Here is a 44,913-nt window from a genome sequence, read left to right on the forward strand (position 1 = left end):
AGCCGTCTTCAGGCCGCCGATGGTGGCCGTGGCGATGGCGGCCACGGCGGCCGTGGCCAGCGACGAGAACTGCGCCGTGCTCAAGGCGCCGATCTGGTTCGACGACAGCGACACCACCTGGTCGGTGCTCAGGCCGTTGGCGATCTGGTTGGTGGTCAGCGCGGCAATCTGGGCCGTGGACAGCGAGGCCGTCTCATTGGTCGTCAGCGCGGCGATCTGGGCCGTGCCCATGGCGGCGATGGCGGCCGTCTTGATCTGGGCCAGGTCGGCCGTTTCCAGCGCCGCGACGGCATTGGTGCTCATGCCCACCACCTGGGCGCTGGTCAGCGCGCCGGCCTGGGCCGTGGTCAGGGCCACGATCTGGTCGGTCGTCAGGGCACCCGTCTGGCTGGTGCTCATGCCGGCGATGGCCGCCGTCTTCAGGGCGGCGAAGTCCGCCGTTTCCAGCGCGGCCACCTGGGCCGTGGACATGCCAGCCACTTGCGCCGAGGACAGCGCGGCGGCCTGGGTCGAGCTCAGGGCCACCACCTGGTCGGTGGTCAGGCCGGCGTTGATGGTGGCCGTGGTCAGCGCGCCCACCTGGGCCGTCGACAGGGCGCCGATCTGGTCGGTCGTCATGGCGGCCAGCTGGGCCGTCTTCAGGGCCGCGATGTCGGCCGTCTTCAGGCCGCCGATGGTGGCCGTGGCGATGGCGGCCACGGCGGCCGTGGCCAGCGACGAGAACTGCGCCGTGGACAGGGCACCGATCTGGTTCGACGACAGCGACACCACCTGGTCGGTGGTCAGGCCGCTGGCGATCTGGTTGGTCGTCAGCGCGGCGACCTGGGCCGTGGACAGCGAGGCCGTCTCATTGGTCGTCAGGGCGGCGATCTGGGCCGTGCCCAGGGCGGCGATGGCGGCCGTCTTGATCTGCACCAGGTCGGCCGTTTCCAGCGCGGCGATGCCGTCCGTGCTCATGCCCACCACCTGGGCGCTGGTCAGCGCGCCGGCCTGGGCCGTCGTCAGGGCCACGATCTGGTCGGTCGTCAGGGCCTTGGTCTGGTTGGTGCTCATGGCGGCGATGGCGGCCGTCTTCAGCGCGGCGAAGTCCGCCGTTTCCAGTGCGGCCACCTGGGCCGTGGACAGGCCAGCCACCTGAGCCGTGGACATGGCCGCCACCTGGTTCGAGCTCAGCGCCACCACCTGGTCGGTGGTCAGGCCGGCGTTGATGGTGGCGGTGGTCAGCGCACCCACCTGCGCCGTCGACAGCGCGCCAATCTGGTCGGTCGTCATGGCGGCCAGCTGGGCCGTCTTGAGGGCGGCGATGACGGCCGTTTTCAGGGAGCCGATGTCGGCCGTGGTGATGGCGGCGACGGCGGCCGTGCTCAAGGCCGAAGCCTGGGCCGTCGACAGGGCGCCGACCTGGTTCTGGGTCAGGGCCGCCACCTGGTCGGTGGTCAGGCCGTTGGCCAGGTTGTTGGTCGACAGCGCGGTCACCTGGCCGGTGGTCAGGCTGGCCACCTGGCCGGTGGTCAGGGCCGCCATCTGGGCCGTGGCCAGGGCGTTGATGACGGCCGTCTTCATGGCCACCAGGTCGGTCGTTTCCAGCGCGGCGATCACATTGGTGCTCAAGCCTGCGACTTGGGAAGTGGCCAGGGCGGCGGCCTGGCCGGTCGACAACGCGACGGCCTGGTCGGTGGTCAGGGCGCTGACCTGGGCCGTGGTCAGGCCGGCGATGGCGGCCGTCTTCAGGGCGGCGAAATCAGCCGTCGACAGCGCGGCGATGCCGGCCGTGGACAGGGCCGCCACCTGGGTCGAGCCGAGCACGGACACTTGATTCGAATTGAGCGCCACCACCTGGTCGGTGCTCAGGCCATAGGCCATCTGCACCGTCGTCAGGGCGGGGGTCTGGAGCGTCGTCAACGCGCCGATCTGGTCGGTGGTCAACGCCCGGATCTGAGCTGTATTGAGACCGGCAACGTCAGATGTCGCCAAAGCTGCAATCGTTGCAGTCGACAGCGCCGCAATCTGGTCAGTTGTCATGCTGGTGATAAGGCTCATTTCCATTCTCCTTGGGGGGGCGCTACTTATTAATTCTGTCTGGACACGAGAGGGAGCCGACCGGGTCTTTTCCCGCTGGCTCCCCTCACGATCGTTGGCACACTGCCGTATAACTTGTATTTTTTCTACTATCCCTGAAGCTTCAGCCACAAAAGGGCCCAGCATTCCATTCTTAACGTCAACAAAATCGCTAACTTTAGTAAACAAAAGCAACCCGCCGGGGCGGTATTCCTGTCTCAATCTTGCACTCGAGGCAAGTTTATCCCACTGCTAAAAACTGCTCACCGGCAATATCGGGCCGGTCCGTTTCGGTACAAAGCGACCCTTTCGAGTCTTCCATTAAGTAAACTTGTTCTTCATGGGCAATAATTTTGCGACGACGGCCCCGCCGCCTGGCGCCATGGATTTTGCGCGCGCGGAGGGCAAGTATAACCCAATAAATTGCCGTGAAGAACGTTTTTGGGCTGATGTATCCCCGCCGCAACCTGTCGCGTAGGCAATAATAAGCCGCCAACTATCATGTTTTTATGGCAGGATCAGCCCATTGTAGAAGCGCCCGCGGCGGCGGCATCGGGCAAACAGGGTCGGGATCGCCCCTTAATTCATTGAAGAAACTTTCCCGGGCGTCGACTTTGCCTGAACCACATGACCGGCGTATGACGGTCAGCCCGCCACCTTGCCCCAGGCCCCCATGGCCTGTCGGCGGGATGGCGCGCCCGCCCCGGTGGGCCATGCGTTGTAGGAGCACTCCTACACCGACCGCCATTGTCGCCAAATTGCCTGGCGACAAAGTCACCAATCTCCACAACGCGCAAAAATAAAGATTTCAAGCAACAACGGCGGCCCCCCTTGCGCGGGGCCGCCGTTGCTTAACGATCAATATTACCGGCTTCAGGCGGATTTTTGCGCCGCCACCCATTGTTTGATGCGCCGTTCCAGCACATCCATCGGCAAGGCGCCGGCGCCCAGCACCTCATCGTGGAAAGCGCGGATGTCGAATTTGCTGCCCAGCTGCTGGCGCGCATAGTCGCGCAGCTCCAGGATCTTCAGCTGGCCGATCTTGTAGCCCAGCGCCTGGCCCGGCCACACGATGTAGCGGTCGGTCTCGCTTTGCACGTCCACTTCCTCGATCCCGGAGTGGGCGTGGAAGAAGTCCACCACCTGCTGGCGGTTCCACTGTTTATAGTGCAGGCCGGTATCGACGACCAGCCGGATGGCGCGCAGCATCTCGTCCTGCAGGTGGCCATAGTAGCTGTACGGGTCGCTGTAGAAGCCCAGCTCCTCGCCCAGGCGCTCGGCGTACAAGGCCCAGCCTTCCGTGTAGGCCGTGTAATTGGGCTGCTGGCGGAACGCTGGCAGGCCCTGCAATTCCTGGGCGATGGCGATCTGCATGTGGTGGCCCGGCACGCCTTCGTGCAGGGCCGTCGTCTCCACGTCGATCAGCGAACGCTTGGCGAATTCGCCCGTGTTGACCATCACCCGGCCCGGACGGCTGCCGTCCGGCGTGCCCTGGTTGTAGGACGCCCCGGCCGCGCCTTCCTCGCGGAATGGCTCGACCGGCATGATCTTGACCTTGGCCTTGGGCAGCACCCCAAACTGCTGGGGCAGCTTGGCGTACATCTGGTCCGTGTACTTGGTGTACAGGTCCAGCAGTTCCTGGCGCGACTTGGGATGCAGGGCCGCGTTCGCATGGATGGCCGCGTTGAAGCTCTTCAGGTCAGCGTAGCCCATCTTTTTCGCCACGGCCAGCATCTGGCCCTCGATGCGGGCCACCTCGGCCAGGCCCAGCTGGTGGATCTGTTCCGGGGTCTGGTCAGTGGTGGTGGCCGAGCGCACCCGGTAGCTGTAGCGGGCCGCGCCGTCCGGCAGCGACCACAGGCCAGGCTCGGTGCGGCCCTGCGGCAGGTAGACATTCTTCACGAACGCGGCGAACTGTTGATAAGCGGGCAGCACGTCATGTTCGATGGCGGCCAGGATCTGCCGGTTCAGGCGCGCCTTGTCGGCCGCGCTGAAGCTGGCCGGGAAACGGTTCAGCGGTTCCGCGAACGGCGAGGCGGCCGGCGCCATGGCGGCCAGGTCCTCGCACTGGCGCGCGATCTTGGGGATCAGGAACTGGGGCGGCATCAGGTGGTCATGCATGCCGTTTTGCATCTGGATGGTGGTATCGGCGAACGCGCGCGGCAAAGCGTGCAGGCGGGCCAGGTAATCATCATAGTCCTTGACCGTGTCGAAGGCCAGCGCCGACACCAGCTGGGGCGCATCGATATGGATGCCGGAATTTTGCAGCACCGGCATTTCCCATTCCTTGAAGCGGGCCCCATCGAGGTTCAGGCGCAGCGAGCGCACCATCAGCGCCTGGTTCAGCTGTTCCTGCTCGGGGAAGCCGGTGGTGTCGATGGCTTCGAAACGGCGCAGGAAGTCGGCGCTGGCGCGGATGTCGGCGTCGATGGCGGCCTGGGAAAAGTCGGTCAGGCGGTCATTGAAGCGCTTGTCACCCAGCATGGACGCCCACTCGGGATTGGTGCGCATGGTGTAGTCCCACTGCTCGTTGATCAGGCTGGCCAGCGCCTGGCGGCGCGCGGCCAGGTCGGGCGCGGGGGCGCCGGCATGGGCCGCGCCCATCACGAGGAAGAACAGCAGCGCGCTGGCGCCGCTACGGGAAGTCAGAGTCATGGTGGCCTGTCCGTCGAAAAGTGGTGGAGGCTGCAATGTAGACGGACTGGCCACGGCCGGCACGGGGAATGTGACGGACTGTTGAAATTCGGGCATGAATTGCAAACCGGCGGGACAGGACGGGTCCGGCCCGGCGGCAATTCTTGGTATCATGGGGGACGCCCACGCCCAGCGTGGTCACCGAACTATGCCATTCCCCCATCCAGACTCTCTTAACGACACCGACACCGTGAATACGCCCAACCTGACCATCACGCCCTCCACCCACCGCCTGAGCGACGCCGAACGCACCAAGCTGATCAGCAACCCCGGCTTTGGCCGCATCTTCACCGACCACATGGTGGTGATCCCCTATCGTGACGGCGCCTGGCAGAAAGGCGAACTGAAAGCCTACGGTCCCCTGAATCTGGACCCATCGTGCTCGGCGCTGCACTACGGCCAGGCCATCTTCGAAGGCTTCAAGGCCTTCTCCCAGCCCGACGGCAGCGTCAAGACCTTCCGTCCGGAAGCGAACGCGGAGCGCTTCAACCGCAGCGCGGCCCGGCTGGCCATGCCGGCCCTGCCGCCGGCCCTGTTCATGGAAGCGGCCGACGCCCTGATCAGCATCGACGCGGCCTGGGTGCCCAAAGCCGTGGGCGAGAGCCTGTACCTGCGTCCGCTGATGTTCGCCACCGACCCCTTCCTGGGCGTGCGTCCCGGCAGCGAATACCTGTTCGTGCTGTTCGCCTCGCCGGCCGGCGCCTACTTCCCGCAAGGCGTCAAGCCGGTCACCGTGTGGATCAGCGAGGACTACGTGCGCGCCGCGCCCGGCGGCACCGGCGAAGCCAAGTGCGCCGGCAACTACGCGGCCAGCCTGGCGGCCCAGGCCCAGGCCCAGGCCAAGGGCTGCGACCAGGTGGTGTGGCTGGACGCCGTGCACCGCGAATACATCGAAGAGATGGGCGGCATGAATCTGTTCTTCGTCTACCAGGAAAACGGCAAGACCGTGCTGGTGACGCCGGAACTGACGGGCACCCTGCTGCCCGGCATCACCCGCCGCAGCCTGCTGGAACTGGCCGCCGACCTGGGCTTTGAAGCCCAGGAGCGCAAGCTGACCGTGCAGCAATGGCGCGACGACGTGGCCGCCGGCCGCATGACCGAAGCGTTCGCCTGCGGCACGGCCGCCGTGATCACGCCGGTGGGCACGGTCAAGGCCAACGGGTTCGAGATGACCATCAACAACGGCCAGAACGGTCCCGTCACCCTGGCCCTGCGCGAGGCGCTGCTGGGCATCCAGCACGGCACGGCGGAAGACACCCACCACTGGATGCACGCCATCTAAGAAGGACCGCCGCCCCGGCCCGGGGCCGGCGACGACAACGGCTGGCCGCGTGCCAGCCGTTTTTTTTGCGGAGCGGCATAGTATGATGGGACATCACCATCCGCTGCCGCCCGCTCCATGAACGACGCCCAATTCGACCGCCTGCACGACAAGATCGACGCCTACACCATGGAAGTGGACCGCTTCCACGACGACGTGGCGGACCTGGCCAAACAGGTCGCCAACTGCGACCGGCTGGTCAAGCTGGCCAACGCCAGCCTGGGCCAGATCGACGAGAAGATCGCCGAGGCCGTGCGGGTGGGCGCCCAGGCGCGCCAGACGGCCGACGCGGCCGGCGAGCAGGCCAGCGCGGCGGCCACGGTGGCCGTCAACGCCGCCGTCGGCGAACTGGTGGGCGCCATGCGCGCGGCGACGGCGGCCGCCCACGACGCGGGCGCATCGCTGAACATCCAGCGTTTCAAGACAGGCGCCTGGATCGCCGTGTACGCCGCCATCACCATGCTGTGCTGCGTGGCCACCGCCTACATTACCAGCCGCGCCTTGCGCGGCAACGCGCTCACGCCGGAACAGGTGCACTACATCGCATTGGGCAAGGCGCACGAAACCATGCTGGGCAACGCCACCGACAAGGAATTGAAACTGATGACGGCGATCCGCAATCGGCCGCCCAAGACCAAGTAAGGGCCGCCGTCAGCGTTGCGGGCCTTTGCGCCCGCGCGCCGGCGCGCGTTCGACGGCGGGCACGGCTTGCTCGCGCGCGGGCTCGGGCGACCGCTGCGGCGTGTAGTGGATGGTCAGCGCCAGCAGATGCGCGAAACTGTTGAAGGTGATGGTCTGGAACTGCGCCCGCTTTTCCCGCGCCGGCACATACACGGTGATCAGCCCCTGGAAGTCCGCCAGCCCGGCCGCGCCATCGGTGCCCACCAGCTCATACAGTTCCATCAGGTAGCGCTTGAAGCGCTCGATATTGGCGCCGGCGATGGTGTTCTCCAGCCAGCGCTCGATGAAGGCATCGTCGCTCCAGCGCACCGTGCGCGGCTTGGGGATCGCCAACCCCAGCGCCATGCCCACGCGGTCGGCATAAGGGGCCAGCACCAGTTCCTGCTGGGTTTGCGCGCCCAGGCCCGGCAGGTCGAGCTGCGCCGATTCGCCCCAGGCCGCGTGGTGGATGGCGCGCGAGCGCGACAGGCGGGCGCTGTCGGCGATGCAGGCGTCCAGCAAGCGCACCCGCTGCGGCTTGACGCCCTCGGTCTTGAGCTGCTCCGCGTTGGCCTTGAACTCGATCAGCGCGAAGCGGCCGCCGGCGGCGAGCAGATAATCGGCCAACGCCTTGTCCTGGCCGCACAGCGCACTGCCGATCAGGTACGGTTGCGCCTTGCCCGCCCCATGCAGCTCGCGGAAACGCCGGTCGGCCTTCTTGGAAAACTCGACGATCAGCGCATCTTCCATGTGGCGGAAGAATGGAGAGGCGGTCTTGTTCATGGCGAGGCAAGCGCGCGATCAGGGTGAACCGTCGTCCCGGCCAAGATCAACCCAAGGACAAAAAAAACGCCGCACAAATCAGTGACTTGCGCGGCGTTGCTTCCAAAATAAAGTGGCGATTCCTTAGAACGGAATATCGTCATCCATATCCGAGAAATTCGGCGCCGGTTTCGGTGCCGGACGCGGTGCGGGCGCGGGCGCGGCCATTTGCGGACGCGGGGCTGGCGCCTGGCGGGCTGGCGGGGCGTCGTAGCCGCCGTCATCCATCGCGTCGCCGCCGCCCATGCCCTGGCGGCCGCCCAGCATCTGCATCTGCTCGGCGATGATGTCGGTCGCGTACTTCTCCACGCCATCCTTGTCGGTGTACTTGCGGGTCTGCAAACGGCCTTCCACGTAAACCGACGAACCTTTCTTCAGGTACTGGCCGACGATTTCAGCCAGGCGGCCGAAAAAGGAAATGCGGTGCCATTCCGTCAGCTCTTTCTGCTCGCCCGTGTTACGGTCCTTGGAACGGTACGAGGTGGCCACGGCGATGTTGGCGATCGCGTCACCGCTGGGCATGTAGCGAATTTCCGGATCACGGCCCAGATTGCCGACGATGATGACTTTGTTGACTGATGCCATGAATAAAACTCCTGAATAACGGCCGCTGCTGCGCGCGGTGGAATGTTTTGTGAAACCAAACGGCGATTATATGCCATGCCGCCAGCCCAAGGCCAAGCAATTCGCACCCCGCCGGCCAGCCCCCGGGGCGACAACTTTTTTCGTATCGCCGCTGAAACAAGCGGCGCCAACACTGTTATTATATACAGTATTTAATAGCCAACCTTTAGCGCTGTATCAATTCCGCCGCGATTGACACGCCCGGCCCGGCCAACGGCGCCCGCCGGCGCGCAAGCGGAAACCCGGCTATAGTACTAGGTTGACCCGTTCGTCCCGGTTCCGCGCGCGCGCCGGACCGTACCACTCACTGAAAGCAAGCCACGACATGGAACAGATCCGCATCCGCGGCGCCCGCACGCACAACCTCAAGAACATCAATCTCGACCTGCCGCGCAACAAGCTGATCGTCATCACCGGCCTGTCCGGCTCGGGCAAGTCCTCGCTGGCGTTCGACACGCTGTATGCCGAGGGCCAGCGCCGCTACGTGGAATCGCTGTCGGCCTACGCGCGCCAGTTCCTGCAGCTGATGGAAAAGCCGGACGTGGACTTGATCGAAGGCTTGTCGCCCGCCATCTCGATCGAGCAGAAAGCCACCTCGCATAATCCGCGCTCGACCGTGGGCACGGTGACGGAAATCCACGACTACCTGCGTCTGTTGTACGCGCGCGTGGGCACGCCCTACTGCCCCGACCACCCGGAACAGCCGCTGGCGGCCCAGTCCGTCTCGCAGATGGTGGACGCCGTGCTGGCCATGCCCGAAGGCACCAAACTGATGATCCTGGCGCCGGTGGTGGCCAACCGCAAGGGCGAGCACGCCGACCTGTTCGAGCAGATGCAGGCCCAGGGCTTCGTGCGCTTCCGCGTGCAGAGCGGCACCCACGACGCCAGGATCCACGAGGTGGACAACCTGCCCAAGCTGAAGAAAACGGAAAAGCACACCATCGACGTGGTGGTGGACCGGGTCAAGGTGAACGCCGAGCTCAAGCAGCGGCTGGCGGAAAGCTTCGAGACGGCGCTGCGCCTGGCCGACGGCCGCGCCGTGGCGCTGGAAATGGACACTGGCCACGAGCACGTCTATTCCAACAAGTTCGCCTGCAATGTGTGCGGCTATTCGCTGCAGGAACTGGAGCCGCGCCTGTTCTCGTTCAACAACCCGATGGGCGCCTGCCCCGAGTGCGACGGCCTGGGCCACATCGAGTTCTTCGACCCCAAGCGCATCGTCGCCTTCCCCAATCTGTCGCTGGCGTCGGGCGCCGTCAAGGGCTGGGACCGCCGCAACCAGTTCTACTTCCAGATGCTGTCCAACCTGGCCGCGTTCTACGAGTTCGACCTCGACCTGCCGTTCGAGCAATTGCCGGCCGCGGCCCAGCAGGTGATCCTGCACGGCTCGGGCAAGCAGCTGATCCCGTTCGCCTACGTGAACGAGCGCGGCCGTACCGTGATCAAGGAACACACCTTCGAAGGCGTGGTCACCAACCTGGCGCGGCGCTACCGCGAGACGGATTCCATGGCCGTCAAGGAAGAACTGGCCAAGTTCATCAACGAGAAGAAATGCCCGTCCTGCCACGGCGCGCGCCTGCGCGTGGAAGCGCGCTACGTCAAGGTCGGCAGCGGCAAGCAGGAAAAGGCCATCTACGAGATCGCGGAAAAGCCGCTGCGCGACACGCTGTCGTTCTTCGAACAACTGAAACTGAAGGGCGCCAAGAAGGACATCGCCGACCGCGTGATCAAGGAAATCGTCTCGCGCCTGAAGTTCCTCAACAACGTCGGCCTCGATTATTTGTCGCTCGACCGCAGCGCCGACACGCTGTCGGGCGGCGAAGCGCAGCGCATCCGCCTCGCATCCCAGATCGGCTCCGGCCTGACGGGCGTGATGTACGTGCTCGACGAACCGTCGATCGGCCTGCACCAGCGCGACAACGACCGCCTGATCGACACCCTCAAGCACTTGCGCGACATCGGCAACAGCGTGCTGGTGGTCGAGCACGACGAGGACGCCATCCGCACGGCCGACTTCATCGTCGACATGGGCAAGGGCGCCGGCGTGCATGGCGGCGACGTGATCGCGCAAGGCAGCCTGAAGGACATCCTGAAGAACAAGCAATCGCTGACGGCCCAGTACCTGAACGGCACGCTCAAGATCGCCGTGCCGGAGCAGCGCCACGCGGCCGATCCGCACCGCCAGCTGGTCATCACTGGCGCCACCGGCAACAACCTCAAGAACGTCACGCTCGATCTGCCAGTGGGCCTGATGACGTGCGTGACGGGCGTGTCCGGTTCCGGCAAGTCCTCGCTGATCAACGACACGCTGTACCCGGCCCTGTCGCGCCACCTGTACGGCTCGCAGACGGAACCGTCGCCGCACGACAGCATCAGCGGCCTCGAACATTTCGACAAGGTGATCGCCGTCGACCAGGCCCCGATCGGCCGCACGCCGCGTTCCAACCCGGCCACCTACACGGGCCTGTTCACGCCCATCCGCGACCTGTTCGCCACCGTGCCCATGGCCAAGGAACGGGGCTACAGCGCGGGCCGCTTCTCGTTCAACGTCAAGGGTGGGCGCTGCGAGGCGTGCCAGGGCGATGGCGTGATCAAGGTCGAGATGCACTTCCTGCCGGACGTGTACGTGCCGTGCGACGTCTGCCACGGCAAGCGCTACAACCGCGAAACGCTGGAAGTGCAGTACAAGGGCAAGAACATCACGGAAATCCTCGACATGACGGTGGAGGACGCGCACGAGTTCTTCAAGCCGGTGCCGCTGATCGCCCGCAAGCTGCACACGCTGCTGGACGTGGGCCTGGGCTACATCAAGCTGGGGCAAAGCGCCACCACCTTGTCGGGCGGCGAGGCGCAACGCGTCAAGCTGTCGCTGGAACTGTCCAAGCGCGACACGGGCCGTACCCTGTACATCCTGGACGAGCCGACCACGGGCCTGCACTTCCACGACATCGACCTGCTGCTGAAAGTGATCCACCGCCTGCGCGACCAGGGCAACACCTTGGTCATCATCGAGCACAACCTGGACGTGATCAAGACGGCCGACTGGATCGTCGACCTGGGGCCGGAAGGCGGGGCCGGCGGCGGTCAGATCATCGCCAGCGGCACGCCGGAGGAGGTGGCGGCCAACCCGGCCAGCGTGACGGGCAAGTACCTGCAGCCGCTGCTCGAGAGCAAAGCCAAGGGCAAATAAAGGCGACTGGCGCGCAGCGCAAGCGCACCGGGCGACGGCCTCGCAGCGCCGCAAGGGAATTGCCCGCGGCGCCACCGGGGACTGCCCCCAGCGCCACATTGCCACCTGCAGCCCGCGCCGCTGAACCGCAGGGGCTGTCCCCTCAGCCCGGGGCCGCCGTGCACCGGGGACAGCCCCCCGCGTTGCCGCAGGCCCCCGCCCATGCCGCTGGCCCCGGGTCAGTCCCCTCCGTCCGCGACACCGTCCATAAGGGACAGCCCCCCGCACCTAGGGGCAGGCCCGGGCGCCACGGGGGACGGACCCCGGCGCCACATTGCCATCCGCAGCCCGCGCAGCTGAACCGCAGGGTCTGTCCCCCAGCCACGGCCGCCGCGCACCGGGGCCAGACCCTCGATCCGCCGCTGGCCCCTGCCCCAGCCGCTGGGCCTGAGGTCAGTCCCCTCCGTCCACGCCAACTTGCGGCGCCGGCTGCTTCATCACCAGCGCCAGCTGGTCAAGCCGGTCGAAGCCCCAGAACGATTCGCCATCCACGATCATGAACGGCACGCCGAACACGCCTTGCGCGATGGCGTCCTCGCTGGCCTGCCTGAACGCGGCCTTGACGGCCTCATCCTCCAACGCCGCCAGCAACGGGGCCCGCGCCACGCCCATGCCGCTGGCGATCCCGGCCAGCACCTCATGGTCATTGATGTCCACCCCATCGCTGAAGTAGGCGGTGAAGCAGGTGCGCGCGAACGCGGCGGCCGTGTCCTCGCCATGGCTGGCGGCCAGCCACGTCATGGCGCGGCCCGGCGCCAGCAACAGCTTCGGGAAGCCAGGCGGCAAGCGGAACGGGATACCCGCCAGCCGGGCACTGCGCTCCAGGTCTTGCTGGACGTACTGCCATTTCATCGGCACGAAGGGCGTCAGCTGGGTGCCGGCCGCCTTGCTCAATACCGTCATCAGCACCGGCTTCCAGCGCACCTTGCGCCCGTGGGCGGCGGCCAGCCGTTCGATGCGGGTCGAGGCCAGGTAGGCATACGGCGAAACAAAGTCAAAATAGAAATCGATATCAGTGCTCATGGTCAGCCTCCAGGGAAAAAGTCGTCATTACTATCGGGTAGGGCGCGCAGCAACGCCACCAGGCCTCGGGGCCAGGCAAGGTAGAGCGCGACGGGGACAAGCAGCAGCAAGAAACTCATGTCAGCCTCCTTTTCGCACACCTGTGCGAAATTACAGCGAAAAAACGGCCGGACGCGGCCCGGCCCGCCGGTTACCCCTCGTTGAAGCTCTTGTAGGTGGAAATCAGCCGGTTGAAAGCACGCTGCGCATGGCGCAGCGCCGTATCGTCATGCAGGAAACGGGTATCGTGCAGCAAGCCCACGATCAGGCTGTAGATCTCGTACACCAGTTGTTCCGGGTCCGTGTCGGGCCGCAACTGACCCGCTTCCATGGCCTGGACTATGGTCTTGCGCAGCGACGCGCGCCACGCCTGCGCGCCCTTGGCCAGCCGGTCGCGCAGCGGGCCGGGCTGGTCGTCGAACTCGAAGGCGCCGGCCGTGTACAGGCAGGAATGCAGCACCACGCCATCGCAGATACGGCGCATCCAGTTGGCCACCATGGCCGTCAAGCGGGGCAGGCCGCGCGGCAGTTCCAGCGTGGGCAGGAAGATGTCGGCCGCGAAACGGCGGTCGTACTCATCGAGCACGGCTTCCTGCAACGCCTCCAGCGAGCCGACGCGGGAAAACACGCCGCTCTTGCTGATGCCGGTACGCTTGGCGATCTCGCCCAGCGACAGCTTGCCGATGCCTTCGGCGGCCGCCATGGCGCACCCGGCCGCGACGATGGCGGCAAAGGTGGCTTCGCTTTTGGCGGTCAAGGTATCCATGCGGCGCAGTTTAGCACACCTGTGCGAAATTCACACAATGAAAAATCAGGGACGTAACACTATTTTTCCAGCTAGAAAAACCGTGTTACGTCCCCGATTTTGCGCATTGGGAATATGGTGTTACGTCCCCGGTAAAAAAAGCGCGCCGCAGGGGCGCGCTTGGCGGGGATGCCGTCAGTCGCTGACTCAGCCGTTCAGGCGCTGCTCCAGCTTGGCCATGTTGTCCTTCAGCTCTTGCGGCAGGTGGTAGGCCAGCTTCTCGAACAGCTCGGCGTGCAGCTTCAGTTCTTCACGCCATGCGTCCTTGTCGATCGAGGTGATGGTCTCGAACTCTTCCGGCGAGAACGGCAGGCCTTCCCAGTGGATGTCGCCAAAGCGCGGGGTCACGCCGAACAGGTTTTCCACGCCGCCAGCCTGGCCTTCCAGGCGTTCCAGCATCCACTTCAGCACGCGCATGTTGTCGCCGAAGCCGGGCCAGACGAAGTGGCCCTGCTCGTCGGTGCGGAACCAGTTGACGCAGTAGATCTTCGGTGCGGCGGCACCCAGCTTGGCGCCCATGTCCAGCCAGTGCTGGAAGTAGTCGCTCATGTTGTAGCCCATGAATGGCAGCATGGCGAACGGGTCGCGGCGCACCACGCCCATCTGGCCGGCGGCGGCGGCCGTCGTCTCGGAACCCATGGTGGCGGCCATGTACACGCCTTCGATCCAGTTGCGCGCTTCCGTCACCAGCGGCACGGTGGTGGAACGGCGGCCGCCGAAGATGAAGGCCGAGATCGGCACACCGGCCGGGTCGTCCCAGGCCGGGTCGATCACGGGGTTCTGGGTCGAGGCCACGGTGAAGCGGGCGTTCGGGTGGGCGGCCTTGGTGCCGGAGGCCGGCGTCCAGTCCTTGCCCTGCCAGTCGATCAGGTGCGCCGGCGCTTCCTTGGTCAAGCCTTCCCACCACACGTCGCCATCGTCGGTCAGGGCGACGTTGGTGAAGATGGTGTTCTCGTGCAGGCAGGCCATGCAGTTCGAGTTGGTCTTGGTGTTGGTGCCGGGGGCCACGCCGAAGTAGCCCGCTTCCGGGTTGATGGCGTACAGGCGGCCGTCGGCGCCCGGCTTGATCCAGGCGATGTCGTCGCCGATGGTGGTCACTTTCCAGCCATTGAAGGTGGCCGGCGGGATCATCATCGAGAAGTTGGTCTTGCCGCAGGCCGAGGGGAAGGCGGCCGCCACGTAGTGCTTCTTGCCTTCGGGCGATTCCACGCCCAGGATCAGCATGTGCTCGGCCAGCCAGCCGTGGCCGCCGGCCTTGGCTTCCTTGTGGCCCATGGTGGAGGCGATGCGCAGCGCGAAGCACTTCTTGCCCAGCAGCGCGTTGCCGCCGTAGCCGGAACCGAACGACCAGATTTCGCGCGTTTCAGGGAAGTGCACGATGTACTTGGTGGCGTTGCAGGGCCAGGCCACATCCTTCTGGCCCGCCTTCAGTGGCGCGCCCACGCTGTGCACGCATGGCACGAAGGGACCGTCTTCGCCCAGCACGTCGTACACGGCGCGGCCCATGCGGGTCATCACTTTCATGTTGACGGCCACGTAGGGCGAGTCGGACAGTTCCACGCCGATGTGGGCGATCGGCGAACCGAGCGGGCCCATCGAGAACGGGATCACGTACATGGTGCGGCCGGCCATGCAGCCGTCGAACAGGCCGTTCAGGGTGGCGCGCATTTCGCCCGGTTCCATCCAGTTGTTGGTGGGACCGGCTTCTTCCTTGGTGGCCGAGCAGATGAAGGTGCGGTCTTCCACGCGCGCCACGTCGGTCGGGTCCGAGCAGGCCAGGTAGGAGTTCGGACGCTTTTCCTGGCTCAGGCGTTTCATGGTGCCGGCGGCCACCATCTCGGCGCACAGGCGGTCATATTCCTCTTGCGTGCCATCGCACCAGTAGATACGATCGGGTTTGGTCAAAGCGGCAACATCGGCCACCCAATTAATCAATTTTTGCTGCTTGATGTAAGCTGGGACGTTCAATGCAGCAACGCCACCCATCACGGGCTGATTCATAGTACCTCCAATGCCAATAAAAGAATTCTGGTCTAGTCCCGGCAGGCAGGATCGTCGTCAGCCGCGCACGCTTGTAGCGCGCGCCTTGTGCCAGGAAGCCATGGCGATGGTAGGCCATGTTCCGGCGGAGTCGGCGGTCATGTCGTGCGCCCCGCGCCGGCGGGGCACGCAGCCCAATCATGTGCCTGGGCTGATGGAACGTATTGCGCGGGCCCGGTGGCCAGGCCCGAAAATTAGTGGGCGATTGTACACCCGTCCACCTCGCTTTCCGACAAAAATGTAGGAGAAATGGTTGAGCAAAGTAGTAAGCTATTCCGGAAATCCCTAAACCTGTTGTTTCGCTACGAAATTCCCCACAAGATCCGCCAACTCCCATGAAAATCGCAATTCTCGACGACTATCAGAATGCTACGCCCAGCCTGGAATGCTTCAAGCTCCTCGATGGCCATGATGTCAAAGTCTTTAATAATTCGGCGCGCGGATTGGGCCAGCTGGCGATCCGCCTGGCCCCGTTCGACGCCCTGGTGCTGATCCGCGAACGCACGCCGCTGAACCGCGCGCTGCTGGCCAAACTGCCCAACCTGAAGCTGATCTCGCAGACCGGCAAGGTGGCCGGCCACATCGACGTGGCGGCCGCCACCGAGCGCGGCATCGCCATCGCCGAAGGCGTGGGCTCGCCCACGGCGCCGGCTGAACTGACATGGGCGCTGATCATGGCCGCCACCCGCAAGATCGTGCCCTACGCCGCCAACCTCAAGGATGGGCTGTGGCAGACGGCCTCGATCAACCCGGCCCTGAACACGCTCGGTACGGTGCTCCACGGCCGCACGCTGGCGATCTGGGGTTATGGCAAGATCGGCCAGATACTGGCCGGTTATGGCCGCGCCTTCGGCATGCGGGTGCTGGTGTGGGGCAGCCAGGCCAGCCGCGAGGCGGCCGTGCGCGATGGCAACGAGGCAGCCGGCAGCCGCGAGCATTTCTTCGAGCAGGCCGACGTGCTGAGCCTGCACTTGCGCCTGAACGACGCCACGCGCGGCATCGTCACGGCCGAGGACCTGGCGCGCATGAAGCCCAGCGCGCTGTTCGTCAACACCAGCCGCGCCGAACTGGTGCAGCCGGAGGCGCTGGAACTGGCCTTGCCGCAAGGCCGGCCCGGCTATGCGGCGCTGGACGTGTTCACCGACGAACCGCTGCCGGCCAGCCATCCGCTGCTGCGCATGCCGGTGGTGCTGGCCACGCCCCACCTGGGCTACGTGGAAAAAGACAGCTACGAGCTGTATTTCCGCCATGCGTTCCAGAACGTGGTCGACTTCGCGGCCGGCAGCTGCGAAAAGATCCTCAACCCGGACTACCGCCAGCACGTCAAGGTGGACTGAGGGCGGACTGAGGGCGGACTGAGGGCGGACTGAGGGCGGACTGCACCGCTAGCGGATTTCGGGCAGGCCCGTCAGGTTGATGGCCGGCGTGGGCAGCGCGTGGACCTGGCGCCACAAGCCGGCCCAGCCGGGCGGCCACGGCAGCGCCGGCCCCGTGTAGGGCGGCAGCGTGGCCCGCACCGGCACCACCGGCACGGGCGGCATGTCGCGCAGCTCGCCGTGGGCGGGGCGCTGCATGTCGAGGCTGTACATATACCCGGGCAGCAAGGCGTCGCACACGGCCGCGAACCAGGCCGTGTGGTCCTCGTCGCGCCCCAGCGCCTGGGCCAGTCCTTGCGGGTCGAAACGGGCCAGCGCATGGATCAGTTCGTCCGTGGTGGCGCCCGGCGAGTCGCCCCAGCCCATCACGGGGTTGACGTTGTAGTCGGCGCCCGAGCCATACCAGCCTTCGCGCCACGAGCGCTGCATCCAGTCGCGCTGGCCCGTGAACAGATGCCAGCGCCAGTGCAGCCCGGACGGCTTGGGCCACGAATACAGGTACAGCCGCTGGTAGCCGGCCTGGTGCAGCGCGCGCACCACCGCCATCAGGCGCGCGTGCGGCATGCGGTCAGGCGCGGCGCGGCGGAACAGGATGGCCTCGCCATCGGCGAACTGCACCTCGTCGGTCGACAGGTTCAAGTCCAGCGTCCGGCTTTCACTGCCGAAGCGGGCGCTGATCCAGCCCGTCAGCAGGTTGACGGCCGTGATGACGCCGTAGCCGCGGTGGCGGTGGAAGATGACGGTGCCGGGTGCGAGGGTTTTCATGACAGGGGAGCCAACCAGGGGCAAACAAAGAATCCAGTGTAGTCACAGTATGCCCGGTTTTCCAGTCCGTCGTGATCCGGGAGCCGGGGCCGGTTTCGCGGTATCATGCGCGTCATTTCACTGTAGAGGATTTCTTCCACCATGACCTTGCGCATCCTCGCCACGGGCGGCACTTTCGACAAACATTACGACGAACTCAATGGCAAGCTCGGCTTTGGCGACAGCCACGTGCCGGCCCTGCTGGCGCGCTGCCGCCTGACGGTGGAGGTGGCGCTGGAGCAGTTGCCGCTGATGGATTCGCTCGACATGGTGGACGCCGACCGCGCCCGCATCCTCGCTTCCTGCCAGGCGGCCGGCGAGCGCGCCATCGTCATCATCCACGGCACCGACACCATGCCACAGACGGCCGCCGTGCTGGGCCCGGCCAACCTGGGCAAGACCATCGTGCTGACGGGCGCCATGATCCCCTACGAGATCGCCAATTCGGACGCCCTGTTCAACCTGGGCTTCGCCTGCGGCGTGGCGCAGACGCTGGCGCCGGGCGTGTACGTGGCCATGAACGGCCAGATCTTCGCCTGGGACAACGTGCAGAAAAACCGCGCGGCCGGCGTGTTCCAGCCGCTGTAAGCTGAGCGGACGGCGGCGCCCGCCCCCATCGCCGCGGCCGTGCCCGCCAGACGGCCAGGCGCGCCGCGCGGCGACAACAGCGCCCGCCGCCGGTTGTAACGGCCGCCGCTGCCTGCGACCGCCGGCTAGCGCTCGGGCAAGGCCAGCGGCACGTGGCTGGCCGCGGGCGCCGTGCGCAGCTTGAAGTCCGGCGCCGGCGCGTACAAGGCCACGCCCGCCAACGGCAAGCCATGGGCATCGTACCGGGCCAGCTGGCTGGCCAGTTGCGCCACGCCGGCCGCCAGCGCAAGCTGGCCAGCGGCCGCGCCGCCTGGCGCCGCCGTGTCGCCATACGCGGCCAGCGCCTGCGTCAACCCACCCACGCGCGCGCGCAACGCGGCATCGCCCTGCGCGAACCACACGTCGGCCAGCGCGCGCTCACTGCCATCGGCGCGCTGGTAACTGGACACCAGGCCGATGATGTTGCCGTGCTCGCCGGCGCCATCCTGGCGCGCGGCCAGGTTCAGCTTGACGATGCCCAGCGCGGCGAGCGTATGCAGCTCGCCGGCCTGGCTCACGCCATCGGCATCCGCATCGACCCACACCCGCAACTGGCCGAACGCGGCATCCTCGGCGGTGATGGCGCCATCGCCATTCGTATCGAGCGCGGCCAGCGCCGCGTAGCCATTGGCCGCCCGGCCGCCATCGGCCAGCGCCGTGCTTGATCCGAACAGCTCGCCGCCATCGTTGATGACGCCGTCGCCATTGCGGTCCAGCGCCAGCAAGCCGTCGCCGCCGCCCACCCAGCCGGTGGCCTGCCGGCTGCCGTTGGCCAGCAAGTCGAAGCGCACGCCCGCATCGAGGCCCAGCGTGTGCACGCCATCGCCGTTCAAGTCCAGCACCAGCGGGGTGGTGAACGGCAGCGCCGCCTGCTGGGCCAAGGTCATCGCGCCTTGCTGGGTCGTCGTCAGCGCCATGAACTGGGTGCTGGAGAAGACATGCAGCTGGGCCGTCGTCAGCGCCCGCACCTGGGCCGTGGCCAGGGCCCGCATCTGGGCCGTGCCCAGCACCGTCACCTGGCGCGTGGTCAACGCCACCAGGTCGCGCGTTTCGATGGCCGCCACCTCGGCCGCGCTCAGGTCGGCCACCATGGCCGTGCCCAGCGCGGCCAGTTGCGCGCCACCCAGCGCGACGATCTGGTCGGTGGTGAACTGGTCCGTGTCGGCCCCGTGATTGGGCTGCAGCACGGCCAGCTGGCGCGTCCCCAGCGCCGCGATCTGGGCCGTGGCCAGGCCGCGCAACTGCTCCGATCCCAGGCCGGCCATGGCCGCCGTCCCCAGCATGGCCAGGGCCGTGGTCGACACGGCCGCCAGCACCTCGGGCCGCAATTGCCGGATGTGGTCGCTGCCCAGCGCGGCCGCCTGCTGCGGCGTGAGCACGGCCACCTGGTCGGCCGTCAGGCCGGCCAGCCAGTCGCCGGCGCGGGCCGCGGCCGCGAAGCTGGCCGCGTTCAACGCCGCCACCGTGGCCGGCGCCAGCGCCGCCTCCTGGTCCGTGCGCAGCGCCATCAGTTGCGCGCTGCCCAGCCCGGCCGCCTGCTGCGTCCCCAGGGCCGCCAGCTGGCGCGGCGCCAGGGCCCTGAGCTGGGCCGACGTCAAGCCGGCCATGGCCGTGCTGCGCAAGGCCGCATAGTCGGCCGTCGCCAGCGCCGCGATGATGTCGCTCGACAGCGCGGCCAACTGGCCGCTGCCCAGGGCCCAGGCCTGCTGGGTGGTCAGCGTCAACGCCTGCTCCACCGTCAGGCCGGCCAGCGCGCCGCCTGTCAGCGCGGCGACCTGGTCGGTGCGCAGGGCGCCGAACAGCACCGGCCCGCCCCACGGCGGATTGCCCAGCATGGCCAGCTGGGCTGAATTCAAGGCCGCCAGCGCGGCCGTACGCAAGCCGGCCAGGCCGTTCGTGCCCAGCCCCGCCAGCTGCTGCGGCGCCAGTTGCGCCACCTGCTGCGCGCTGAGCGCGCCGGCCTGCGCCGAACTGAGCATGCTGTAGCGGCTGGTACTGAGCGCGGCCAGCTGGGCCGTGCCCAGCGCGGCGATCTGGCGCGTCGTCAAGGAGGCCCACTGCACCGTATCGAGTTGCGCCAGCAGCGCAGTGGACAGCGAGGCGATCACGCCCGTGGCCAGCGCCGCCACGTCCGCGCCCGGCAGGCCGGCGATCACGCCATCGCCCAGCGCCGCCACCTGGATGCTGCCCAGCGCGGCCACCTGGGCCGTGCCCAGCGCGGCCAGTTGCGCGCTGCCCAGCGCCGCCATCTGCTGCGTCGTCAAGCCCGTCATGGCCGCCGTGCGCAGCGCGGCCAGGCCGGCTGGCAGCATGGCCGCCACGTCCTGCGCCGACAAGGCCCGCAGTTGCGCGCTGCCGAACGCGGCCAGCTGGACGCTCGTCATGGCCTGGATCTGGGTGGTGGACAAGCCGGCCAGCGCGGCACTGCGCAAGGACGCGACCTGGGCCGTGGACAGTTGCGCGAAGCCATCGGCGCCGCCATTGCCATCCGTGCCCAGCACGGCCAACTGCTCGCTGCGCAAGCCGGCCAGCGCGGCCGTGGACAGCGCCGTGACGCCGGCGCCCAGCGCCCGCACGTCGGCCGTGTCGAGCGCGGCCACCTGCTGCGAACGCAGCGCGGCCAGCTGGGCCGTCGTCAGGCTGGCCAGCTGGCCGGTGCCCAGCGCGCCCAACTGGGCGCTGCCCAGGGCGGCGATCTGGCGCGTGGCCAGGCCGCTCAGCTGGACGGTGTTCAACTGGCGCAGCAAGGCCGTGCCCAGCGTGGCGATCACGCCCGTGCCGAGCGCGGCCAATTGCGCGGGGGCCCAGCCCGCCACGGCGTCCGGCGCCAGCGCCCCCACCTGCGTGCTGCTCAAGGCGGCCACCTGGGCGCTGCCCAGCGCGGCCAGTGCATCGCTGCCCAGGGCCGCCATCTGGGCCGTGGCCAGGCCGCGCATGGCGGCGCTGCGCAAGGCCGCGAAATCGTCCAGCGGCAAGGCGTGCAGGTCGGGCGCCGACAGCGCCGCCAGTTGCGCGCTGCTCAAGGCGGCCGCCTGCGCCGTCGTCAGCATGGCCGCCTGGGCCGTGCCCAGGCCCGCCAGCGCCGCCGTGCGCAACGAGGCCACCTGGGCCGTGCTGAGGGTGCCGAACAGGGCGCCGTCGGCCCCGCCCAGCATGGCCAGTTGCTCGGCCGTCAGGGCGGCCAGGGCGGCCGTGCGCAAGCCGGGCAAGCCGTCCGCGCTGATGGCGGCCACGTCGGCCGGGCTCAGGCCGGCCAGCTGGCGTGAACCGAAGGCGCCCAGTTGCTGCGAACTGAGCAAGCCAAACTGTTCGGTATGCATGGCCGCCAGCTGGGCACTGCCCAGCGCCGCCACTTGCCGCGTGCTCAGCACCGCCAGGTGCTCGCCATCGAGCGCAGCCAGCACGGCCGGGGCCAGCCCCGCCACGGCGCTGGTGCTCAACATGGCCAGCTGTGGCGGCGCCAGCGACGCCAGCAAGGCGGTGGGGAAGGCGCTGATCTGGTGGCTGCCCAGCGCGCCCAGTTGCACGCTGGTCAGCGCCGCCAGCTGGGTGGTCCCCAGCGCCGCCAGCTGGGCCGAGTTGAGGCCGGCGAAGGCGGCGCTGCGCAGCGCGCCCACGTCGGCCGGATCGAGCGCGGCCAGCGCCGCGGTGCTGAACGCGGCCAGCTGGGCGCTGCCCAGCGCGGCCGCCTGGCGGGTGGTGAGCGCGGCCGCCTGGCCCGTCGTCAGGCCCGCCAGCGCCGTGCTGCGCAAGGCCGCCACCTGGGCCGTGCCCAGCAACGCGAACAGGCTGCCGTCGGCGCCGCCCAGCGCGGCCAGCTGGTCGGACGTCAACGCCGCCAGGGCCGCCGTGCGCAAGCCGGGCAGGCCGGCCGCGGCGATGGCGGCCACGTCGGCCGTGCTCAGGCCGGCCACCTGGCGCGAGGCCAGCGCGCCCAGCTGGGCCGAACCCAGCGCGGCGACCTGGACGGTGCCAAACGCGGCCAGCTGGGCGCTGCCCAGGGCCGCCAGCTGGCGCGTGGCCAGCGCCGCCACGTGGGCGCCGTCCAGGCTGGCCAGCACGGCCGGCGCCAGCGCGCTGATGGCACTGGTGCTCAGCAAGGCCAGCTGGTCCGGCGTCAGGGCCGCCAGCATGACGCTGGGGAAGGCGCTGATCTGGCGGCTGCTGAGCGCGCCCAGTTGCGCGCTGGCCAGGGCCGCCAGCTGGCGCGTGCCCAGCGCCGCCAATTGGGGGGAACTCAGTGAGGCGAACACGGCGCTACGCAGGGCGGCCACGTCGCCCGGGTCCAGCGCGGCCAGCGCCTGGGTGCTCAAGGCCGCCAGCTGGGCGCTGCCCAGCGCCGCCGCCTGGGCCGACGTCAGGGCGACGGCCTGGGCCGTCGTCAGGCCGGCCAGGGCCGTGCTGCGCAAGGCGGCCACCTGGGCCGTGCCCAATGTGCCGAACAGGGCGCCATCGGCCCCGCCCAACGCGCCCAGCTGGGCCGACGTGAGGGCGGCCAGGGCCGTCGTGCGCAGGCCGGGCAGGCCGGCCGTGCCAATGGCGGCCACGTCGCCCGCGCTCATGGCGGCCAGCTGGCGCGAGGTGAGCGCGCCCAGCTGGACCGAACCCAGCTCGGCGAACTGCTCCGTGGTGAGCGCGGCCACCTGGTTGCTGCCCAACGCGGCGATCTGGCGCGTGGCCAGGGCCGCCAGGTGGGCACTGTCCAGGCTGGCCAGCACGGCCGGCGCCAGCGCGGCCGTGGCCCCCGTGTTGAGCGCCCCCAGCTGAGCAGGCGCCAGCGCCGCCAGCGTGGCGCTGGACCAGGCCCCCACCTGGCCACTGCCCAGCGCCCCCATCTGGCCGCTGGTCAGGGCCGCCAGCTGGGCGCTGCCCAACGCGTTCAGGTCGCTGCCTTCCAGCCCGGCCAGGGCCGTCGTCTTCAGCGCCGCCACGGTGGCCGGCGCCAGCGCCGCCAGGGCCTTGGTCGACAGCGCGCCCAGCTGGGCGCTGTTCAAGGCGCCGGCCTGGGCCGTCGTCAGCGATGCCGCCTGGGCCGTCGTCAGGCTGGCCAGGGCGGCGCTGCGCAAGGCGGCCACCTGGCCCGCGCCGAGGTTGCCGAAGGCGCTGGCGCCGCCCGTCCCGCCGAGCACGGCCAATTGATCACCGTTGAGGGCCGTCAGCGCGGCGCTGGACAGGGCGGACAGGCTGGCCGCGCCGATGGCGGCGATGGCGGCCGTGGACAAGGCGCCCAGCTGCTGCGAACGCAGCGCCTGGGCCTGGCTGGAATCGAGCGCCGCGACCTGGGCCGAACCAAGCGCGCGGGCCTGGGCGCTGCCCAGCGCGGCGAGGGCGGCCGTGGACAAGGCATGCAGGCCGGCGGCGCCCAGCGCCTGCACATCGGCCGTCGACAAGGCGGGAATCTGGCGGCTGGCCAGCGCCGCCACCTGGACGGTGGACAGGGAGCGCACCTGGTCCGGGCGCAAGCCGGCCACGGCAGGCGTGGCCAGCGCGGCCAGGTCGGCCGTCTCCAGTCCCGCCAGCGCGGTTGTGGCGAGCGCGGCCACGGTGCTGCTGCCCAGTGCGGCGGCCTGGGCCGTCGTAATGGCGGCCAGCTGGCTGGCGCCCAGGGCGGCGATGAAGTCGCTGGCCAGCACCCCGGCCCCATTCAGCGCCAACGGTTTGAGCGCCGCCACCTGGACCGTGGCCAGCGCCGCCACATTGGCCGGCGCCAGCGCCGACAACTGGCGGCTGTTCAGGACGGAAAGCTGGGCCGTGGTGAGCGCCTGCAGTTGTGCCGACGTCATGCCGCCCGTCTCGGCCGTCGACCAGGCGGCCACGGCGGACGTGCTCAATGCGGCCACCTGGGCCGGTGTCAGACTGCTGATGGCGCTCATAAGCATTCCATTTTTAATAACGCTCTACGATACCAGAAAATCGTCAAATTGCCTCACGGCAACTAAAATATTTCTTTGACCAAAAGCAAAAAATGTCGGCTTGGCACCACCGGTGGCGGCCGTCCGTCACGGTAACACGGGCGGCCGGCCGTGTCGCATCCGTGACAAAAAACAACTTGGGGAGCAACACGGCGTGAACCCGTGTTGCTCCCCATCATGTGCCGGCCTTGTTGCCGTGCTTATGCCTTGGCTTCGCCACCCAGCGCTTCGACCACGTCGGCCAGCAGCTTGCTCAGCTCGCCCGTCATCAGCATGAAGTCGCCGTCGAAGCGCTCCTCGTCGTTGCGGGTCGACGATTCCTTCTCGCTGATCACGTCCAGCGGCTTGACGCCCTTGATGGCCAGCGATTCGGTGAGCACGAACGAAATCTTGCTGTCCCACGTCATGGCCAGGCGCGTGCACTGCTTGCCGGCCGCGATGTGGCGCCGCACTTCATCCGCCTCCAGCGTGTGGCGCACGTAGCGCACGGCGGCCTTGCTCTCGCCCGTGGCGCGCAGTTCCGTGTCCATGTCGACCGTGAAGCCGGCCGGGGCGTCGTCGGCCTGCAGCCACTCCGTCATCACGCCCACCGGCGAGCGCTGCACGCGCAGGCTTTCCAGCGGCATGCGGTCGACGGCCTTCAGCAGCAGCTTGATCACGTCATCCGCCTTGGCCGGGCTGGCCGCGTCCACCACCAGCCAGCCGTTGACGGGGTCGATCCACGTCCACACATTGCTGCGGATGGTGAAGGCGCGCGGCAACAGTTCGTCGGCCACGCGCTCCTTGAGTTCCTTCATCGCTTTCTTGCCGGGCGCGAAACCTTGCGCCTCTTCCATCTCGGCCGCTCTGGCCTTGGCCACCTGGTTGATGACGGTCGACGGCAGCAGTTTCTTTTCCGTGCCCAGCAGGATCAGCATCTGCTGGTTGACCACGTGCACCAGGCCGCCGTTCGGACGGGGACGGTCCCAACCCTGGCGCAGCAGTTCGTTGCTGCTGGCAGGCACGAAGGAATGGGGCGCCAGTGCTGCTTCCAGTTGTTCCGGGGTGTACGCCCAAGGGGCGGGCAGACGGTAAATCTGAAGATTCTTGAACCACATAGGTGTATTTGCCTTGTTTCAGTGTTGCCAGGGGAACGACATTTTACACGCTCGCGTTCCCCGCCGCGCCGGATTCAAGCGAGATGCGCTCCGGCGCGGCTGGCCCCACTCAGGCCGGCAGCGTGTAGTCGCGGAACTGCTCGCGCAGCTTCATCTTCTGCAGCTTGCCGGTGGCCGTGTGCGGCAATTCCTCGACGAAGGCGACGTCGTCCGGCAGCCACCACTTGGCCACCCGCTCCCCCAGGTAGGCCAGCAAGTCCTCGCGCGTGACGTCGTGGCCGGCCTTGCGCACCACCACCAGCAGCGGCCGCTCCTGCCACTTCGGATGGGCGATGCCGATCACGGCCGCCTCGGCCACGGCCGGGTGGCCCACGGCCGCGTTCTCCAGGTCGATCGACGAAATCCACTCGCCGCCCGACTTGATCACGTCCTTGGCGCGGTCCGTGATGTGCATGTAGCCGTCCGGGTCGATGGTGGCCACGTCGCCCGTGTCGAAGTAGCCGTTGGCGTCGAGCTGCTCGCCGCCTTCGCCGCGGAAGTAGGACGCCACCACCCACGGCCCCTTGACCAGCAGGTGGCCGAAGGCCTTGCCGTCGCGCGGCAAGGTGTTGCCATCGTCGTCCGTGATCTTCATCGTCACGCCGAACGGGGTACGGCCCTGCTTGGCCTGGATCTTGTGGCGCGCCTCGGCCGTCAGGGCCGCGTGCTTGGGCAGCAAACGGCACACGGTGCCCAGCGGCGACATCTCCGTCATGCCCCACGCCTGCACCACGGTGGCGCCAAAATCATGCTCGAAGCGTTCGATCATGGACACGGCCGCCGCCGAACCGCCGATCACACAGCGCCGCAGGCACAGTTCCTTGCGCGGGTCCAGTGCTGCCGTGTCCACGTGGCGGAACAGCATCAGCCATACGGTGGGCACGCCCAGCGCCATCGTCACGCGCTCGTCGCGCATCAGTTCATAAATGCTCTTGCCGTCCAGCGAAGGGCCGGGCAGCACCAGCTTGGCGCCGCACATGGCGCCCGCGTACGGCATGCCCCAGGCGTTCACGTGGAACATGGGCACCACCGCCAGCGCGGAATCTTCGCCCGACAGGGCCAGGCCATCCATGCCGCACGCCATCATCGAATGGAGCATGATGGAGCGGTGCGAATACAGCACGCCCTTGGGATTGCCCGTGGTGCCGGAGGTGTAGCACAGCGAGGCGGCCGTGTTCTCGTCCAGTTCCGGCCAGGCGTAATCGGTGTCGGCGCCGTCCAGCAGCTCCTCGTAGCACAGCAGGTTGGGAATATCGACTTGCGGCATGTGGGCCCGGTCCGTCATGGCGATGAAGGCTTTCACCGTCGGCAGCTGCGGCGCCAGCTCGGCCACCTGGGCCGCGAAGCCGATGTCGAAGAACAGGTACTGGTCTTGCGCGTGGTTGACGATGTACTCGATCTGCTCCTTGAACAGGCGCGGGTTGATCGTGTGCAGCACGGCGCCCATGCCCGACACGGCATAGTACAGCTCCATGTGGCGGTAACCGTTCCAGGCCAGCGTGCCCACGCGATCGCCCTGTTGCACGCCGAGGCGGGTCAGCACGTTGGCCATCTGGCAGGCGCGCCCGCGCAGCTGGCCATAGCTGGTGCGGTGCACCGGGCCTTCGGACGTGCGCGAAACGATTTCCGCATCCGGGTGGTTGAGGGCCGCGTGTTCAATCAGCGACGAGACCAGCAGCGACTGGTGTTGCATTAATCCGAGCATCTACTTCTCCTGAAAACAAATAAGGGGTTGATCGTGGTGGGCCAGTACGGCGCGCCGCACGGACGCGGCATACCAGCGCCCGCCGTGCGGCCCCTTCACGCCGCGCCCGTTCAGGCGCGCGGCGATCAGGTGAAACGGGGCGCCGGCCGCCCGCAGCGCCAGGATTTCGGCGCGGATGGCGGTGACGGGCGGCGCAAGCTGGGACATGAAACGCAGCGTGGCCGCTTACACTTTCCGCAGCAGGAAGTGCGACAGCGCCGGCACCAGCATCAGCGCGCCCAGCATGTTCAAGGTGAACATGAAGGTCAGCAGGATGCCCATGTCGGCCTGGAACTTGATCGGCGACCAGGCCCAGCACACCACGCCGGCCGCCAGCGTCACGCCCACCAGCGCCACCACCTTGCCCGTGAATTGCAGCGCGTGGCGATAGGCTTCATGCAGCGTGTCGCCCTGGCGTTGCTGGGTCAGTTGCACCGACAGCAGGTACAGCGCGTAATCGACGCCGATGCCGACACCGAGCGCGATCACGGGCAGCGTGGCCACCTTCACGCCCATGCCCAGCATCACCATCAGCGCCTCGCACAGGATGGAGGTGAGCACCAGCGGCAGCACGGCCACCAGCACCGCACGCCAGCTGCGGAAGGTGATGAAGCACAGCACAATCACGGCCGCGTACACGTACAGCAGCATCTTGTGGTTGGCCTCGCGCACCACGATGTTGGTGGCAGCCTCGATGCCGGCGCTGCCGGCGGCCAGCTGGAACTGGCGCTCGCTGCCGCTGTGGGCCTGGGCGAAAGCGTCGGCGGCGGCCGTGACCCGCTCCAGCGTCTCGGCCTTGTGGTCGGACAGGTAGGCGATCACCGGCATCAGCGAGCAGTCGCCGTTGAACAGGTCGGGGTTGTTGACGGAGGCTTGCTGGGCGCCGTAATTGAGCACGTCCTGGTTGCGCGAAATCGTCAGCCATTTCGGGCTGCCTTCGGAACTGCCGGCCGTCACCTGGCGCACCGCGTCCACCAGCGACACGGTGGTCTGCACGCCGGGGATCTGCTGCAGCGTCCACGCCAGGCGGTCCGCCTCGACCAGGGTTTCGTATTTGAGGCAGCCTTCCTTGGGCGTTTTCACCATCACCGCGAACTGGTCGGACGAGAGCGAATAGTGGCCCGTGATGTAGGCGTTGTCGCGGTTGTAGCGCGACTCGGCGCGCAGCTCGGGCGCGCCCGGATCGAGGTCGCCGATCTTCAGGCCGGTGCTGACGATGAAACCGCCCACGGCCAGCACCACGGCCACGGCGATGGCGCCGATGGCCCAGTTACGCTCCGTGAAGCGCTCCAGCACGTGCCACACGCCGCGTTCGGTGACGTGGGATTCCTCGCGCAGGCAGCGGCGCGCGGCCGCCTTCGATACGCCCACGTAGGACAGCAGCACCGGCAGCAGCAGCAGATTGGTGAAGATCAGCACGGCCACGCCCAGCGAAGCCGTCATGGCCAGGTCCTTGATGACGGGGATGTCGATCACCATCAGCACGGCGAAGCCGACGGCGTCGGCCAGCAGCGCCGTCAAACCGGCCAGGAACAGGCGGCGGAAGGTGTAGCGGGCCGCCACCAGCAAATGCGTGCCGCGGCCCACGTCCTGCATGATGCCATTCATCTTCTGGGCGCCGTGCGACACGCCGATGGCGAACACGAGGAACGGCACCAGGATCGAGAACGGGTCCAGTTCAAAACCGAGTGCCGCCACCAGGCCCAGTTGCCACACGACGGCCACGATGGAGCAGGCCACCACCAGCGCCGTGGAGCGCACGCAGCGCGTGTAGCCGTAGATGACGAGCGTGGCAATGGCGGCGGCGGCGCCGAAGTACATCACCACCTTGAGCATGCCGGCCAGCAGTTCGCCGATCAGCTTGGCGAAACCGACCGTGTGCAGGCGCACCTTGAACGGGCCGTGTTCGGCGGCCTGCATCTGCTTGTCCAGCGCGGCGGAGAAGGTTGAGTAGTCAATCAGTTTGCCGGTGGCCGGGTCCTTGTCCAGCAGCGGCACGAAAATCATGGTGGACTTGAAGTCGTTCGCCACCAGGCTGCCGACGATGCCGGAGCGGGCGATGTTGATCTTCAGCTGCTCCACGCTGCGCGCGCTGCCGTCGTAACTGTCGGGCATCACGGGGCCGCCCTGGAAGCCTTCCTCCGTCACCTCGTTCCAGCGCACGGTGGGCGTCCACATGGACTTCATCCAGGCCCGGTCCACGCCCGGCGTGAGGAACAGTTCATCGTTGACGCGCTTGAGCGCCTCCAGGTATTGCGGATCGAAGATGTCGCCGTTCGGGTTCTCCACCACCACCCGCACCGCGTTGCCCAAGCCACGCAAGGCGCCCTTGTTGGCCAGGTAGTTCTGGATGTAGGGCTGCGACTGCGGCATCATCTTCTCGAAGCTGGCATTGAGCTTGAGGCGCGTGGCGCCGCACCAGGCCAGCGCCAGCGTCACCAGCGCGCACAGCACGATGAACGCCACGCGGTGGTTGAACACCAGCCGTTCCAGCCGGTTGCCCGAGCGCTGGTCGAACTGCTCCAGCGTGCGCACCACGGGCATGCTGTCTAGTTGATTGATCCCCATATCCATTCCTGTCTCTCTCCAAAGGTACTGATGGCCGTTGGCGGGCAGCGCCCCGGCTCTTGTGGCTTATTTGCGATGATTGTTCGAAGCGTATGCCCAGTGCGTACTCAGTGCGCCGCCAGCGGCTGCTGGCGCAGGCCGCGCACGCCGCCCAGCACCAGCTGGCCGCCGGCCGCCAGCGCCGCCGACACGGGTCCACCCGGCGCGCCGGGCAGGCGCGCGAAAGTGGCGCCGGCATCGGCGCTCACCAGCACCTGGCCGGCCTGGCTGACCAGCAGCAGCCGGCCATCCGGGGCCTGGGCCGATGCCGTCAAGCCCACCTGCAAGCCCGTTTCCACCTTGCTCCAGCTGGCGCCACGGTCCGTGCTGCGGTAGGCGTTGCCGCGCAAGCCGTACACCAGCAGCGCGCCCTCCTTGCCGACCAGGCCGAAGTAGGTGCCCTTGTAGGGCGTGGCCAGCGCGTCGAAGTGGCCGCGCTCGCGGTTCAGGCGCAGCACCAGGCCCTGCTCGCCGACGATGTACAGGTCGCCGCCCACGGCGCGGATCGCGTTCAGGTGGAAGGCGCTGGGATTGTCCGTGCGGTCGGCCCAGCTTTGCCAGGTGCGGCCGCCGTCGGCCGTGTGGAAGATCAGGTTGAAGGCGCCCACCACGTAGCCGTTGTTGCGGTCCTCGAACCACACGTCGAGGAAGGGTTTGTCCGGGCCCTGCTCGGCCATGCGCTTGGCGTCGGCACGCTGGGCGTCGGTGGCGTTGGGGTTCTTGCTCACTTGCTCGTCGACGATGGCGGCGGCGGCGCGGCCATCGAGCTGCTTGCTCCAGCTGGCGCCGCCGTCCACGCTGTGCAGCACCACGCCGTCGTGGCCCACGGCCCAGCCCAGTTCAGGGGTGGGAAACTGCACCGCCACCAGGTCCGAGGACAGCGGCACGGCGGCCTGGGTCCAGTGCGCGCCGCCGTCGTCGGAATAAACGATGTGGCCGCGCTGGCCCACGGCCACCAGCCGCGTGCCGGCCTGCGCCAGGCCGTTGATCAGGGTGCGCGCGGCCAGCGGGCTGCGCACGGCCGCCGTATCGAGCGGATCGGCGAACGGTTGGGTGGCCGGTCCGCTTGCCACGGCGGCCATGCCGGCGCAGGCGGCGGTGGCGGCGCAGGCCAGCGCGGCGCGCTTGATCCAGGTGAGTGTGTTCATATTCTGTACTGAAAAGATGCGGTGGAACGGCAAACAGGCAGGGTGCCCAAAAAAGCCGCCGGCCGGCGGAGATCTGGCATGTGGCCGGCGGCAAAGAGAAACACGATACGTAATGCCTGACGCTTGCTACGGTTTCCTGCTACGGGCGCGCGCTCAGCGCACGCCAGCACCGGCCAGCGCTTCAGCCGTCCATTCCGATGGCTTCAGGGGCTCGATGTACTTGATGCCGCCATGCATGCCCACCAGGCCGGTCACGTTGTAGGTGCCGCTGACGAAGTCGTAGATCATGTGGCAGGCCGACTGCGGCGCCTGGGCGTCCCAGCTGAAGGTGAGGAAGTCGTACGAGGCGCGGTACAACTGGCCGCGCGCATCGTATTCGTCCGACGCCAGCGCGGTCCAGCTGTCCTCGTCGATGTAGAAGGTGCGCTTGCTGTAGATGTGGCGCTTGCCCGGCTTCAGGGTCGCTTCCACCACCCACACGCGGTGCGTCTCCCAGCGCACCATGTCGGGATTGACGTGGTTGGGCTTGGTGACGTCGGCCGCCGCCTTGGCGTAGGTGATCTTGTAGCCGTTGTAGGGCACGATCATCTCCTTCTTGCCGATCAGCTTGAATTCGAAGCGGTCCAGCGCGCCGTTGAAGACCCAGGCGTCGTCATAGGTGGAGGCGCCGGCCGAACCGGGGTTGGGCGTGTCGTAGGCCACGTCCGGCGCCAGCTTGACGCGGCGCTGGCCCGGCAGGTATTGCCACACTTTGCGCGGCTGCACCAGGGGATTGATGGCGTCCAGCACCAGCAAGCCTTCGCCGGCGCGGCGGGCCGGGGCCAGGTAGGCCAGCTTGGTGCGGAAGAACACTTCATTCTGCTTGGCCGGTTCGGTGCGCTTGGGGTCCGACAGCGGGAACTCCTGGTAGATCTCGCCCGTGGTGGCCAGGGTCGGCACGCCCGAGGCGTCCACGTTCCAGGAATCGTACTTGGTGGTGTTGGCCAGGCCCTGGTAGCGCAGCAGGTGGTTCCACATCACTTCGTAGCCCGTCTTGGGAATCGGGAACGGCACGCCGGCCAGCGCGCCCTCCACGCCCACGCCGCCTTCGGTGGTCTTGGCGTTGACGGCGTTCTTGGCCGTGTTATCGAGGATGAACTTGGGCAGGTTCACGCTGCGGTGGGTGGGATAGACGTCGATCCGGTAAGTGGGGAAGCGCTTGAGCAGCTCGCGGGTGCCGGCCGTCAGCTTGTCCTCCTGGCCGGCCAGGTTCTTGCCCGTGATGACCAGGCGCGGCTTGTCGGCCGCGTACGGGTCGGCACGCATGCCAGTGCCCTTGGCCACGGCCGGACCGTTGGTCAGGCCGCCCGTGTATTCGGGAATCAGGCCATCCTTGCTGGCGCCTTTCTCGGCGCCGGTGGCCGTCAGCGTGGCGCCCAGCTGCTTGGCCTCATCCGGCGACACGGCGGCCTGGGCCAGGGTCGCGGCCGACAGGGCGGCCGCCATCAAAGTCAGTTTGAACATTTTGTGCGTAGACATCGTCGTCATCCAGGTCAGAAAGTGGTTTTGAAAGTGAGGGCCACGAAGCCGCGGTCCTTGAGCAATGGGGTCACGCCCGCGCTCGAGGTGATGGCGCCGTTGGCATCCGTCACGAACGGGCCGAAGAAGTCCACATACTTCACGTCGAAGCGGTATTTCTGGTACAGGTCGAAGCCCAGGCCGAAGCTGTAGTTGCCGGCGTGCTGGTTGCCGCCCGACTGCACGGCCGAATTGCCCGACAGGCCCACCGAATAGTTGAGCGGCATGGTCAGGTCCAGGCCCGGCATCACCTGGAACCAGGTCGGCGTGAAGTTCAGCGCCAGGCCGAAGTAGTCCTTGCTGACCTTGTCGGCGCCCACATAGCTGTCGCGGCCCTTGAAGAACTGCGCGCCCTCGGTCACCTTGGCCACCCGGTTCCACGTCAGTTCCGCGATCCAGCTCGAGGCGTCCCACAGCGGCGTGGCGGCCGTCGTGCCCAGCGCGTTGAGCACGCCGTGCCAGGTGTCGCCGCGCGCGCCGCTGACCTGGCCCTGGCCCGGCTGGGCCGCGCCCGTCACCACCAGCGCGCTGCCGGTCAGGGCGTTCAGGCTGGACACCAGGGCCGGATTGGTACCGACCGGCATCAGCAGCGCCGGGCTGCTCATCAGCGGCATGTCGCGCCGGTAGCTGAGGTCGGCGCCCACGGACACCCCGGCCACGTTCTTGGACAGGCTCAGGCCGAACACGTCGATGCCGCCCGCATATTCAAGCTGGTAGCGGCTGGTGGTGCCCAGCGTGGACGGGTAGAACAGGCAGTTGCCGCCGGCGGCCAGCGCGCCGGGAATGGCGGCCGTGCAGGTGGCGTTGCCGACGGCCAGCGCGGTGGCGGCGCCGGCTTGCTGGGCCGCCGCCTGGGCCGCGGCGGGGGTGCCGCCGGCCGCGATCACGGCCGCGGCCGCCTTCTGGGCGTTGGCCGCCACCAGCGGGCTGTTCTTGCCGAACAGGGCCGATGGCAGGCCGGCCAGGCGCAGGTTAGCCTGCGGCAGCAGGTCGGCCGTGCGGCGGCCATAGAAGCCCAGCGTGCCGTCCAGCCATTCCGGGCTCCAGCGTGCGGCCAGGCCGAAATCGCCCTTGTGGTCGGGCTCGCGGTCCTTCTCGCGCACGGCGGCCGGCAGGCCCAGGGCGGACAGGTTGAACGTCTCGCCCCCCTGGAACGCGTAGTCGTAGAAGCCGAGGAAGGAACCCGCTTCAGGCAGGCGGGCCGGCTTCCAGTTGAAGAAGTACTGGGCCGCGAACGACAGCTCCGTGGTGGGCGAGAACTGGGCCGAGATGGCCTGGCGCGGCAGGAACAATTCCTTGGCGTCCGTGTTGGGCACCGAGAAGCCCTTGATCAGGTCCACGGCCGACTGGCCGTAGTTGACGCCATGGATCACCGACAGCAGGCTCTCGCCCCAGTACAGCGTGTGCTGGCCCAGCTTGACGTTGACGGGCATGTCGCCGATATCGAAGCCGGCGAACACGAACGCGTCCAGCACTTCGCCCGACGGGCCCTTGTGGTAGCGCCGGGCGTAGTCCGACAGACCCAGCGCCGGCTTGCCATCGGCGCCCACGTGGTTGGAGCTGGCCACGTTGCCATTGTCCAGGTGGGCGTAGGCGCCATCGGCCCAGCCGGCGGCGCTGACGCGAAAGCCCATGCGCTTCTTGTAGACGAAGTCGAATTCGCTCAGCAGGTCGATCCGGTTCGACACCGTGCCCTGGTCGAAGTTGCGGTCGCCATCGTCGGAGTTGACCGACTTGAGGATGTTGGGGTTCTGCTTGCTCAGGCGGTTGGCGTAGTTGTACTTGATCGTGTTGTCGAAGCGGATGGACAGGTCGGGATTACCGGTCTCCAGTTCCACCGCGCCCGCCGCGCCCATCGCGCACAGGGCGGCCGCGACGGCGGTCGCGCGCAGGGCATAAGCCTGTTTCTGCTGTGTGTGTTTCATGCTGCACCATCTCCTTGGTTATCGTTATATGCAACGCTGTGTACTGCAACTGCTCTTGGTTGAGAAAGCGATCCGGCATACGCCAGGGCGAGCGAGCCCACGGACGGCAGGGTGGCTGCCGGCCGGGCGTCCTGGAAAAATCAGGCTTGCTTAAGGGTGGGATGGCGCTCGCGGCGCGCGGCGCCGCTGACGCTGGTCGTTGAGCTGCATGGTGGTGTCTCCCTTGTCGTGCCGCTGTTGTGTTCGCTGCCGTGAAATCTATGGATGATTTCTTGATTGCATTTTGCGACGATCATCCACGCCGCGCTTGTCATTTCTTGTCAAGCGACTGTCATTTTGTGACAGCTGTGGTTTTCAGGATCAGGGGCCCCTTGTAGGCCTCCATGATGGCCGAGGCGGGCATGCCGTTGGCCACGATCTGACCCAGCGCGTTCATGGCGCGCGTGATGTGGCGGAAGTATTTTTCATAGCTGGGGCACAGGTAATTCATGCCCGGCTGGCCGTCGGGCGAGGCCATGAAACGGTTCTTGGGACATTCGCCGTGGCAGGCGAACAGGTAGGGACAGCGCCGGCAGTAGTCGGGCAGCGCCTCCTCCTTGGCCGCGCCGAACGCCTGCTGCCGCGCGCTGGCGGCCAGCGCGCCTGGGTCGTCCTGCGCAATATTGCCGAGCAGGTAATCGGGATACATGTAGTGGTCGCACGAATACACATCGCCGCTGTGCTCGACGATCATGGCCTTGCCGCAGCGCGGCGCGAACAGGCACACGGTGGCCGGCAATTGCAGCCACGACGCCAGCGCCCACTCGAAGTTCATCACGTGCACCGTGCCCACGTCGTGGCGCACCCACTCGTCGAAGATGGCGATCAGGAAATCGCCATAGGCTTCCCGCGCCACCGTCTGCGCGGTGACGGCCACCTCGCTGGCCAGTACGGGCGAGGGCGTGGCCACGGGCGCGCGCGCGGCCAGCTTGGGCGGCGTGGCGAAGTGCAGCCCGATCACCTGCTCGCGCGGGGCCGGCATGCGCTCGACCACGGGATTGAACTGGATGTGGCGCACGCCTTCGGCCCTGAGGAAGCGGTAGATCTCCAACCCGTGCGCGGTGCTGTCGCGCGTCACGGTGACCAGCACGTTGAACTGCACGCCATGCTGTTGCAGCAGGCGCAGCGCGCGCATCACCTGCTCGTGGCTGGAGCGGCCCTGCTTGTCGGGCCGGTGCTGGTCGTGGATGGCACGCGGTCCATCGAGCGACAGGCCGACCGTGAACTGGTGGCGCGCCAGGAAGGCACACCAGTCGTCATCGAGCAGCGTGCCGTTGGTCTGCAGGCTGTTGCGGATGGTCTTGCCCTGGCCGTACCGGCGCTGCAGGTCCAGCGCGCGGCGGAAGAAATCGAGCCCCAGCAAGGTCGGTTCGCCGCCCTGCCAGGTGAACTCCACCTCGGGCGTATCCTGCGCCGCGATGTAGCGCTGGACGTAGGCCCGCAGCACGTCGTCGGTCATGCGGAACTTCTCGCGCGGCGGATACAGCTGCTCCTTCTCCAGGTAGAAGCAGTAATCGCAATCGAGATTGCACAACGGCCCGATCGGCTTGGCCATCAGGTGCAGGCCCTGCTCCGGCGCGGAGGGATGGGCGGGGGCGGGCGGTGTGTGCATGGCGGGAACTCGCGGTGGATGGCCGGACTGGACGTGGAAACGGCATTGTTGGCCCGGCCCTGTTGCGCCGCTTGTCATTTTTGGACAAGTCGCTGTCATTCAAAGACAGAACTCATTATGATGTAAATCGAGTGGCAAGCATATGCCGCCGCGACGACAACGAGAGACACATGAACACGCTGGAACAATCCGTACCCGCGCGCTATTTCGCGATGCTGATGGATCACCTGGAAACGCACGGCACGCCGTGCCGCGACGCGCTCAGCGCGGCCCAGGTGCGCACCCTGAACGACCCGCTGGCCCTGCTCACCACCAGCCAGGTCGACACGCTGGTGCGCGAGATGACGCGCCTGACGGGCCGGCGCGACCTGGGCTTCGAGCTGGGGCGCCTGATCAAGCTCAATTCCCACGACGTGCTGGGCTACGCCATGATCAGCAGCCCCACCATCGACCACATGCTGCGCCTGGTGGCGCGCTACTACCGCCTGATGTCGCCCATGTTCGTGTTCCGCTACCAGCGCCTGGGCGAGCGGGCCGAGGTCAGCTTCCAGCCCGTGGTGGCGATGAACGAGCTGACCTTGCAGTTCTACCTGGAGACGGTGGCGCTGTCGTTCCATGCGCAGATGATGACGATCACGGGCGGCAAGCTGGGGCCGTACGATATCGACATGTCCATGCCCGAGCCGGCCCACGTGCAGCGTTACCGCGAACTGGCGCCGGCCCGCTTCCATTTCGGCGCGGCCCAGCTGGGCGTGCACATTGCCATGAGCGCGGCCGGCTTCGACCAGCCCTTGCCGATGGCCGACCTGCGCGCGCTGGCCAAGGCCGAGGCGCGCTGCAAGCAGCTGTTGCAGGAAGTGACGGCGGCCGGCAAATGGTGCGACTGGGTGGCCATGATGCTGCGCGAGGCCGAGGACAGCCAGCCCACGCTGGACGAACTGGCCCGCATCCTCAACATCTCGGCCCGCACGCTGGACCGCTACCTGGCGCGCGAAGGCGTCAGCTTCCGCGACCTGGCGCTGGCCATCCGCAACGAACGGGCCTGCGAGATGCTGGCCAGCGGCAAGCACCCGGTGTCGCAGATCGCCTACCGGCTCGGCTACAGCGACATGGCCAACTTCAGCCGCTCGTTCAAGAAGAGCAACGGGGTGAGCCCCACCGCCTACATGGAGCGGCACCGGGCCCTGTCGCACTAACTCAAAAAGTGCAAAATAGGCAATAAATAATTGACAACTTCAGTGCATTGACTTACTGTTAACGTTTCTAATCATCGAATGGGCAGTCGCAAGGTGCGCCCATCACTGTGGAGGAACGTCAATGCATGCACGTACCATGCTGGCTGTGGCACTGTTGTCCAGCCTGTCCTTACCAGCCCTGGCCGACACCCACGCCGCGGTATCGCTCAATGGCTTCAATGTCCAGTTAAAGGATCTCAACCTGGCCGATGGCGTGGCGCCTGAGCTGACGTGGAGCTATGGCAGCGCCAGTATCCACTCGACGGATGCCCGCCAGCAGGGTTGGGCGCAGATCAGCGATCCATGGAGTCATAGCTGGAATCCCATCTGGGGCGCGACGAACGACGCCGATCAGGTTTCCATCATACCGGCCACGCTGGACGGCCTGTCCAAATATGGCAACGGCACGCAGCACGTGGCCTCCGGCCCCGGCGGCCTGGCTGGATTGTCCGTGTCGACGCACGCTGTGGCGGGCCAGAGCGTGACCTCACACGCCGGGTTCGGTCAGAACTTCACGCTGACGGCCGGCACCCAGGCCACGTTCAGCGTCATGGTCGAGGGCAACCTGTCGGGCACGGGCTACAGCGGCGGCTGGATACCGCCCTACGGCACGGATGGCTTCAACTCGGGTGCCTGGTTCGCGGCCGACATGTCGGTCGGCGCGCTCCATCAAGGCGTGAGCGCTTCGGGCGGCAATAACTGGGTCTGGCAGCCAGACGCCTACGATTCGAGCCTGGATGGACAAACCTTGCGGCTGACCATCAAGAACACGGGCAATACTGACAAGAACTATTGGTTGAACCTGTCCGGCGACGCCGTGGCCACGGAAACGCTCGCGCCCGTGCCGGAGCCGTCCACCTACGCCATGCTGGGCGCCGGCCTGCTGCTGCTGGGCGCGACGGCGCGGCGCCGCCGCCAGGGCTGAATGGCGCCAGTGCAAGGCGGGCGCTAGGCAAACAGCTCGCCTTGCACGGGCCGCGCCACCTGCGGCGCCTGCCCGTGCTGGTCGCGCGGCGCCAGCGTGCTGGCCCGCACCCCCAGCAGCCGCAGACGCCGTTCCAGTCCGACCCGCTTCAAACCGGCGCGCGCCGCGTGCAGGATGGCGGCCGCGTCATCGACGGCCTGCGGCACGGTGACGTTGCGGCTGACGATCTGGAAGTCGTCGAAGCGCAGCTTGATGCTGATGGTACGGCTCACATAGCCCTTGCGTCGCAAGTCCTCGGCCAGCCGTTCGCACAGGGCCGTGAGGATGGCCGACAGCGCGGCCCGGTCCTGGCGCGCGTGCAGGTCGCGCTCGAAGGTGGTCTCGCGGCTGATCGACTTGGTCTCCGAACTGGTGGCCACTTCCCGGGTATCGATGCCGCGCGCGGCGTCGGCCAGCCAGCCCGCGTAGTGGTGGCCGAAGTGCTGCTGCAGCAGGCCGGGATCGGCGGCGGCCAGATCGCCGATGGTGGCGATGCCCAGCGCGGCCAGCTTGTCGGTGGCCTTGGGGCCCACGCCGTTGATCTTGCGCACGGCCAGCGGCCAGATGCGGGCCGGGATCTCGTCGTGGCCGAGCACGGTCAGGCCGTCGGGCTTGTCCAGGTCCGAGCAGATCTTCGACAGCAGCTTGTTGGGCGTGACGCCGATCGAGCAACTGAGGCCCGTGGCGTCGCGCACGGCCTGCTTGATGCGGCTGGCCAGCGCCACCGTCTCGCCTTCCACGTCCGTCAGGTCGATGTAGATCTCATCGATGCCACGATCCTCGATTTCGGGCGCGATGGCCGCCACGGCCGCCTTGAACAGGCGCGAATAGTGGCGGTAGCGGTCGAAATTGACGGGCAACAGCACGGCGTCCGGCGCCAGCTTGGCCGCCTTCATCATGCCCATGGCCGAGCCGACGCCGAGCGCCCGCGCCTCGTAGGTGGCGGTGGTGATCACGCCCCGGCCCACGTAGTCGCGCAGGCGCGCGTAGCGGCGGCTGCCGTCGGGCAGTTGCCGGGGCGCGCTGTCGCGGCCGCCGCCGATGACGACGGGCTGGCCGCGCAGCTCAGGATAGTGCAGCAGTTCCACGGAAGCGTAGAACGCATCCATGTCGAGGTGGGCAATGCGGCGCGGACGCGCAGTCATGGTGGTGGCAAGCGGCCATCCAGGGCCGAATACTGTGAATACATACAGTATCGCCGCAAACGGCCTCGTCCGCAAGGGGCCCCCCGCCCGTGCCTGGATCGCATTTTCGCAACAGGCGGCAGCAGCCCGGCCCGCCTTTCTTGCCGGACAGGAAGATAGCCGCCCAGCAGGTGCTACACTGGGGTTCAACTGAACGCTCGCGCCCCCATGTCCGTCCATCCACCGCTGTCCGCCCTCGTCCTGGCACTGGCCATGGCCGCCCCAGTGGCGCCGGCAGCCGCAGCCGACTACGTATGCCCGGCTGTCACGCGGGTCGGCCTGAGCGATCTCGGTTACGCCTCCTACCGCGAGCATGGCCGCTACCGGGGTACGGCCGTGGATCTGGTCGAGGAGTTGGGCCGGCGCACCGGCTGCCGCTTCCAGTTTGAATGGTATCCGCGCGGCCGCCTGTTCGCCGAGTTCAGCGCCAACCGCGTCGACATAGTGATGAGCTCGCTGGCCGACACGGCGCGCAACCAGGCCGGCCGCTGGATGCCCTACAGCTATACCCGCTTCGAACTGGTGCTGAACCGCCGGGCCGGTGGCGGCTACGCCAGCCTGGCTGACTTTGTCGATCAGGGGACGGGGCGGCTCAATGTCACGCGCGGCGTGTACTACGCGCCGGCCGTGCAGCGCCAGCTGGACCGGCTGCAGCAAGCCGGGCGACTCGAGTATGTGAACGATTACGACACCGCCTTTCGCAAGATCCAGGCGGGCCGCGCCGACGGCACGCTGGCGCCGCTGGTGATCCATCTGTGGCACAGCCGGCGGCTCGGTGTCAGCGACGACCTGGCGCACTACGAGGTCCCCGAAGCGCCGCGCAGCATCGCCGGCGCCTACGCCTCGCGCGCCAACGTGGCGCCCGAGTTGCAGCAAGCGTTCACGGCCGCCTTCCGCGCCATGGTCGCCGACGGCACCGTGCAAGCCATCTACGGGCGTTATGTGGGCGCCGACCTGGCCAGACAAATCTTCGCCGGCGGTACCCGCGAGATCCTCGACAGCTACGCGCCGTGACGGCCGCCGTGCAATTATTTGCGAAATCCCTTGCGGAACGCGGCGCGCTGCTTGTAGAATACGGCCTCGTTCAGCAGTTGTGACAATGACTGCATGTTTTCAAGCGAGCATGGGTGCTTAGCTCAGTTGGTAGAGCGGCGCCCTTACAAGGCGTAGGTCGGGAGTTCGACCCTCTCAGCACCCACCATGCACCTGAAGACAGCAACGATGAGGAGTGGTAGTTCAGTTGGTTAGAATACCGGCCTGTCACGCCGGGGGTCGCGGGTTCGAGTCCCGTCCGCTCCGCCAACATTTCGCCGATGACCTGATGGGTTGTCCGCACACAGAGTAACAAACGTCGCCTGACGACGCCGCAGTTTGGAGCGGTAGTTCAGTTGGTTAGAATACCGGCCTGTCACGCCGGGGGTCGCGGGTTCGAGTCCCGTCCGCTCCGCCAACATCCCTTAAGGGCCCGACCAAGTCGGGCCCTTATTCATTTCCGCGCCTGAAAAAAAACGGGGCCGCAACCGATGTTGCGGCCCCGTTTTCACACGTGGCGTCTCAGGCGGCGCTGACGTCGGACCGGATCAGGTGATCGAAAGCGGACAGGGCGGCCTTGGCCCCTTCGCCGACGGCGATCACGATCTGCTTGAACGGCACCGTGGTCACGTCGCCGGCCGCGAACACGCCGGGCACGGAAGTCTGGCCGCGCGCATCCACTTCGATTTCGCCGTGGCGCGACAGGGCCACCGTATCCTTCAGCCATTCCGTGTTCGGCACCAGGCCGATCTGCACGAACACCCCTTCCAGCTCGACCTTGTGGGCGGCGCCGGACACGCGGTCCGTGTAGCTCAGGCCATTGACCTTCTGGCCATCGCCATGGATCTCGGTGGTCTGGGCCGACACGATCACGGTCACGTTGGCCAGGCTGCGCAGCTTGCGTTGCAACACGGCGTCGGCCCGCAGTTCGGCGCCGAACTCCAGCAGCGTCACGTGCGACACGATGCCAGCCAGGTCGATGGCCGCTTCCACGCCCGAGTTGCCGCCACCGATCACGGCCACGCGCTTGCCCTTGAACAGCGGGCCATCGCAATGCGGGCAGTAGGCCACGCCGTGGTTGCGGTATTCCTGCTCGCCGGGCACGTTCACTTCACGCCAGCGCGCGCCGGTGGCGACGATCACGGACTTGCTCCTCAGGGTGGCGCCGCTTTCCGTCTGCACTTCGATCAGCTTGCCCGGTACCAGTTTCGCGGCGCGCTGGGTGTTCATGATGTCGACTTCATAGTGCTTGACGTGCTGCTCGAGCGCGACGGCGAACTTCGGCCCTTCCGTTTCCTTGATCGACACGAAGTTCTCGATCGACAGCGTATCGAGCACCTGGCCGCCGAAGCGGTCGGCCAGCACGCCCGTCTTGATACCCTTGCGGGCCGCGTAGATGGCGGCCGCCGCGCCGGCCGGACCGCCGCCGACGATCAGCACGTCGAACACGTCTTTCTTGTTCAGCTCGGCGGCCTGGCGGGCGCCGGCATTTTTGTCGAGCTTGGCGAGGATTTCCTCCACGCTGGTGCGGCCCTGGCCGAAGTGCTCGCCGTTCAGGAACATCATGGGCACGGCCATGATCTGGCGCGCTTGCACTTCCTGCGGGAACACGCCGCCGTCGATGGTGGTGACCTTGATGCGCGGGTTGATGACGGCCATCGCGTTCAATGCCTGCACCACTTCCGGGCAATTGTGGCAGGACAGCGAGATGAAGGTCTCGAAGTTGTAATCGCCGTCCAGCTGGCGCACCTGCTCGATCACGGCGTCGTCCAGGCGGATGGTGTGGCCGCCCACTTGCAGCAGCGCCAGCACCAGCGAGGTGAATTCATGGCCCATGGGCACGCCGGCGAAACGCACGCCGATGTCGGTGCCGGGGCGGTTGATGCTGAACGAAGGCTTGCGCACATTGTCGTCGTGCCGTTCGGCCAGCGTGATCTTGTCGCTCAGCGACACGATATCCTGCAGCAGCGCCCGCATCTCGCGTGCGGCGGCGCTGTCATCGAGAGATGCGACCAGCTCAATCGGCTGCACCACCTTTTCCAAATAGGCTTTCAACTGGGATTTCAGGTCTGCATCTAACATGATTTTTTCTTCCTTACTCAAAACTGAGGCGTATGCCGGGCCGGATGCCCGGACCGGCATCGCGGTACTACTGTGTGTGAACGGTCAGGTTCAACTTAGATCTTGCCAACCAGGTCCAGCGAAGGCTTCAGGGTCGCGGCGCCTTCGGTCCACTTGGCCGGGCACACTTCGCCTGGGTGGGAAGCGACGTACTGGGCAGCCTTGACCTTGCGCAGCAGTTCGGTGGCGTCGCGGCCGATGCCGTTGTCGTGCACTTCCAGCACCTTGATCTGGCCTTCCGGATTGATGACGAAGGTGCCGCGCAGGGCCAGGCCTTCTTCCTCGATCATCACTTCGAAGTTACGGGCCAGCAGGCCGGTCGGGTCGCCCACCAGGGGGTATTGGACTTTCTTGATGGCGTCCGAGGTGTCGTGCCAGGCCTTGTGGGCGAAGTGGGTGTCGGTCGAGATGCCGTACACTTCCACGCCCAGCTTGGCGAATTCAGCGTAGTTGTTGGCCAGGTCTTCCAGTTCGGTCGGGCAGACGAAGGTGAAGTCGGCTGGGTAGAACACGAATACCGACCACTTGCCTTTCAGGGACGCTTCCGTCAGGTCAACGAATTTGCCGTTGTGGTAAGCGGTGGCCTTGAATGGTTTTACTTGGGTGTTGATCAGAGACATTGTGGTTTCCTCGTGAGGTTGTGAATCAATGAGACGTCAGTGTAAAGTCTTTTGATCCATATGCAAAATTGATTGTCGCAATATATTCGATATACTTTGACTATCGAACAAACATATGGAAATACTATTATCCCCGTTCCGCCAGGAAGTCGGTGCCAAGTCGGTGTCAGGTCTGTCATTCGGCCAGTCGCCGCGCAATCTTGAGTTTTCTCATAACGCGCGCTCTGGATCGGGTGCAGTTGCTACAGCACGAGGCGGCACACCACATGCGACCTCGATACCGATTGATAAAGCGCAAGAACACGATCCGTGAGTCCACATGACAGACCTCGTATATTGAACGAGCCGGATCTACAGGATGTGTCAACGTGTGATGGTGACGTGGCCATCGCCGACGTAAGCACCGCAATCGAAAAACTGGATCGGCTTCGCCTTCTCATCGAATAAAAAGGAGAGATCAGCGAACCTGCTTGGCTCAATTCCGTCGCACGGAACCTTTATGCGATACCAACCATTGCGCACAGTGACGCGCGTTCCCCGCTGCTCAATCGCACGCACCAGGCCAGGAGCACGTATGCGCTCGAAAAATCGTGGCTGAACGTTATCAGGGAGCTCAGGATGCACCACGATATCGGCGGCGCCGGCGTGCGCCACGGCGAAGCAAGTGGTGAACATCAAGCAAAGCGGGATGGTTTTCATGGTTGGTCGAATTGCCGATCGGTGATGACGTCAACTTGACGGCGTACACTGCAAGCTACTGGCTAGATGGTTTTGGCCACCGTCACGATCAGCAGGGCGGATGGCACCAGCAGCAACTGGGCCAGCGCGGTGCCGGCCAGCCGGCTGCCGACCAGCCACACGACGGCGCGCCGGAATTGCGTCTCGCTCACCTTGCCGTCGATGACGTCGTCCGTCATGCCGGACATGTGGGGATCGATGAACACGGCCATTATCACGGTGGCGCCACCGTTGATGATCGAGGACAGCGTGCTGGACGTCACGCGCACTGACGGGTCCAGCACGCCGGCATACAGCGCCGCGAACACGCCTACCGTCCACAAGGCCACCGCCGCCACGTTGAGCACCGTGACGGACACGGACACGCTGCCAGCATCACGCAAGCCCGCCACATTTGCCGCGCGCGGCAAGCTCGCCGCGTCCTTCACGTACGACAGCCCGCCTTTGAAGAAGCCGTGCAGGATCAGCTTGGATATCGAGCGATGCACCTGGAAATGCGCTACAGCCCGGCAAAAAACCCGCTGAAAGGTGGGGATCAACAGCGCCCCCGCCACGGTAGCAAGCGACGCGGAAATGAGCAGCCAGCGGAAATCGTGCAGCAGGCCGTCAGCGGCGAACGGCAGGTCGATATGGGACTCGACCCGCTTGGCCAGGAAGGGCCCCAGGAAGGAATTGGACGTCCTGGAAACGAGCACCAGTATGCTGAACAGCGCCAGCGACACAGCGATACGCCGCGTCCTGACACCGGCGATGCGCACGGAATAGGCGAGCGTGCCGATGATATGGATGACGAAGGTCAGGAAACAAATGAAAAACAACTGGCGGTCCATCGCAGATCCGGAAGTCTCGATGGATGGACATGCTGACATCGAATTGCAAAATTAGCAAGCACCCAGTGTCAGGTCTGTCATTCGGACAGTCGCCGCGCATCTTTGAGTTTTCTCACAACGCGCGTTTTTAATTGTCATCATGGTGACAACGGGAGACCGCTTATCACTTGTGCCCACCACACCGATTGATAAAGCTCAAGAACACGATCCTTGAGTCCAAATGACAGACCTGACACCGGAGCTATTGAGTCCAAATGACAGACCTGAACATCCCGCCCGGATTTTCAAATGCTTTTTGGTTCGAAGCCAGGTAAGCGATACTCGCGTTGACCGTGCAGCATGGACCACAGTACTCGGCATAGCTGCCGTCCCAAGGCGCGTACAGCC

At 66.7% G+C, this 44,913-nt stretch carries 30 protein-coding genes and 3 tRNA genes; 11 read left to right on the plus strand and 22 right to left on the minus strand.

Annotation, left to right across the window (positions count from 1 at the left end):
* On the minus strand, positions 1–2,046 hold a 2,046-nt coding region (locus H3H36_RS24615; protein ID WP_375539620.1), incomplete at its 3' end, for a beta strand repeat-containing protein.
* Between the two features lie 885 nt (positions 2,047–2,931).
* A complete protein-coding gene (locus tag H3H36_RS24620) occupies positions 2,932–4,713 on the minus strand; it encodes a DUF885 domain-containing protein (RefSeq protein ID WP_182220698.1) in 1,782 nt (593 codons plus the stop codon).
* A 187-nt stretch (positions 4,714–4,900) separates the two neighbouring features.
* Here H3H36_RS24620 and H3H36_RS24625 point away from each other — a divergent pair, with 187 nt between their 5' ends.
* Positions 4,901–6,034, plus strand: a complete 1,134-nt coding sequence (locus tag H3H36_RS24625) for a branched-chain amino acid aminotransferase (protein WP_182220699.1) — start codon at positions 4,901–4,903, stop codon at positions 6,032–6,034.
* A gap of 117 nt (positions 6,035–6,151) precedes the next feature.
* Positions 6,152–6,715 carry a hypothetical protein gene (locus H3H36_RS24630; protein ID WP_182220700.1) on the plus strand — a complete coding sequence of 188 codons (564 nt, stop codon included), beginning with the start codon at positions 6,152–6,154 and terminating at the stop codon, positions 6,713–6,715.
* 9 nt (positions 6,716–6,724) lie between these two features.
* Here H3H36_RS24630 and H3H36_RS24635 read toward each other — a convergent pair whose 3' ends face one another.
* Positions 6,725–7,516 carry a hypothetical protein gene (locus tag H3H36_RS24635; RefSeq protein ID WP_182220701.1) on the minus strand — a complete coding sequence of 264 codons (792 nt, stop codon included), beginning with the start codon at positions 7,514–7,516 and terminating at the stop codon, positions 6,725–6,727.
* Positions 7,517–7,639: 123 nt separating this feature from the next.
* Positions 7,640–8,140, minus strand: a complete 501-nt coding sequence (gene ssb / locus H3H36_RS24640) for a single-stranded DNA-binding protein (RefSeq protein ID WP_182220702.1) — start codon at positions 8,138–8,140, stop codon at positions 7,640–7,642.
* Between the two features lie 364 nt (positions 8,141–8,504).
* Here ssb and uvrA point away from each other — a divergent pair, with 364 nt between their 5' ends.
* Positions 8,505–11,369 carry an excinuclease ABC subunit UvrA gene (uvrA, locus tag H3H36_RS24645; RefSeq protein ID WP_182220703.1) on the plus strand — a complete coding sequence of 955 codons (2,865 nt, stop codon included), beginning with the start codon at positions 8,505–8,507 and terminating at the stop codon, positions 11,367–11,369.
* 432 nt (positions 11,370–11,801) lie between these two features.
* Here uvrA and H3H36_RS24650 read toward each other — a convergent pair whose 3' ends face one another.
* The 3 genes from H3H36_RS24650 to H3H36_RS24660 all read right to left on the minus strand — a co-directional run bounded on the left by H3H36_RS24650 (position 11,802) and on the right by H3H36_RS24660 (position 15,276).
* The gene (locus H3H36_RS24650; protein ID WP_182220704.1) at positions 11,802–12,431 is read right to left on the minus strand and encodes a 2-hydroxychromene-2-carboxylate isomerase; all 630 of its coding nucleotides are present in this window, start codon (positions 12,429–12,431) and stop codon (positions 11,802–11,804) included.
* 190 nt (positions 12,432–12,621) lie between these two features.
* Positions 12,622–13,236, minus strand: a complete 615-nt coding sequence (locus tag H3H36_RS24655; protein ID WP_182220705.1) for a TetR/AcrR family transcriptional regulator — start codon at positions 13,234–13,236, stop codon at positions 12,622–12,624.
* Between the two features lie 186 nt (positions 13,237–13,422).
* Complete coding sequence (locus tag H3H36_RS24660; RefSeq protein WP_182220706.1) at positions 13,423–15,276, minus strand: phosphoenolpyruvate carboxykinase (GTP); 1,854 nt, start codon at positions 15,274–15,276, stop codon at positions 13,423–13,425.
* Positions 15,277–15,650: 374 nt separating this feature from the next.
* On the opposite strand from H3H36_RS24660, the gene H3H36_RS24665 reads away from it, so the two are divergent.
* Positions 15,651–16,652, plus strand: a complete 1,002-nt coding sequence (locus tag H3H36_RS24665; RefSeq protein ID WP_182220707.1) for a D-2-hydroxyacid dehydrogenase family protein — start codon at positions 15,651–15,653, stop codon at positions 16,650–16,652.
* Between the two features lie 48 nt (positions 16,653–16,700).
* Here the strand turns inward: H3H36_RS24665 and H3H36_RS24670 are convergent, their stop codons facing one another.
* The gene (locus H3H36_RS24670; RefSeq protein ID WP_182220708.1) at positions 16,701–17,456 is read right to left on the minus strand and encodes an L-asparaginase; all 756 of its coding nucleotides are present in this window, start codon (positions 17,454–17,456) and stop codon (positions 16,701–16,703) included.
* A 141-nt stretch (positions 17,457–17,597) separates the two neighbouring features.
* On the opposite strand from H3H36_RS24670, the gene H3H36_RS24675 reads away from it, so the two are divergent.
* Positions 17,598–18,083 (plus strand): asparaginase domain-containing protein, encoded by a 486-nt coding sequence (locus H3H36_RS24675; protein WP_182220709.1) that lies wholly within the window; start codon positions 17,598–17,600, stop codon positions 18,081–18,083.
* Between the two features lie 125 nt (positions 18,084–18,208).
* Here the strand turns inward: H3H36_RS24675 and H3H36_RS24680 are convergent, their stop codons facing one another.
* The 9 genes from H3H36_RS24680 to H3H36_RS24720 form a co-directional block, all read right to left on the minus strand.
* Positions 18,209–23,995, minus strand: a complete 5,787-nt coding sequence (locus H3H36_RS24680; protein ID WP_182220710.1) for a beta strand repeat-containing protein — start codon at positions 23,993–23,995, stop codon at positions 18,209–18,211.
* 239 nt (positions 23,996–24,234) lie between these two features.
* Positions 24,235–25,131 (minus strand): recombination-associated protein RdgC, encoded by an 897-nt coding sequence (locus H3H36_RS24685; protein ID WP_182220711.1) that lies wholly within the window; start codon positions 25,129–25,131, stop codon positions 24,235–24,237.
* 109 nt (positions 25,132–25,240) lie between these two features.
* The gene (locus tag H3H36_RS24690) at positions 25,241–26,875 is read right to left on the minus strand and encodes a 3-(methylthio)propionyl-CoA ligase (protein ID WP_182220712.1); all 1,635 of its coding nucleotides are present in this window, start codon (positions 26,873–26,875) and stop codon (positions 25,241–25,243) included.
* A complete protein-coding gene (locus H3H36_RS24695) occupies positions 26,876–27,082 on the minus strand; it encodes a hypothetical protein (protein WP_182220713.1) in 207 nt (68 codons plus the stop codon).
* An 18-nt stretch (positions 27,083–27,100) separates the two neighbouring features.
* Positions 27,101–29,482, minus strand: coding sequence for an efflux RND transporter permease subunit (locus H3H36_RS24700; protein ID WP_182220714.1), 2,382 nt, complete (start codon positions 29,480–29,482; stop codon positions 27,101–27,103).
* A gap of 107 nt (positions 29,483–29,589) precedes the next feature.
* Complete coding sequence (locus H3H36_RS24705) at positions 29,590–30,669, minus strand: WD40/YVTN/BNR-like repeat-containing protein (protein ID WP_220459852.1); 1,080 nt, start codon at positions 30,667–30,669, stop codon at positions 29,590–29,592.
* Positions 30,670–30,822: 153 nt separating this feature from the next.
* Positions 30,823–32,187 carry a DUF1329 domain-containing protein gene (locus tag H3H36_RS24710; protein WP_229220089.1) on the minus strand — a complete coding sequence of 455 codons (1,365 nt, stop codon included), beginning with the start codon at positions 32,185–32,187 and terminating at the stop codon, positions 30,823–30,825.
* A 14-nt stretch (positions 32,188–32,201) separates the two neighbouring features.
* A complete protein-coding gene (locus H3H36_RS24715) occupies positions 32,202–34,151 on the minus strand; it encodes a DUF1302 domain-containing protein (protein WP_182220715.1) in 1,950 nt (649 codons plus the stop codon).
* A gap of 331 nt (positions 34,152–34,482) precedes the next feature.
* On the minus strand, positions 34,483–35,802 hold the full coding sequence (locus H3H36_RS24720; RefSeq protein WP_229220090.1) for an anaerobic sulfatase maturase: 1,320 nt from the start codon (positions 35,800–35,802) through the stop codon (positions 34,483–34,485).
* A gap of 170 nt (positions 35,803–35,972) precedes the next feature.
* Between H3H36_RS24720 and H3H36_RS24725 the strand changes: the two genes are divergently transcribed.
* Together H3H36_RS24725 and H3H36_RS27225 are read left to right on the plus strand one after the other, a co-directional pair.
* Positions 35,973–36,998 carry an AraC family transcriptional regulator gene (locus H3H36_RS24725; RefSeq protein ID WP_182220716.1) on the plus strand — a complete coding sequence of 342 codons (1,026 nt, stop codon included), beginning with the start codon at positions 35,973–35,975 and terminating at the stop codon, positions 36,996–36,998.
* 121 nt (positions 36,999–37,119) lie between these two features.
* Complete coding sequence (locus H3H36_RS27225) at positions 37,120–37,962, plus strand: PEP-CTERM sorting domain-containing protein (RefSeq protein WP_229220091.1); 843 nt, start codon at positions 37,120–37,122, stop codon at positions 37,960–37,962.
* Between the two features lie 23 nt (positions 37,963–37,985).
* On the opposite strand, the gene dinB is transcribed toward H3H36_RS27225, so the two are convergent.
* Positions 37,986–39,146, minus strand: a complete 1,161-nt coding sequence (dinB, locus tag H3H36_RS24735; RefSeq protein WP_182220717.1) for a DNA polymerase IV — start codon at positions 39,144–39,146, stop codon at positions 37,986–37,988.
* A gap of 207 nt (positions 39,147–39,353) precedes the next feature.
* On the opposite strand from dinB, the gene H3H36_RS24740 reads away from it, so the two are divergent.
* The 4 genes from H3H36_RS24740 (at position 39,354) to H3H36_RS24755 (ending at position 40,635) form a co-directional block, all read left to right on the plus strand.
* Positions 39,354–40,199 carry a substrate-binding periplasmic protein gene (locus tag H3H36_RS24740; RefSeq protein ID WP_182220718.1) on the plus strand — a complete coding sequence of 282 codons (846 nt, stop codon included), beginning with the start codon at positions 39,354–39,356 and terminating at the stop codon, positions 40,197–40,199.
* A gap of 111 nt (positions 40,200–40,310) precedes the next feature.
* Positions 40,311–40,386 (plus strand) — tRNA-Val (locus H3H36_RS24745).
* A gap of 24 nt (positions 40,387–40,410) precedes the next feature.
* Positions 40,411–40,487, plus strand: a tRNA-Asp gene (locus H3H36_RS24750).
* 71 nt (positions 40,488–40,558) lie between these two features.
* A tRNA-Asp gene (locus H3H36_RS24755) sits at positions 40,559–40,635 on the plus strand.
* Positions 40,636–40,739: 104 nt separating this feature from the next.
* Here the strand turns inward: H3H36_RS24755 and ahpF are convergent.
* From ahpF to H3H36_RS24775, 4 genes are all read right to left on the minus strand, one after another.
* Positions 40,740–42,299 (minus strand): alkyl hydroperoxide reductase subunit F, encoded by a 1,560-nt coding sequence (ahpF, locus tag H3H36_RS24760; protein WP_182220719.1) that lies wholly within the window; start codon positions 42,297–42,299, stop codon positions 40,740–40,742.
* Between the two features lie 95 nt (positions 42,300–42,394).
* The gene (gene ahpC, locus H3H36_RS24765; protein WP_182151793.1) at positions 42,395–42,958 is read right to left on the minus strand and encodes an alkyl hydroperoxide reductase subunit C; all 564 of its coding nucleotides are present in this window, start codon (positions 42,956–42,958) and stop codon (positions 42,395–42,397) included.
* Between the two features lie 363 nt (positions 42,959–43,321).
* Positions 43,322–43,657, minus strand: coding sequence for a hypothetical protein (locus H3H36_RS24770; protein WP_182220720.1), 336 nt, complete (start codon positions 43,655–43,657; stop codon positions 43,322–43,324).
* Positions 43,658–43,719: 62 nt separating this feature from the next.
* Entirely contained in the window at positions 43,720–44,526 is an 807-nt protein-coding gene (locus H3H36_RS24775) for a lipid II flippase Amj family protein (protein WP_182220721.1), read from the minus strand.
* Positions 44,527–44,913: the final 387 nt, after the last annotated feature.

Source organism: Rugamonas fusca (genome assembly GCF_014042365.1).
Lineage (GTDB): Bacteria > Pseudomonadota > Gammaproteobacteria > Burkholderiales > Burkholderiaceae_D > Rugamonas > Rugamonas fusca.

Coding starts and splice junctions, on each gene's coding strand:
- H3H36_RS24620 (WP_182220698.1), bottom strand. CDS start 4,713: ATGACTCTGACTTCCCGTAGCGGCGCCAGCGCGCTGCTGTTCTTCCTC.
- H3H36_RS24625 (WP_182220699.1), top strand. CDS start 4,901: ATGCCATTCCCCCATCCAGACTCTCTTAACGACACCGACACCGTGAAT.
- H3H36_RS24630 (WP_182220700.1), top strand. CDS start 6,152: ATGAACGACGCCCAATTCGACCGCCTGCACGACAAGATCGACGCCTAC.
- H3H36_RS24635 (WP_182220701.1), bottom strand. CDS start 7,516: ATGAACAAGACCGCCTCTCCATTCTTCCGCCACATGGAAGATGCGCTG.
- ssb (WP_182220702.1), bottom strand. CDS start 8,140: ATGGCATCAGTCAACAAAGTCATCATCGTCGGCAATCTGGGCCGTGAT.
- uvrA (WP_182220703.1), top strand. CDS start 8,505: ATGGAACAGATCCGCATCCGCGGCGCCCGCACGCACAACCTCAAGAAC.
- H3H36_RS24650 (WP_182220704.1), bottom strand. CDS start 12,431: ATGAGCACTGATATCGATTTCTATTTTGACTTTGTTTCGCCGTATGCC.
- H3H36_RS24655 (WP_182220705.1), bottom strand. CDS start 13,236: ATGGATACCTTGACCGCCAAAAGCGAAGCCACCTTTGCCGCCATCGTC.
- H3H36_RS24660 (WP_182220706.1), bottom strand. CDS start 15,276: ATGAATCAGCCCGTGATGGGTGGCGTTGCTGCATTGAACGTCCCAGCT.
- H3H36_RS24665 (WP_182220707.1), top strand. CDS start 15,651: ATGAAAATCGCAATTCTCGACGACTATCAGAATGCTACGCCCAGCCTG.
- H3H36_RS24670 (WP_182220708.1), bottom strand. CDS start 17,456: ATGAAAACCCTCGCACCCGGCACCGTCATCTTCCACCGCCACCGCGGC.
- H3H36_RS24675 (WP_182220709.1), top strand. CDS start 17,598: ATGACCTTGCGCATCCTCGCCACGGGCGGCACTTTCGACAAACATTAC.
- H3H36_RS24680 (WP_182220710.1), bottom strand. CDS start 23,995: ATGAGCGCCATCAGCAGTCTGACACCGGCCCAGGTGGCCGCATTGAGC.
- H3H36_RS24685 (WP_182220711.1), bottom strand. CDS start 25,131: ATGTGGTTCAAGAATCTTCAGATTTACCGTCTGCCCGCCCCTTGGGCG.
- H3H36_RS24690 (WP_182220712.1), bottom strand. CDS start 26,875: ATGCTCGGATTAATGCAACACCAGTCGCTGCTGGTCTCGTCGCTGATT.
- H3H36_RS24695 (WP_182220713.1), bottom strand. CDS start 27,082: ATGTCCCAGCTTGCGCCGCCCGTCACCGCCATCCGCGCCGAAATCCTG.
- H3H36_RS24700 (WP_182220714.1), bottom strand. CDS start 29,482: ATGGGGATCAATCAACTAGACAGCATGCCCGTGGTGCGCACGCTGGAG.
- H3H36_RS24705 (WP_220459852.1), bottom strand. CDS start 30,669: ATGAACACACTCACCTGGATCAAGCGCGCCGCGCTGGCCTGCGCCGCC.
- H3H36_RS24710 (WP_229220089.1), bottom strand. CDS start 32,187: ATGTCTACGCACAAAATGTTCAAACTGACTTTGATGGCGGCCGCCCTG.
- H3H36_RS24715 (WP_182220715.1), bottom strand. CDS start 34,151: ATGAAACACACACAGCAGAAACAGGCTTATGCCCTGCGCGCGACCGCC.
- H3H36_RS24720 (WP_229220090.1), bottom strand. CDS start 35,802: ATGCACACACCGCCCGCCCCCGCCCATCCCTCCGCGCCGGAGCAGGGC.
- H3H36_RS24725 (WP_182220716.1), top strand. CDS start 35,973: ATGAACACGCTGGAACAATCCGTACCCGCGCGCTATTTCGCGATGCTG.
- H3H36_RS27225 (WP_229220091.1), top strand. CDS start 37,120: ATGCATGCACGTACCATGCTGGCTGTGGCACTGTTGTCCAGCCTGTCC.
- dinB (WP_182220717.1), bottom strand. CDS start 39,146: ATGACTGCGCGTCCGCGCCGCATTGCCCACCTCGACATGGATGCGTTC.
- H3H36_RS24740 (WP_182220718.1), top strand. CDS start 39,354: ATGTCCGTCCATCCACCGCTGTCCGCCCTCGTCCTGGCACTGGCCATG.
- ahpF (WP_182220719.1), bottom strand. CDS start 42,299: ATGTTAGATGCAGACCTGAAATCCCAGTTGAAAGCCTATTTGGAAAAG.
- ahpC (WP_182151793.1), bottom strand. CDS start 42,958: ATGTCTCTGATCAACACCCAAGTAAAACCATTCAAGGCCACCGCTTAC.
- H3H36_RS24770 (WP_182220720.1), bottom strand. CDS start 43,657: ATGAAAACCATCCCGCTTTGCTTGATGTTCACCACTTGCTTCGCCGTG.
- H3H36_RS24775 (WP_182220721.1), bottom strand. CDS start 44,526: ATGGACCGCCAGTTGTTTTTCATTTGTTTCCTGACCTTCGTCATCCAT.